Annotated in this window: 50 protein-coding genes and 1 pseudogene; 30 read left to right on the top strand and 21 right to left on the bottom strand. The window is 73.2% G+C overall.

Going from position 1 to position 57,671, the window contains the following annotated elements; all coding sequences use genetic code 11:
* The first annotated feature begins 365 nt into the window (after positions 1-365).
* The gene (locus ABD811_RS35865; RefSeq protein ID WP_344956676.1) at positions 366-1,508 is read left to right on the top strand and encodes a globin domain-containing protein; all 1,143 of its coding nucleotides are present in this window, start codon (positions 366-368) and stop codon (positions 1,506-1,508) included.
* 109 nt (positions 1,509-1,617) lie between these two features.
* Here ABD811_RS35865 and ABD811_RS35860 read toward each other — a convergent pair whose 3' ends face one another.
* Complete coding sequence (locus ABD811_RS35860; RefSeq protein WP_344956843.1) at positions 1,618-2,427, bottom strand: helix-turn-helix domain-containing protein; 810 nt, start codon at positions 2,425-2,427, stop codon at positions 1,618-1,620.
* Between the two features lie 97 nt (positions 2,428-2,524).
* On the opposite strand from ABD811_RS35860, the gene ABD811_RS35855 reads away from it, so the two are divergent.
* Both ABD811_RS35855 and ABD811_RS35850 read left to right on the top strand, forming a co-directional pair.
* Positions 2,525-2,977 carry a pyridoxamine 5'-phosphate oxidase family protein gene (locus ABD811_RS35855; RefSeq protein ID WP_344956674.1) on the top strand — a complete coding sequence of 151 codons (453 nt, stop codon included), beginning with the start codon at positions 2,525-2,527 and terminating at the stop codon, positions 2,975-2,977.
* A 113-nt stretch (positions 2,978-3,090) separates the two neighbouring features.
* Entirely contained in the window at positions 3,091-3,483 is a 393-nt protein-coding gene (locus ABD811_RS35850) for a PaaI family thioesterase (protein ID WP_344956672.1), read from the top strand.
* A 225-nt stretch (positions 3,484-3,708) separates the two neighbouring features.
* On the opposite strand, the gene ABD811_RS35845 is transcribed toward ABD811_RS35850, so the two are convergent.
* Positions 3,709-4,920, bottom strand: coding sequence for a hypothetical protein (locus ABD811_RS35845; RefSeq protein ID WP_344956670.1), 1,212 nt, complete (start codon positions 4,918-4,920; stop codon positions 3,709-3,711).
* A gap of 185 nt (positions 4,921-5,105) precedes the next feature.
* On the opposite strand from ABD811_RS35845, the gene ABD811_RS35840 reads away from it, so the two are divergent.
* On the top strand, positions 5,106-5,672 hold the full coding sequence (locus tag ABD811_RS35840; protein ID WP_344956668.1) for a hemerythrin domain-containing protein: 567 nt from the start codon (positions 5,106-5,108) through the stop codon (positions 5,670-5,672).
* Between the two features lie 64 nt (positions 5,673-5,736).
* Here ABD811_RS35840 and ABD811_RS35835 read toward each other — a convergent pair whose 3' ends face one another.
* Entirely contained in the window at positions 5,737-6,462 is a 726-nt protein-coding gene (locus tag ABD811_RS35835; protein WP_344956666.1) for a dienelactone hydrolase family protein, read from the bottom strand.
* Positions 6,463-6,596: 134 nt separating this feature from the next.
* On the opposite strand from ABD811_RS35835, the gene ABD811_RS35830 reads away from it, so the two are divergent.
* The 4 genes from ABD811_RS35830 (at position 6,597) to ABD811_RS35815 (ending at position 12,514) form a co-directional block, all read left to right on the top strand.
* Positions 6,597-7,619 carry a DNA polymerase IV gene (locus ABD811_RS35830; RefSeq protein ID WP_344956664.1) on the top strand — a complete coding sequence of 341 codons (1,023 nt, stop codon included), beginning with the start codon at positions 6,597-6,599 and terminating at the stop codon, positions 7,617-7,619.
* A gap of 197 nt (positions 7,620-7,816) precedes the next feature.
* Positions 7,817-8,959, top strand: a complete 1,143-nt coding sequence (locus ABD811_RS35825; protein ID WP_344956662.1) for a tetratricopeptide repeat protein — start codon at positions 7,817-7,819, stop codon at positions 8,957-8,959.
* Positions 8,952-12,008: a CHAT domain-containing protein gene (locus ABD811_RS35820; RefSeq protein WP_344956660.1), complete on the top strand. Its 3,057-nt coding sequence runs from the start codon at positions 8,952-8,954 to the stop codon at positions 12,006-12,008. Before ABD811_RS35825 ends, ABD811_RS35820 begins: the two co-directional genes overlap by 8 nt.
* Positions 12,005-12,514 (top strand): effector-associated constant component EACC1, encoded by a 510-nt coding sequence (locus ABD811_RS35815; RefSeq protein ID WP_344956657.1) that lies wholly within the window; start codon positions 12,005-12,007, stop codon positions 12,512-12,514. Before ABD811_RS35820 ends, ABD811_RS35815 begins: the two co-directional genes overlap by 4 nt.
* 14 nt (positions 12,515-12,528) lie before the next feature.
* On the opposite strand, the gene thyX is transcribed toward ABD811_RS35815, so the two are convergent.
* Positions 12,529-13,326, bottom strand: a complete 798-nt coding sequence (gene thyX / locus ABD811_RS35810; protein ID WP_344956655.1) for an FAD-dependent thymidylate synthase — start codon at positions 13,324-13,326, stop codon at positions 12,529-12,531.
* A gap of 156 nt (positions 13,327-13,482) precedes the next feature.
* On the opposite strand from thyX, the gene ABD811_RS35805 reads away from it, so the two are divergent.
* Positions 13,483-13,974, top strand: coding sequence for a hypothetical protein (locus tag ABD811_RS35805; RefSeq protein WP_344956653.1), 492 nt, complete (start codon positions 13,483-13,485; stop codon positions 13,972-13,974).
* Positions 13,974-16,028 carry a molybdopterin-containing oxidoreductase family protein gene (locus ABD811_RS35800; protein ID WP_344956650.1) on the top strand — a complete coding sequence of 685 codons (2,055 nt, stop codon included), beginning with the start codon at positions 13,974-13,976 and terminating at the stop codon, positions 16,026-16,028. Before ABD811_RS35805 ends, ABD811_RS35800 begins: the two co-directional genes overlap by 1 nt.
* A 65-nt stretch (positions 16,029-16,093) precedes the next feature.
* On the opposite strand, the gene ABD811_RS35795 is transcribed toward ABD811_RS35800, so the two are convergent.
* The gene (locus ABD811_RS35795) at positions 16,094-16,378 is read right to left on the bottom strand and encodes a hypothetical protein (RefSeq protein ID WP_344956648.1); all 285 of its coding nucleotides are present in this window, start codon (positions 16,376-16,378) and stop codon (positions 16,094-16,096) included.
* Here ABD811_RS35795 and ABD811_RS35790 point away from each other — a divergent pair, their 5' ends adjacent.
* Positions 16,379-17,353: a DUF1266 domain-containing protein gene (locus ABD811_RS35790; RefSeq protein WP_344956646.1), complete on the top strand. Its 975-nt coding sequence runs from the start codon at positions 16,379-16,381 to the stop codon at positions 17,351-17,353.
* On the opposite strand, the gene ABD811_RS35785 is transcribed toward ABD811_RS35790, so the two are convergent.
* A complete protein-coding gene (locus ABD811_RS35785; protein ID WP_344956643.1) occupies positions 17,350-18,126 on the bottom strand; it encodes a hypothetical protein in 777 nt (258 codons plus the stop codon). The genes ABD811_RS35790 and ABD811_RS35785 overlap by 4 nt on opposite strands.
* The gene (gene add / locus ABD811_RS35780) at positions 18,123-19,154 is read right to left on the bottom strand and encodes an adenosine deaminase (RefSeq protein WP_344956640.1); all 1,032 of its coding nucleotides are present in this window, start codon (positions 19,152-19,154) and stop codon (positions 18,123-18,125) included. Before add ends, ABD811_RS35785 begins: the two co-directional genes overlap by 4 nt.
* 95 nt (positions 19,155-19,249) lie before the next feature.
* Here add and ABD811_RS35775 point away from each other — a divergent pair, with 95 nt between their 5' ends.
* On the top strand, positions 19,250-20,227 hold the full coding sequence (locus tag ABD811_RS35775) for a helix-turn-helix transcriptional regulator (RefSeq protein WP_344956638.1): 978 nt from the start codon (positions 19,250-19,252) through the stop codon (positions 20,225-20,227).
* On the opposite strand, the pseudogene ABD811_RS35770 reads toward ABD811_RS35775, so the two are convergent.
* From ABD811_RS35770 to ABD811_RS35760, 3 genes and pseudogenes are all read right to left on the bottom strand, one after another.
* Positions 20,218-20,840, bottom strand: a pseudogene (locus ABD811_RS35770) (SDR family NAD(P)-dependent oxidoreductase). The gene ABD811_RS35775 and the pseudogene ABD811_RS35770 overlap by 10 nt on opposite strands.
* A 117-nt stretch (positions 20,841-20,957) precedes the next feature.
* Positions 20,958-21,107 (bottom strand): GPGG-motif small membrane protein, encoded by a 150-nt coding sequence (locus tag ABD811_RS35765; RefSeq protein WP_344956636.1) that lies wholly within the window; start codon positions 21,105-21,107, stop codon positions 20,958-20,960.
* 332 nt (positions 21,108-21,439) lie between these two features.
* A complete protein-coding gene (locus tag ABD811_RS35760) occupies positions 21,440-23,614 on the bottom strand; it encodes an anthranilate synthase component I (protein WP_344956634.1) in 2,175 nt (724 codons plus the stop codon).
* Positions 23,615-24,193: 579 nt separating this feature from the next.
* On the opposite strand from ABD811_RS35760, the gene ABD811_RS35755 reads away from it, so the two are divergent.
* The 4 genes from ABD811_RS35755 (at position 24,194) to ABD811_RS35740 (ending at position 27,818) form a co-directional block, all read left to right on the top strand.
* A complete protein-coding gene (locus ABD811_RS35755; RefSeq protein ID WP_344956632.1) occupies positions 24,194-24,415 on the top strand; it encodes a DUF3311 domain-containing protein in 222 nt (73 codons plus the stop codon).
* Positions 24,416-24,418: 3 nt separating this feature from the next.
* Entirely contained in the window at positions 24,419-26,029 is a 1,611-nt protein-coding gene (gene mctP, locus ABD811_RS35750) for a monocarboxylate uptake permease MctP (protein WP_344956630.1), read from the top strand.
* 270 nt (positions 26,030-26,299) lie between these two features.
* A complete protein-coding gene (locus tag ABD811_RS35745; protein WP_344956628.1) occupies positions 26,300-27,208 on the top strand; it encodes a hypothetical protein in 909 nt (302 codons plus the stop codon).
* Positions 27,195-27,818, top strand: coding sequence for a class F sortase (locus tag ABD811_RS35740; protein WP_344956626.1), 624 nt, complete (start codon positions 27,195-27,197; stop codon positions 27,816-27,818). The genes ABD811_RS35745 and ABD811_RS35740 overlap by 14 nt, the downstream gene beginning before the upstream one ends.
* 98 nt (positions 27,819-27,916) lie before the next feature.
* On the opposite strand, the gene ABD811_RS35735 is transcribed toward ABD811_RS35740, so the two are convergent.
* From ABD811_RS35735 to ABD811_RS35710, 6 genes are all read right to left on the bottom strand, one after another.
* On the bottom strand, positions 27,917-28,318 hold the full coding sequence (locus tag ABD811_RS35735) for a phosphomannose isomerase type II C-terminal cupin domain (RefSeq protein WP_344956624.1): 402 nt from the start codon (positions 28,316-28,318) through the stop codon (positions 27,917-27,919).
* Positions 28,319-28,335: 17 nt separating this feature from the next.
* Positions 28,336-28,980, bottom strand: a complete 645-nt coding sequence (locus ABD811_RS35730) for a TetR family transcriptional regulator (RefSeq protein WP_344956622.1) — start codon at positions 28,978-28,980, stop codon at positions 28,336-28,338.
* 139 nt (positions 28,981-29,119) lie between these two features.
* Entirely contained in the window at positions 29,120-29,608 is a 489-nt protein-coding gene (locus tag ABD811_RS35725) for a peptidoglycan-binding domain-containing protein (protein WP_344956621.1), read from the bottom strand.
* Positions 29,609-30,095: 487 nt separating this feature from the next.
* Positions 30,096-31,325: an acyl-CoA dehydrogenase family protein gene (locus ABD811_RS35720; RefSeq protein WP_344956618.1), complete on the bottom strand. Its 1,230-nt coding sequence runs from the start codon at positions 31,323-31,325 to the stop codon at positions 30,096-30,098.
* Between the two features lie 239 nt (positions 31,326-31,564).
* On the bottom strand, positions 31,565-32,542 hold the full coding sequence (locus tag ABD811_RS35715; protein ID WP_344956616.1) for a glucosyl-3-phosphoglycerate synthase: 978 nt from the start codon (positions 32,540-32,542) through the stop codon (positions 31,565-31,567).
* Positions 32,543-32,719: 177 nt separating this feature from the next.
* Positions 32,720-34,156: a helix-turn-helix transcriptional regulator gene (locus tag ABD811_RS35710; protein ID WP_344956613.1), complete on the bottom strand. Its 1,437-nt coding sequence runs from the start codon at positions 34,154-34,156 to the stop codon at positions 32,720-32,722.
* A 149-nt stretch (positions 34,157-34,305) separates the two neighbouring features.
* Between ABD811_RS35710 and aceA the strand changes: the two genes are divergently transcribed.
* The 6 genes from aceA (at position 34,306) to ABD811_RS35680 (ending at position 41,422) form a co-directional block, all read left to right on the top strand.
* Positions 34,306-35,589 (top strand): isocitrate lyase, encoded by a 1,284-nt coding sequence (gene aceA, locus ABD811_RS35705; protein ID WP_344956611.1) that lies wholly within the window; start codon positions 34,306-34,308, stop codon positions 35,587-35,589.
* Between the two features lie 468 nt (positions 35,590-36,057).
* The gene (locus ABD811_RS35700; RefSeq protein WP_344956609.1) at positions 36,058-37,542 is read left to right on the top strand and encodes a M1 family metallopeptidase; all 1,485 of its coding nucleotides are present in this window, start codon (positions 36,058-36,060) and stop codon (positions 37,540-37,542) included.
* Positions 37,543-37,636: 94 nt separating this feature from the next.
* Complete coding sequence (locus ABD811_RS35695; RefSeq protein ID WP_344956606.1) at positions 37,637-38,377, top strand: DUF7873 family protein; 741 nt, start codon at positions 37,637-37,639, stop codon at positions 38,375-38,377.
* A 457-nt stretch (positions 38,378-38,834) separates the two neighbouring features.
* Positions 38,835-39,623, top strand: a complete 789-nt coding sequence (locus ABD811_RS35690) for an ABC transporter permease (protein ID WP_344956604.1) — start codon at positions 38,835-38,837, stop codon at positions 39,621-39,623.
* The gene (locus ABD811_RS35685; RefSeq protein ID WP_344956602.1) at positions 39,616-40,434 is read left to right on the top strand and encodes an ABC transporter permease; all 819 of its coding nucleotides are present in this window, start codon (positions 39,616-39,618) and stop codon (positions 40,432-40,434) included. The genes ABD811_RS35690 and ABD811_RS35685 overlap by 8 nt, the downstream gene beginning before the upstream one ends.
* A gap of 19 nt (positions 40,435-40,453) precedes the next feature.
* Positions 40,454-41,422, top strand: coding sequence for an ABC transporter ATP-binding protein (locus tag ABD811_RS35680; protein ID WP_344956600.1), 969 nt, complete (start codon positions 40,454-40,456; stop codon positions 41,420-41,422).
* A 57-nt stretch (positions 41,423-41,479) separates the two neighbouring features.
* On the opposite strand, the gene ABD811_RS35675 is transcribed toward ABD811_RS35680, so the two are convergent.
* Positions 41,480-41,923 carry a hypothetical protein gene (locus ABD811_RS35675; protein ID WP_344956598.1) on the bottom strand — a complete coding sequence of 148 codons (444 nt, stop codon included), beginning with the start codon at positions 41,921-41,923 and terminating at the stop codon, positions 41,480-41,482.
* Between the two features lie 227 nt (positions 41,924-42,150).
* Between ABD811_RS35675 and ABD811_RS35670 the strand changes: the two genes are divergently transcribed.
* From ABD811_RS35670 to ABD811_RS35640, 7 genes are all read left to right on the top strand, one after another.
* A complete protein-coding gene (locus ABD811_RS35670; protein ID WP_344956596.1) occupies positions 42,151-42,855 on the top strand; it encodes a hypothetical protein in 705 nt (234 codons plus the stop codon).
* 30 nt (positions 42,856-42,885) lie between these two features.
* On the top strand, positions 42,886-43,458 hold the full coding sequence (locus tag ABD811_RS35665) for a hypothetical protein (protein ID WP_344956594.1): 573 nt from the start codon (positions 42,886-42,888) through the stop codon (positions 43,456-43,458).
* A 221-nt stretch (positions 43,459-43,679) separates the two neighbouring features.
* Positions 43,680-48,920: a tetratricopeptide repeat protein gene (locus ABD811_RS35660; RefSeq protein ID WP_344956592.1), complete on the top strand. Its 5,241-nt coding sequence runs from the start codon at positions 43,680-43,682 to the stop codon at positions 48,918-48,920.
* Positions 48,921-49,015: 95 nt separating this feature from the next.
* On the top strand, positions 49,016-50,422 hold the full coding sequence (locus tag ABD811_RS35655; RefSeq protein ID WP_344956590.1) for an aldehyde dehydrogenase family protein: 1,407 nt from the start codon (positions 49,016-49,018) through the stop codon (positions 50,420-50,422).
* A gap of 186 nt (positions 50,423-50,608) precedes the next feature.
* The gene (locus ABD811_RS35650) at positions 50,609-51,358 is read left to right on the top strand and encodes a hypothetical protein (protein ID WP_344956588.1); all 750 of its coding nucleotides are present in this window, start codon (positions 50,609-50,611) and stop codon (positions 51,356-51,358) included.
* 88 nt (positions 51,359-51,446) lie between these two features.
* Positions 51,447-52,298, top strand: a complete 852-nt coding sequence (locus ABD811_RS35645) for a helix-turn-helix domain-containing protein (RefSeq protein WP_344956587.1) — start codon at positions 51,447-51,449, stop codon at positions 52,296-52,298.
* A 47-nt stretch (positions 52,299-52,345) separates the two neighbouring features.
* Positions 52,346-52,888: an MBL fold metallo-hydrolase gene (locus ABD811_RS35640; protein ID WP_344956585.1), complete on the top strand. Its 543-nt coding sequence runs from the start codon at positions 52,346-52,348 to the stop codon at positions 52,886-52,888.
* 57 nt (positions 52,889-52,945) lie between these two features.
* Here the strand turns inward: ABD811_RS35640 and ABD811_RS35635 are convergent, their stop codons facing one another.
* A complete protein-coding gene (locus tag ABD811_RS35635; RefSeq protein WP_344956583.1) occupies positions 52,946-53,809 on the bottom strand; it encodes an LLM class flavin-dependent oxidoreductase in 864 nt (287 codons plus the stop codon).
* A 262-nt stretch (positions 53,810-54,071) separates the two neighbouring features.
* On the opposite strand from ABD811_RS35635, the gene ABD811_RS35630 reads away from it, so the two are divergent.
* Entirely contained in the window at positions 54,072-54,869 is a 798-nt protein-coding gene (locus ABD811_RS35630; protein WP_344956580.1) for a class II aldolase/adducin family protein, read from the top strand.
* Positions 54,870-54,965: 96 nt separating this feature from the next.
* Here ABD811_RS35630 and ABD811_RS35625 read toward each other — a convergent pair whose 3' ends face one another.
* The 3 genes from ABD811_RS35625 to ABD811_RS35615 all read right to left on the bottom strand — a co-directional run.
* Positions 54,966-55,580, bottom strand: coding sequence for a hypothetical protein (locus ABD811_RS35625; RefSeq protein ID WP_344956578.1), 615 nt, complete (start codon positions 55,578-55,580; stop codon positions 54,966-54,968).
* Positions 55,577-56,836 carry a hypothetical protein gene (locus ABD811_RS35620; RefSeq protein ID WP_344956577.1) on the bottom strand — a complete coding sequence of 420 codons (1,260 nt, stop codon included), beginning with the start codon at positions 56,834-56,836 and terminating at the stop codon, positions 55,577-55,579. The genes ABD811_RS35625 and ABD811_RS35620 overlap by 4 nt, the downstream gene beginning before the upstream one ends.
* A 157-nt stretch (positions 56,837-56,993) precedes the next feature.
* Positions 56,994-57,671: hypothetical protein (locus ABD811_RS35615; protein WP_344956574.1), on the bottom strand; the 678-nt coding region annotated here is incomplete at its 5' end.

Here is a 57,671-nt window from a genome sequence, read left to right as displayed (position 1 = left end):
TCTACCCTCCGGGTTGAGATTTATCCACCGCCCGGTAAATCGTGTTGCCATTCGCGGTCGGCCGCCCTTCCGCGGATGACTCCCCGCTTTGGTCCGGATTCACCCGAAAAATGAGTCCGAATGATCACTAAGGCGACCTCGAACACATACCGAGCAGTATTCTTCTCCCGCCCTCACATGCGCCGATGACACCGGATAACCATTCCGCCACTCTTCGCACACCCCGCGCCGCCTTCCCTCCGACCGGTTGATTACCAGCGTCTTTCAGTGCGAGAATCTCACGAACTCGGACGTGGGGGGCGTCCGGCAGGCGCCGGCGGGCGGAGGGGCCCCGGCGAGAAAAGCCCTGGGGGGCGAGCTGGCAAATGTCATCGATACCCCGAATCGTCAAAGAGAGCTTCACCCGTATCGAACCCGTGGCGGACGGCGCGATCGCCTATTTCTACGGTCGCCTATTCGCCGAGAATCCACGGCTGCGCGCGCTTTTCCCGCCCGCGATGGACGGCCAGCGCGAACGCCTTTTCCAGGCGCTGGCCCGCGTCGTGTGGAGCCTGGACGCGCCCGACGAACTGACCGACTACCTGGAACGGCTTGGCCGCGACCACCGCAAGTACGGGGTGCTGCCCGAGCACTACGCGGCCATGGGCGCGGCGCTGATCGCCACGCTGCGCAGGTTCGGCGGCGCCGACTGGACGCCCGAGGCCGAGGCGGCCTGGACCGCCGCCTACCGCACCGCCGCCGACATCATGATCGCCGCGGCCGAGCGCGACGCGGCCACCGCCCCGCCCTGGTGGGTGGCCGAGGTCGTCGGCCATCGCCGCCCCGCACCGGATCTGGCGGTGGTGACCCTGCGCCCCGACCGGCGGCTGGAGTTCACCGCCGGCCAGTACGTGCAGGTGCAGACCGCCCGCTGGCCGCGCGTGTGGCGCAGGTACTCGATCGCCAACGCCCCGCGCCCCGACGGGACCCTGTCCCTGCACGTGCGGGCCGTGCCGGGCGGCTGGGTCAGCGGCGCGCTCGTCCGGCACACGCGCGTCGGCGACACCCTGCTGCTCGGCCCCGCCCGCGGCACCCTGACGCTCGACCCCGGCTGCGACCGCGACCTGCTGCTGGTCGCGGGCGGCACCGGCCTGGCACCGCTCAAGGCCCTGGCCGAACAGGAGCTCGCCTGGGGCCGCGAACGCCGCGTCCACCTAGTGGTCGGCGCGCGCGCCCCGCTCGACCTGTACGACCTGCCCGACCTGCGCCTGCTGGAGTCCGGCCACCCGCGGCTGCGGGTGGTGCCGGTGCCGTCCGACGCCCCGCCCCACGACGGGCTGCGCGGGCCCGTCGCCGACGCGCTGGGGCGGATACGCGAGCGCTGGGACGACCACGAGATCTACGTGGCCGGTCCCCCCGGCATGATCAGGGCCACGGTGGACGCGCTGCAGAACCTCGGCGTGCCTCTGGACCGCGTCCACCACGACCTGCTGGAGGCCGAACGAGACGACGCCCGGACCTCCTCCTGACCCGCGCTCCTGCCGCCGGCCGCCCGCACCGCGCGGGCTGTTGCAGGGGGACGGCGCACCGGCGGCAGGTGCACCTCACCACCGCTCGACAAGGGGCGGTACCGCCCGGTCACCACCCGGCGCGCTCACGCAGGAACGCGCCGGTCTCCTCGTCGGCCGGGTAGAACGACTCGATGGCCAGCTCCGCCACCGTGACGTCGACCGGAGTACCGAACGTGGCGATCGTGGTGAAGAACGACAGCCTCCGCCCATCGTCCAGCCGCAGCCGCAACGGGACGAACACCTCGTGGCCCGTGGGCGGCGGCGCGGGCTCGGCGGCGGCCTCGGCGCCGGGATAGTCGCGCAGTTCCCGATACAGATCGGCCAGCGCCGGGTCGGCGGTGAGCGCCACATGCCGCCGCACCCGGTCGATCATGTGCGCCCGCCACTCCCCCAGGTTGACGATGTTCTTGGCGATCCCGTCCGGATGCATGCTCAGCCTGAGCACGTTCAGGGGCGGCTCCAGCAGCTCCGGCGGCGCCCCCTCCATGAAGAACTGCGCCGCGCCGTTGGCGTCGATCAGATTCCAGAACCGGTCGACCACCACCGCCGGGTACGGCTCGTGGCCCTCCAGGACCTGCCGCAGGGCCGCCCGCACCGAGTTCATGCGCGGCTCCTCGATCGGGGTCTCGGTGTAGACCGGCGCGTACCCGGCCGACACCAGCAGCAGGTTGCGGTCGCGCAGCGGCACCTCCAGGTGCTCGGCCAGCCGCAGCACCATCTCCCGGCTCGGCGTCGACCGCCCGGTCTCCACGAAGCTCAGGTGCCGGGTCGACACGGCCGCCTCGGAGGCCAGCTCAAGCTGGCTGAGCCGCCGCCGCTGCCGCCACGCCCTCAGCTGCTCCCCGATCGGCCGCACGTCCCCCAGGGACATCGTCATCGTCGTCACGCTCCGACGCTACCGACCTCCAGGTCATACGCACGATTACGTCCCAGGTAACCCGGACTGTCGGAGGCGGCTGCCAGAGTTCTGATCCATGGCGACATGGCGACAGTTCGAACAGGAGGCCCCGGAGCTGGCCGAGCGGATCCGGGAACGCTTCACGGCCGCCGACACCCACGTGCTGGCCACCCTGCGACGCGACGGCTCCCCGCGGGTCAGCGGCACGGAGATCGACTTCTCCGGTCCCGACCTGGCGTTCGGCTCCATGCTGAACGCGGTGAAGGCCCGCGACCTACGGCGAGACGGCCGCTGCGCGATCCACGCCCACCCCGCCGAGGGCGGCGACGCGAAGGTCGCCGGCGTGGCCGTCGAGGTCACCGACCCCGAGGAGAAGAAGACCTACACCACCGGCGGCGAACCCCCCGGCGGCTTCCACGCCTTCCGCCTGGAGCTCACCGAAGCGGTCCTGACCTCGGTCGAGGGCGACGAGCTGGTCATCCGCCTGTGGCGCCCCGGAAACCCGGTCAAGGTCCTGCGTCGCACGTGACGATCTCCCGGCGGGGGCGGCGCGCGGCGGGTTCGGTTACCCGGGAGGTAATCGACGGCCCGCCGCGCGTCGGGCAGGCTGCCGGGTGGAACCCGCCGGACGGAAGGACCCCCATGACCACCGACGACCTGCTCGACGCCATGCCGTTCGCGCGCGCCGTGGGCATCGAGATCGACGCCGCCGCGCCCGAGGAGGTCACGGGACGTCTGGCATGGGCGCCGGAGCGGTGCACCGCGGGCGGCGTCATGCACGGCGGCGCCGTGATGACTCTGGCCGACTCCGTCGGCGCGGTCTGCGCGTTCCTCAACCTGCCGCCGGGCACGTCGACGACGACTCTGGAGTCCAAGACCAACTTCTTCCGCGCCGTACGCGGCGGCGAGGTCCGCGCGGTGGCGCGCCCCCTGCACACCGGGCGCACCTCGATCGTCGTGCAGACCGACCTGTACGACGCCGACGACCGCCGGGTCGCCCAGGTGACCCAGACCCAGGCCGTCCTGTCCCGCTGACCGCGCGCGCCGGCGCGCGAGGCGGGCGCGCCGTGCGGAGACCGGCTGCGTCGCGATCAGCGCCGGCCTGCCGGTCGGCCCCCGAGCACCGGTTCCCCGCACGGCAGGACAGCCGTCGCCGACGCGACCGACCACATGCGCCCGGGCGCCCGGGCGCCCGGGAAGACCGACGCGCGCCCGTCTCGGCGTGATGGGCGCGCGTCGCGGCCTGGGGTCGGGGTGGTGTCACCTGGAACGCGCGGGGACGCGCATCTCGCTGACGGGGTGCGGGCCCGCGGGCTCGTGGCGGTACTCCTCGCCGAACAGCTCGCGGTGCTCGTCGATGACGCGCTCGCTGGGCGGCTCCTCGCCGCCGTGGATCTGCTCCTGCATGCGCTCGAAGCGCTCGTGGGCCTCGCGCACGTACCCGGCGCCGAGCGTGGTCAGGTCGATCTGGGTGGCCAGCAGGTCGCGGAGGAACTCCTTGTTGGGCTCGAAGGTCACCGGCGCGGGCAGCTCGGGCGCCAGGATGCTCTCCGGGTCCCGCCCGTCGTGCCGGCGCATCATGTCGCAGGCGATGCGCAGGTGCTCCAGCTCCATGTTCAGGTGCAGCTCCCAGATGGCCTTGACCTTGGGGTCGGACTCGGTCTCCATCATCGAGTGGTACATGTAGCACTCGTTGTACTCGTGGTTGACCAGCCGCTCCCACCAGGTCTCGCCCGGGTCGACCAGCGACTCGTAGTGCGTGACGTGCTCCTCCTCGATGAGCCCGATCTCCTGGTAGAGCTGGCGGGCGATCGGCTCCATGTACTGCGGGCCGACGTTCATGTAGAAGTTCATCGTCTGCTGCTCGGACGCGGTGATCGTCAGCGCGTGCAGCTTGGAGATCGGCTCGGCCCGGTTCCGGTCGTAGGGGTCGCGGACGTTGTCGGCGGCGTCGCGGTGCTCCATCTTGGTGGGACGGCCCGGCATGACCTCGGTCATGTCACCGACGATCTTCTCGGCCTTGCGGTGCTCGATCATCTCGTAGAGGTTGGCGTACCGGTACAGGTGGTCGAAGTCCTCCAGCACGCCGAACTCGTACGCCTGCTTCAGGTACGGGTCGGGCTCCATCCGCGCCACCCACGAGGTGAGGTCCACGGCGACCTGCTCGTAGGAGATGGTGGTCTCCAACGCGCTGGCCTGGCCCGGCAGCAGCCAGTTGACGGTCTTCTGCTGCTGCTGCTCGATGTAGCGGACCTGGGCCAGCTGCCGCCTGATCTCGGGATCGGGACAGACCCGGGAGAAATGGTGGCTGAAGAAGACCGCCTCCACCTCGATGCCGTTCATCGTGATGATGCGGCACTTGGTGTAGGGATCGGCACGGTCGGGGTCGACCGGCACGACGTTCATCTCCCGCCAGTTGCGCACCTGCCTGTCCAGCGGGATGCCCCGGTGTTCCAACGGGTTGAAGGACATGTACCTCCCCTTTCTGCCGAGATCGCCCCTGTGTGGAGATCGCGCCCATGGCGCCGTACCCGCCCCCACACGCCCTTCACATTCACCCGTCCCCAACTTTCGGCAATGTCCGCTTAGCCCTCTGACGTCCGGGTACGGCGACGGCCGCTAGGTCGACGGACACGAGCAGACGCGAGGAGCGACACATGGGCACTTCGACCACCCAGGCCCCGGCCCGCGACGTGATCGACCTGCTGTACATGCAGCACGGCCAGATCCGCGACCTGTTCGCGCAGGTCGAGAGCAGTACGGGCAACGAACGCCGGGACGCCTTCCGCAAGCTGGTGCGCCTGCTGGCGGTGCACGAGACCGCCGAGGAGGAGATCGTGCACCCGCTGGCCCGGCAGAAGCTGGACGGCGGCGACGGCATCGTCGACGATCGCCTGGGCGAGGAGCGCTCGGCCAAGGAGCTGCTCGCCGAGCTCGACGGCATGGACACCGAGGACCCGCAGTTCCTGCCCAAGCTCGACCGGCTGCGCATCGAGGTGCTCAGCCACGCCCGCGCGGAGGAGCGCTACGAGTTCGAGCGGCTGCGCGGCCAGTTCGGTAAGAAGGAGCTGTCGGCGCTGATGAGGGTCGTGCAGGTGGCCGAGGCGACCGCGCCGACCCACCCGCACCCGGGCGTGGAGTCCGCCACCAAGAACCTGGCGGCCGGGCCGCTGGCGGCGGTGATGGACCGCGTCCGCGACCTGGTGCGCCAGGTGAAGGGCTGACCGGAGGGCATAGGGGGCGGGCCGACGGCGCGTCGTGGCAGTGAAGCCGCCCAGGCCGACGCCTTTACGTTGTAGATTCCTTGTCGGCGAGGTGCTCGGCGAAGAACCCGAGGATGCGCCGCCAGCCGTCCTCGGCGTTCTCCCGGCCCCGTCCCTGCCGCAGCACGACCTTGGTCAGCGGGACCATGGGGGCGGGCACGTCGGTGTCGGTCAGGAAGCCGTGCCCCGTCCGGGGGTACTCCTTGACGTCGTGCGGCACCCCCGCCCGGGTCAGCGCGCGTTCCAGCCTGGCCGCCGCGCCCGGCAGCATCAGGTCGTCGGCGCCGTAGCTGGCGACGACCGGGCAGGCGCCGGCCAGGGTGCGCGCGGCGTCGCGCGGCGGTATCCCGTAGTTGGCCGCCGCGGCCTGGAAGTCGTACCGGGCCGCCGCGACCAGCGCGAAGCCGCCGCCCATGCAGAACCCGATCACGCCGGTCCGGCCGGTGCAGTCGTCCCGTCCGACCAGCCACCGCCGCGCCGCCTCGATGGAGTCGTAGGTCGCGCCGCGCCGCGTCATCAGGTCGCGCATCGCCGCGCGCACGCACCGCAGCCACGGCGCGCCGTGGTACAGGTCGGGCAGGACGGCCAGGTAGCCGTGGGAGGCGAGCCGGTCGGCCTGCGCGCGCATGTCCGCGGTGGCGCCGAACGCCTCGAACAGGACCACGACGCCGGGCCACGGCCCCTCCCCCTCGGGCACCGCCAGGTACCCGGGCAGTTCCCGTCCGCCGAGCGGAATGCTGATGTCGGTCATGACCCCACACCCTCCCCCATCCCGCCCGCCGTTCCCACTTCCGACGCGCCCGGCCCGAGCGCCACCGGCGCGTCGTCGGAACGGGGTCGTTGATCGGGTTGGCCGTGAAGGCGCGGGCGGAGCGAGAATCAGATATGGCCCGCTGGGTCCTGCACGTCGACCTCGACCAGTTCATCGCCGCCGTGGAGGTTCTGCGTCACCCAGAACTGCGCGGGCGTCCGGTCGTCGTCGGCGGTGACGGCGATCCGACCAAGCGCGGCGTGGTCAGCACGGCGTCGTACGAGGCCCGTGCCCACGGCGTCCACTCCGGCCTGCCGCTCCGCACGGCGGCGCGGCGCTGCCCGGAGGCGGTGTTCCTTCCCGTCGACGCCGGCGCCTACAGGGCCGTCTCGGCCCGGGTCATGGCGACGCTGCGGGAGTTCGACGCCGTGGTGGAGGTGCTCGGCTGGGACGAGGCGTTCCTGGCCGTCGAAGGCGACGACCCGGAGGCGACGGCCCATGAGATCCGCGCTCGGATACGCGCGGCGACCGAACTCGAATGCACGGTGGGCATCGGGCAGAACAAGCTCCAGGCCAAGCTGGCGACCGGCTTGGGCAAGCCGGCCGGCGTCTTCCGGCTCACCCACCGGACCTGGTTCGAGGTGCTCGGCGACCGGCCGCCCGACGCGCTGTGGGGCGTCGGGGCCAAGACCGCCAAGCGGCTGAAGGCCATGGGCATCGCCACCGTCGGCGAACTGGCGGCGGCCGACCCGCGGACCCTCGCCGAGCGTTTCGGCCCCGCGATCGGGCCGTGGCTGGTGCGGCTCGCCCAGGGGCAGGACCACTCGCCGGTGGACGCCGCACCGTACGTCCCGCGCTCCCGCGGCCGCGAGACCACTTACCAGCACGACCTGCGCGACTGGGAAGAGGTCCGTCGCGAAGTGTCCAACCTGGCGCGGCAGGTCGCGCACGAGGCCGCCGCCGAGCGGCGGCGCGCCGCACGCGTCATCGTCAAGGTCCGCTACGCGCCCTTCATCACGCGGACCCACGGCCGGGTACTGGAGACGCCGACGGCCGAGGCGTCCCGGATCGAGGAGGCCGCCCTCGCCGCCCTCGACCGGTTCACCGAACGACGGCCGGTGCGCCTGCTGGGCGTCCGCGCCGAGTTCGCCCACTGACCGTTTCCCCGCCTCCTGATCGAATCGCACATCTCGCGATCGGTCCGCGACGACAAGATCGAATCAAAACGGCTCAGCAGGTGAATTCGCGCGAAATGGTCACTCCCCTGAATTGACACCCGACCGAGCGAACGCGGTCGTAGTCTGAGGGCCTGTTTTCTTCCCGGAGTCCTGGAAAGCGCGACGAGGAGCGGCTCGTGACGTCCGAGGTTTCGTGGCCCTGGCTGCTCGACGGAAGTCCCGAGGAACGCGACATGCGGGACAAACTGCTGACCATGACACGGGAACCCGCCGAACGGTTCCTGCATTCCCTGGCCGAACGCGCCGCCGCGGGCGATCCGACCGACATTCAATGCCATGCGCTGTGCCTGGCGATTCTCGACCGGACGGCCGAGGCGGTCCGGCTGTGGGAAGGGCTGTTGCCGGTCCGGCCGCATTCGGTGGCCGTCCGGCTGAACCTCGCCAAGGCCCTGGTCATCGACAGGCGGCTCGACCAGGCCGTCGCCGTGCTGGAGCGCTGCCGCGACGCGATGGCCGCCCGGCCGCACGTGCTCGTCCAGGTGGACAGGCGGCTGGAGGACCTGCGCGGAGCACTGTCCCGGGAGGCCGACGAGCGCCGTCTGGCCGAGTTGCAGGCCGAGGCCGTCCGCCGGCGCGTGGACCACGGCCGGGCCCGGCCGGGCGACCGGCTTCGGCTGGCCCGCCTGCTGTGCGGGCTGATGCTCTCCCCCGGCGGCGACGTCACCAAGCCCGAGGTGCTGGCCGCGGCACGCGCCGCGTACGCCGAGGCCCCGGCCGACCCGAACACGCTGGAGTTCTTCGCGGGCGTGCTGCTGGACTGCGGGGAGACGGCCGAACTCGACGGGGTGCTGCGCACGCTGGAACGGGTCGCGCCGCACTCGCCGGTACTGGAGATCATGCGGCGGACGACCCGCGACGACCCCGAGCTCACGGCGCGGGCGGAGGCGCTGCAGCGGCGTCACGAGGACCTGATCGCGCTGGCCTGGCAGGGCGCCGCCGACGCCGAGGCCGAGATCCGCGGCCGGCTCAGATGGCTGCCGGACAACCTGGAACTCCGGATCGCGCTCATGATCGCCGTCCGTTCCCGCGGGGACGGGCCGGCGGCCCTGCGCATGGCCGACCAGATGGCGGCGGAGCTGGACGGTGAGCACCTGATGCACTTCTACGTCGGGCAACTGTACTGGGACCTGCGACGCCACGCGCGGGCACGCCACCAGTTCGCACGCGCGCTGGCGACGGCCGGTGACGAGCGGGACCGCGCCGCCGTGCACGAGATGATGCGGGTCGTGGGCGCCGGGGAGGACCCCGGGAATGGGTGAGCGGGAAAAGGCGCTCGCGGACCGGCTGCTGGCCGCCGATTCCGTCCGGGCGGCGGAAACGGCATTGCTGCCGCTCGACGGCGGCTACGACGTCGACGCGCTCATCGCCGAGCTGAACGCTCGCCGCGAGCGGCTGACGGCCGACGGAGAACGGCCGGAGGCCGACCTGACGGCATTCCTGATCGGCCTGGTGCAACGGCGCCGGGACGCCATCGAGGAGATGACGAGGCTGCGCGACCAGGCCGTGAACGAACCGAAGCGCACCTGGCCGGCCGATATCCCGCACCAGGCGCTCTCGCCGCGCATGCTGCTCGAACGCCGCGTCTCGGACCTGGTCGACGCGGGAAGCCTGGACGACGCCCTGGCGGCGGCGCGCCGGGCCGACGCCGTGCCGTGCGAGGACCGTGCGGACCGGTCCGTGGTCTGCACCTCGCGCTGGCGCCTGGCCGGCGCCCTCCGCACGGCGAACCGGTCCCGCGAGGCGTACGAGGTGCTGGAGGACGTCGAGTTCACGCAGGTCGGCGACACCGAGCCGGCCGGGGCGCACATCGACTCGCTGGCCGTGCGGTTCCACACCCTCCGGGGTCTGCTCCGTGAGGACATGGGCTACTACCGCCGCGGCAGGTCGTCTCACGAGGCCGCCCGCGAGGCCGCCATGCGCGCCGGGGACGCCAGGGCGCAGATCCACGCCTGGCTGAATCTGGCCGCCTCGTACGCGAAGTCGGGCATGCACCGGCACGCGGTGCGGGAGTTGCGCCGGGCGCTTCAGTTCGCCGAATCCCTCCCGGACCCCCGTGCTGTCGTCGCGCCGCTGAGCAACCTGGGGCGAGCACTGCTCAGCGTCGGCGAGCACGAGGCGGCACGCTCGTGCTACCGGCGCGTGCTCGCCACGCTCGACGAGCTCGGTGTCGACAGCACCAGCCGGATAGCCGCCTGGTTCGGTCTCGGTGACATCGCCCACCACCTGGGGGACGTGCAGGAGGCGGTCGAGGCGTACCGGACGGGGTTCCTGATCAGTCTCGGCACCGACGGAGCGCGGCTCGCTCTGTTCGACCTGGTCAACCGCCTGAACCACAAGGATCTGCCGGAGGACGGCGGGCTCTACGCGATGGCTCTGTTCTTCCTGGACATGGTGCCCGGCGCCCAGGAGGACTGGCTGCTCATGATGAGCCTGCGGATCGCCACGGCCGGGTTCTGCGGCCGGCGGGGCCGTCACGATCAGGCGGTGCGGGCGCTGCGGGACCTGCACCAGGAGGCCGTGGACCGAGGCGTCGAATGGCTGCTGCGGCGACGGGTCACCGAGGAGCTGGCCGAGGCTCTCCTTCGCCAGGCCGATCACCACAGAGCCATGGCCGAGCTGGACGGCCTCGTCCGGCTCGCCGAAGACGGCGGCACCGGCCACCTGCTGCACCTGTCCCCGGAACTGACCGACGGCCTGGCTCACTGGCGGTCGTCCGGGCGGCCGGAGCCGTCGGCCGCCCGGCAGGAGGCGTTCGACGTCCTCTGGCGCGCCCGGCAGGAACTGCTCGCCGGCCTGGGGCCCTCGCCGGACGCGCACGACGTGGCGCAGGACCACCGCGAGATCTACCGGAGACTCGTGGACGTCCTGGTCGACCACGGCGACGACCTGCGGATGCCGGACTCCCGCCCACCCGAAGAGCTCGCCTTCGACCTTCACGAGGAGTCCAAGTCCCACGGCTTCCTCACGCACCTGGCACGCGCACCCGTGGCGGCTCCCGACTCCGTCCCCGTGGAGCTGCGGCAGGCCGAGGCGGAGTTGCTGGCGAAGCTGCCGGGGCCGGCCGGGGGCCGTACGGACGTCCACCGTGCCCTCGCCGACGTCCACGAGCGGATGTCTCCCTACGCCCCGGGCTACGTCCGGTCGCGCCGCGGCCGGCCCGTCCGGTTCGGGGAACTGCGCAGCCACCTGTCCGCACTGCCCGACGCCGCGCAGTGCGCCTTCGTGTCGTTCTTCTGCGGGAAGGAGACGACCACGGTGTTCACGTACCTGCCTCGCACGGGCCGGCTCACCGTCGCGCGGTCGCCGGTCGGCACGCAGACGATCAGGGAGGTGGCGAACCGGCTGCGCCGGACCTTCGACGGCGCCCCGGACGACTTCCCGCCGAAGGCGCCACTGCATCCCCGGCGCCCCTGGCGTCGCGGCATCGACTTCCTCGGCGACCTCACGCCGCTGCTGGCGTCGTTCCTCCCTCACGTCCACGGCCGCCCCCTGCTGTACGTGTCGGGTGACGGCCCGCTGCACGGCGTGCCGCTGCCTGCCGTGCCGACTCCCGACGGTCCGGTGCTCGCCACCCGGCACGCGGTCGTCCACGTGGCCGGTGCGAGCGCGATGCTCTACGCCACGGCACGTCACACCGAGTCCCGCCAGGACGGGGCGACGCTGTTCTGCGCGGGGGTCGCGGCCCGCGAGGACACCGCTCCCGAGCGGCTGGAGTCGGACGCGTCCCTGCTGTCCGAGGCGGGATGGCCGGTCACCGCGCTGACCGGGACACGGGCGACCCGGCAGGCCGTGCTGCGGGGGATGCGCGACGCGCGGATCGCGCACATCACCTGTCACGGCTACTTCGACCCGCACGAACCCCTCGATTCGGGCCTGCTGCTGGCCCAGGCGGGGGAACGCCCCAGCAAGATGCCCGAGAGCCGGCCCCTCACCTCTCGTCTCGCCCACCTGCTGACGGCGCGGGACATCGCGCGCGGCGCTCTGCAGCCGAGCCTGGTGACCCTGCGCGCCTGCGCCACCGGCCTGCGCGACGAGCACGCGGGGGAAGACCTCGAAGGGCTGATCCAGGCCCTGCAGTACGCCGGGGTGAAGTCCGTGGTGGCGGCCCTGTGGAACGTCGACGAGCACAGCTCACGGCAACTGCTCACCGACTTCTACCGCAACCTCGCCGCCCGGCCCGGGGAGCCGGTGTGGCGCGGCTTCTGGGCCGCGCAGCGCAAGATGATCGAAGAACCCCGGCACGCCTGGCAATCCCACCCCTACCACTGGGCAGCCCTCGCGCTGTTCGGCGACTGGAGACGGCAATGACCACATCCGAGGTGACCGGTTCGCTGTCCGACCGCTCCGTTCTGCTGTCCTTGCAGGAACTGACCGAGGACATCGGTCCGGCGGACGGTGCGGACACGCCGTCGGACTCCAACGAGGCGCAGTCCCTCGTGACGGCCCTGCTCGCGGCCGGCGCCGCGCCGGCCACGACGCCCGAGATCGCGGCGATGCCGGAGGAGCAGTGCCTGGACGCGGCCCGCAGGCTGCTCGCACACCTGGCCCGGGACCCCGACACCGCCGAGCGCACCCGGGCGGTCCTGGCCGATCCGCCCGCGGACGAGCAGATGTCCGTGGAGACCGCGATCACCGGCGCCGTCGTGCTCGGCGCGCTGGTCGCCTGGCTGCAGACGAAGGTGGACATCAAGATCAGCCGGAAGGACGGCAGGTCGCAGTTCGAATTCCGGCTGACGAAGAACCCGACCTCCCCCGGCGCACTACGCGACCTGGCCGCCACCGTCACCCGAATGCTCCAGGGCCCGCCCCAGTAGCACCGCCCCGGCGGTCAGACCTTGCGCCATCGGGGGATCCAGGCACCGTCCTCGATCTCGTAGTCGCCGAACAGGGCGGGGGCCTCGCGGCGCATCACCTCGCCGATGCGGTGGAACAGCAGGCGGATCTCCTCCTCGGCGCCGGCGGCGGTGCGGTTCTCGATCGTGTGCCGCAGGGTGCGGACGTTGGCCGTCCACACCAGTCCGGTGGCCACGCCCTCGGGGGCGAAGCGGCGCATGAACGAGGTCTTGTGCTTCTTCTCCTTGAAGGGCACGCCGTCGTCGTCGAGGCGGAAGCGCTGGGCCATCCAGCCCTGGAACTCCTCCATCTGCTCCAGAAGCGCGGTGGCGCGCTTCATCAGCTCGGCGTCCTCGCGGGCCCACTCGGGGAACCAGAACGGGATGTCCTGCAGCCGCACGAAGCGCAGGGACTCCTGGGAGATGGCGACGCCGGGCCGGTGCCGGACGAGTTCATGGGTCAGCACCCGGCTGACGTTGTGCAGGACGAAGCTGAAGCTGACGTGCTCCAGCACCGAGCCGTGCATGCTGCGCAGGATGTTCTCCAGGTAGGCGTCCTGGTCGGTGCGGATCCGGGTGACGTTGGGGTTGAGGCCCGGCTCCCAGGAGCGGTAGCACAGCCGGCCGGCGAACTCGGCGAGGTTCTGCGGGTCGTTCAGCTCGGCGTCGAGGTCGCCGCGGTCGAGCCGCTCCAGCCAGCTCTCCCCGCCCACGTCGCGCAGATAGCGGGCCACCTCGTCGTAGTCCAGCTCAGGCCGCGCGACGAGGTACACCTCAGGCTCGACGCTCTTCACGTGCTCTTCCCCCTACCGGTCGTTTCCTCGGCGCCTAGCAAACCAGCTTCGCCCGGCGGTTCGCGAACCGGTGCGGACGTCATGGACGTATTGGGGTGACACTCCTGTCATGGATGCAGCAGACTGGGAGAGTTCGCAGGTCTGAGGAGGAACGGGATGCAGTCGACGCCGGCGGTGCGAGGGCCCTATCGCGGGCGGCCGATCTCGTTCCTGGGACCCTACGAGACGGCCGGGTGGCGGCTGAAGGTGTACGGGATCACCTCGGAGGGGACGCGGCCGCCGGCCGGTCTGGTGGACGCGGCGCTGACGCTGGCGCCCGAGGTCATGCCGGCGCCCGCGGTGCTGCGCGACGGGGCGGAGCCCGACCGTTACGGCCTCGGGTTCGTGGTGGTGCACCGGGCGGGCGACTTCTGCTTCGCGCTGTACGACTGGTGGGCCGGGGAGAACGAGATCCACCAGCGGCTGTACTCCTCGCCGCTGGACGATCCGCGGGCCCTGCGGCCGCATCCCACACCCGCGGTGTTCTGCGTGTGGGAGGGGGCGGTCGTCGACCACGAACGGCGGGCGTGGCTGCGGCACGTGCTCGCCCGGCCGGACGCGCCGGACGTCGACGCCTACCTGGGCGACCGCTTCGAGGGGACGGTCTGATGGCGGCCGAGCTGAAGGTGCTGGGCGCCTGCCCGCTGGACTGCCCGGACGGCTGCTCGTGGGTGGTCACGGTGCGCGACGGCGAGGCGGTCGGGCTGCGCGGCAATCCCGACCACCCGTACACCAGGGGCGCGCTGTGCACCAAGGTCAACCGGTGGCTGGAGCGGGCGGGCGACGCGGACCGGATCCGGTATCCGCTGCGGCGGACGGGCCGCAAGGGAGAGGGCCGGTTCGAGCGGATCTCCTGGGACGAGGCGCTCGACGAGATCGCCACGCGGCTCGACCACGTCGTCCGCGGTCACGGCGGCGAGGCGGTCTGGCCGTACTGGGGCACCGGGACGCTCGGCTACGTCCAGGGCCTGGAGGGGACGTCGGGCCGGCGGTTCTTCAACGTGCTGGGCGCCTCGGCGCACGACGCCAACATCTGCTCGTCGGCGGGCAGCTCCGGGCTGAAGTGCACGATCGGCTCGTCGGCGGGCATGGACCCCGAGGACCTCGCCCACGCGCGGCTGATCCTGCTGTGGGGGACGAACCCGCTGACCAGCGGCCACCACGTGTGGAAGTTCGTCCAGGCGGCGCGGCGCGAGGGCGCGTACGTGGTGGCGATCGATCCGGTCGCGACCCGGACGGCGCGGCAGGCCGACGAGCATCTGGCGCCGCTGCCCGGCACCGACGCGGCGCTGGCGCTGGGGCTGCTCAACGTGGTCGTCGGGCTCGGCGCGCAGGACGAGGACTACATCGAGCGGCACACGCTGGGCTGGGCGGAGTTCCGCGAGCGGATCCAGGAGTTCCCGCCGGAGCGGGCGGCGCGGATCACCGGGGTGCCCGAGGACGCGATCGTCGCCCTGGGCGAGCGGATCGCGCGGACGCGTCCCACCGCGATCCGCGCCACGCAGGGGTTGCAGCGGCACGGCGGCGGCGCGGAGACGCTGCGGACGCTGGCCTGCATCCCGGGCGTGACGGGCGACTGGGCGCGGCTGGGCGGCGGGCTGACGTTCTCCACCTCCGGTCACGTCAAGCTGAACCGGGCCGCCCTGTTCCGGGACGACCTGCGGCCCGGCCCGGTGCGGACACTGTCGATGAGCAGGCTCGGCGAGGGGCTGCTGGAGGTGGACGACCCGCCGGTGATGGCGCTGTTCGTCATCGCCGCCAACCCGGTGGGCAGCACCCCGCACCAGAACAAGGTCCGCCGCGGGCTGGCCAGGGAGGACCTGTTCACGGTCGTCCTGGAGCAGTTCCCGACCGACACGACGGACTACGCCGACATCGTCCTGCCCGCCACGATGCAGCACGAGCACGCGGACCTGCACGACGGCTACGGGCACCTGTACCTGACGTGGAACGAGCCCGCCGTGGCGCCGCCGGGCGAATGCCTGCCGACCACCGAGACGTTCCGGCGGCTGGCGCGGCGCATGGGGCTGACCGAGCCGAGCCTGTACGACTCCGACGAACGGCTGGCCGAGCAGGCCCTGTCGTCCGAACATCCCTGGCTGACGGGCATCACCCTGGACAGGCTCCGCAAGGAGGGCTTCGTCCGCCTGGCGGCGCCGAAACCGTTCCTGCCGTACGCGGAGAGGTTCCCGACGCCTTCGGGGCGGCTGGAGTTCCGCTCGCAGCGGGCCGAGGCGTTCGGGCTCGACTCCGTGGCCGGGTACACGCCCCCCGGCGAGGTGACCGACGCCGAGCGTGCGCGCCGTTTCCCGTTGGCGCTGGTGTCGGCGGCGTCGCACCACTTCCTCAACACCGTGTTCGGTGAGAACGCCGAGCTGCGGCGGCGTTCGGGCGGGCCGACCGTCCGGCTGCACCCCGACGACGCGGCGGCGCGCGGGCTGGCCTCGGGGCAGCGGGTGCGGGTGGCCAACGAGCGCGGGGCGTTCGAGGCGGTGCTCCAGGTCACCGACGAGGTGCGGCCGGGAGTGGCGGCGACGAGCAAGGGGCACTGGCCCAAGCTGTCCGGAGGGGCGAACGCCAACGCGGTGGTGGACGAGCGCGACACCGACCTCGGGGGCGGTCCGGTGTTCCACGACACCCGCGTGGAGGTGTCGGCGGTGTGACACCCGCGCGCGCCTGATCGTGTGCTCGGTACGGTTGGGCGCGTACGGAGGGGATCCATGACGTTTCAGTCCGATACCGGCGCGTTGCTCGACCGGGCCAGGAAGTACGAACGGCAGGGCCGGGCCGAGGAGGCCGCGTCGGCGTACGCCCGCGCCGCCGACGCGCTGGAGGCGCGGGCGGACTGGTTCTCGGCCGTCGCCGTGCGCGCCCGGCACGCCCGCGCGCTGTGCGACGCGGGCCGTACCGACGAGGCGCTGCGGGTCCTGGCGGCCGCCGACCGCGCCGCCTCCGGGCTGCCCCTGCCCGCGCGACCGAGCCGCGCGCCGTCCTGGACGGGCAGGCCGCGCACGTGCTGGCGGGCGCGGGCCGCATGGACGAGGCGGTGGGACGCGCCGTCAGATCCGTGTCGGGTTTCCGGGCGGTCCAGGACCACAGGCGCGCCGACAGGGCCGCCGTGCACGCGGCGCGGCTGGCGCTCAAGCGGTCCGGGCCGCGCGCCGCCGTGCCCGTCCTGCGGGAGCTGCTCGCCCTGCTGGTGCCCGCGTCCGACGGACACCGCCAGGTGGCGGGCATGCTCGCCGACGCCGAACGGCAGCCCGACCGCGACCACGACATCCTCCTCGCCGACCCGGACGTCCCGACGTGGGGGCGCTTCGCGCACGCCATGGCGGTGGGCGCGCACCTGGCGGTCGGCAACGGGGTGGCGTGGAACTCGGTCACCGACGGCCGCGAGACCCGCGAGGAGAACCGGCGGCTGCTGGCGGACAGCTGGAGCGTCACCGACTCGGCGAGCTGGTGGGAGCAGATGGAGGCGCTGCTCAAGGGCGAGAACTGCGATCCGGCGATCCAGGTCGTCCTCGACCAGCGCGGCGACGACGGTGACCGGCGGGCCTGGCACGCCGCCATCGGCGCGTGGTGCCGCGACCGGGAGATCTCTCCCGAGACGATACGGCGGCTCGTCGCGCTGGCCGACCGGATCGCGCGGTACGAGGAGCGGTTCCGGGCCGACGGCCTGCTGGCGCCGGACGCGCGCGTCGACAGCGTCCTCGGGTACGACTTCGGACGCGCGGTCAACATGGCCCGCTGGGGCCTGCACGCCGGATACGTCGACCACGAGACGGCCCAGGGGTGCGTGCTGAGGGCCGCCGAGCTGGCGCGCCGCGTCTACTCGTCGTGGCCGTCGTTCTCGGCGGGCTACGTGCTGGGGCGGATGCTGCGATTCGACGACGGCGAGTTCGGCGACTGGTACGCGCGTTCCCTGACCGGTCACCGCATCCTCACGCAGGACCCCGCCAGCCCGTGGCGGAAGCTCGCCTGGGGTTAGTCCTCGCGCGGGCGGCGCCGCCACCGCGACCAGGCGGCGGTGAGCGCCGCCGACTCGTCCTCGTCGAGCAGATGCGGGGCGCCCACGGCCAGCGCGGCGCCCAGCAGCGCCAGGCACGCCCCGTGCCAGGCACCGGCGAGCATCTCCTCGGTTTCGCCGTCGTCCTCCACCACCTCGACGCCCGGGCGTCCGCGCAGGCGGGCGCTCTCGTGCACCGCGTGCGACACCGCGCTCAGCCCCGATCCCACGGGCGACCCCGACGGCCCGGCACCCGGGATCCGCAGCACCCCCTCGTGCGCATCGCCGAGGTAGGGGCCGGGGTTCGGCTGCGTCGCGAGCCACCTGTCCCAGGCCGCGCCGTAGGCGGAGGCGGTATGCGGGTGGCGGGCGGCGGCGAGACGTTCGGCGTCGTCCTGGGTGAGGTCCTTCGCCGCGTCGATCACCTCGGCGACGCGGCCGCCGTGCGGGCCGAACACGGTCGCCACGGGAATCTCCTCGACCACGCGCACGGCGGCCGCACGGGTGTAACTCGCCGACGGCGGCAACTCGCCGTCGGCCCGCGCGATGGCGGCGCGCGCCTCGGCCGTGTCGGGTTCGACGACCTCGACGCGCCACAGCCGTCCGGGCCACCGCCAGATCGGGAGGCCCTCCAGGGATCGCTGCACGACGATCCACGGCGGCCGCGGCGCGGGGAGCGTCACGCGGCGTCCCGGCGCGGCCCCGGCCATGGGACCGGGATCCGCGTCGGGCACGTAGACGAAGCCCCGGATCACGCGGCGACGGCCGCGTCGATGTCGTCGAGGATCGCCCGCTTGCCGTCCTCGTCCAGGAAGGACGCGGTGACGGCGTTGCGCGCCAGGCCCGCAAGCTCGGCGCGGCCCAGCCCGAACACCTCGGCGGCCACGCGGTACTCGCCGGTGAGGGTGGTGTCGAACATCGGCGGGTCGTCGCTGTTCAGCGTGACGAACAGGCCCTGCTCCAGCATCGCCGGCAGCGGGTGCTCGGCCAGGTCGCCGACCTGGCCGGTGCGCAGGTTGGACGTGGGGCACACCTCCAGCGGGATCTGGCGCTCGCGCAGCAGGTCCATCAGCCGCGGGTCCTGGACGCAGCTGATGCCGTGGCCGATGCGTTCGGCGCCCAGGCCCTCGACGACCTCCCAGATGGTCTCCGGCCCGGTCATCTCGCCGCCGTGCGGGACGCTGTGCAGCCCCGCGTCGCGGGCGGCGCGGAACGCCGCGCGGAAGTCGTCCCGGTAGGGCGGGCGCATCTGCTCGACGCCGCCGATGCCGAAGCCCACCAGCGCCTGCGGCGCGTGCTTGACGGCGTGCTCGGCCGTGGCGGCGGCGCCGTCGGCGCCGAACTCGCCCGGGATGTCGAAGATGTAGGCGACGCGGATGCCGTGCTCGTCGCGGGCCCGCCGCGCGGCCTCGTCCAGGGCCTCGGTGACGGCGGGCATCGCCATGCCCATCCGCTGGTGCGTGTAGGGGGTGACGGTCAGCTCGACGTAGCGGGCGTTCTGCGCGGCCAGGTCGCGGGCGGCGCCCAGCACCAGGGTGGCGACGTCGTCGGGCGTGCGGACGAGGCTGGACACCGCCTCGTACACCTGCGCGAAGTGCGGGAAGTCGCGGAAGCGGTAGAAGGCGCGCAGCTCGTCCTCGCTGGTGGGGACGGGGCCTTCGGGGTGGCGGCGGGCCAGCTCCAGGACGGTCGGCAGGGACGCCGAGCCGACCAGGTGCACGTGGAGCTCGACCTTGGGAAGGGCGTCGATGAACGTTTCGATGGGCGTGGTTCCGTTGGGCACGGGGGCGACGCTAACAGGGCCGTCACCAGCCGCGACAGCGGATTTCCGGGTATCTGACACGATCATGTCAGAAACGGCTGCGGCAGGATGGAGGCATGCGCGCGTCCCGGCTGATCTCACTGGTGCTGCTGCTGCAGGCGCGGGAGACGATGACGGCCGCCGAGCTGGCCCGCGAGCTGGAGGTGTCGGAGCGCACCGTCTACCGCGACATGGAGGCGCTGTCGGCGGCCGGGGTGCCGGTGTACGCCGAGCAGGGCAGGAACGGCGGCTACCGGCTGGTCGGCGGGTACCGGACGCGGCTGACCGGGCTGAGCCGGGAGGAGGCCGAGGCGCTGTTCCTGGCCGGGCTGCCCGGCCCGGCCGGTGACATGGGCCTGGCCGACGCGGTCGCCGCCGCCGAGCTGAAGGTGCTGGCCGCGCTGCCGGCCACGCTGCGCGACGCGCCGCTGCGCGCGGGCCAGCGCTTCCACCTGGACGCCCCCGGCTGGTTCGGCGACGCCGAGCCGCCGCCGCTGCTTCGCGACCTGGCGCAGGCCGTGTGGCGGGACGAGGCCGTCGAGCTGCGCTACCGCCGCGGCCGCGAGGTCACCCGGACGCTGCACCCGTACGGCCTGGTCCTGAAGAACGGCGTGTGGTACCTGGTCGCGCGGGTCGCGGACGGGCCGGGCCCGGGGCCGTACCGGACGTACCGCGTCGACCGGATCGTGGCGGTGCGGGCGCTCGGTGAGACGTTCCCGCGCGACGGGGACTTCGACCTGGCCGGCCACTGGGCTGGCCAGGCCGAGGAGTTCCTGCGCTCGATGCTGGGCGAGGAGGTCAGGGTGCGGCTGAGCCCGGCGGGCATGCGGCGGCTGCGGTACACCGTCGAGCCGTACGCGGCGCGCCGGGCCGCCGAGCGGGCCGGGGAGCCCGACGGGCAGGGGTGGGTGACCACCACGCTGCCCGTCGAGTCCCCGGAGGTCGCCGAGAGCGAGCTGATGCGCCTGGGCCCGGAGGTGGAGGTGCTGGATCCGCCGGAGCTGCGCGAACGCATGGCCCACAACGCGGCCCGGCTGGCCGCGCTCTACCGGTAGCCGGTGACGTCGGCGGGCCGGCCCGCCCACTGGACCTCGCGAAGGTACCGCCAGGCGTCCGGGCGGCTGCCGTCCACGTCGGTGAACCCGTACACCTGGGCCAGGCCGCCGCTGGACAGCGACCGACCGTTCCAGCGGGCCCGGTCGGGGTCGGTGGCCAGCGCGACGACGGCGCGTCCCACATAGGCCGGGGACTCGGAGATCGCGAAGTGCGGATCGACCTTCGCGCCGTCCCGCCAGGTGTCCTCGGTGACGCGTTGACCAGGATGTCCAGGCGGCCGTGGTCGGCGTCGATGCGCCGGACCAGCGCGGCGACCCGGTCGGGTTCCAGGTGGTCGACGGCGACCGCGACGCCCTCGCCGCCCGCGGCGGTGACGAGCTCCGCGGTCTCCTCGATGGTCTCGGGGCGGTCCATCTCGGACCGCCGTTCACGGGTGGTGCGGCCGGTGACGTAGACGGTGGCTCCCGCGGCGCCGAGTTCGACGGCGACGCCTCGCCCGGCGCCGCGGGTGCCCCCGGCCACCAGCGCGACCTTGCCCGACAGTGCTCCCGCCCGCGCGTCGGCGTCCGTGTCCGGTGCCGTGTCCGGTGCCAGGTTCGGTTCCTTGTTCATGAACCCGATGCCGGCGGGGATAACCTGACAGGCGATGTCAGGCATTCGGCCGGATCTCGGCGGGGCCGATCACGCGGGTGGAGGGGTTACGGTTCGAGGGGTCGTGGCTCGGCGGCGCTAGACGTTGAAGATGCTGACGCCGCCGGGGCCGACGAGCAGGCCCACGATGATGAGCGCGATACCGAAGATCAGGTCGCGCCGGGCGATGAGGACATAGATTCCGGCGATCACCAGGATCACCGCGATGAGCCAGAGCAATGTGACCATGCACGCGGGGTCCCCCACGCAGGACGGACCAAACACGCGAAACCGACGTGTCGGACATTTGCCCAGGTAATAGGCATATACCGCAGGTGCGTTCTGGACGGAGGGGGCGAACCCCCTCCGGCCGGGGATAACGCAGCGGCACCCGCGCCGGAAAACTCGACACGCGTGCGCCGCTCCGCCAGTATCCCGTCTCAGAACGCGGTTCGGACAGGCCCCAGGGGACTATTTCCACCGGACCGATTAGCCCTCCGGGGCCATCCGAAAGAACTCCCCCGGCCGTCCCGGCGTCCCGCCCGGCTCGGGGCGCCGCCCGGCTCAGCGCGGCGCGCGGCTCAGCGCGGGTCGCGGCGGCACAGGCGCAGCACGTTGGCGACGATGCGGTGACCGGCCCGCCCCTGCGCGGTGAGGATCGACTCGGGGTGGAACTGCACCGCCCAGCGCCGCCGCTCCGGGTCCTCGATCGCCATGACCACGTCGCCGGTCAGCGCCGTCACCTGGAATCCCTTCACCCGCTCGGGCGTGCTGTGCAGGGAGTGGTAGCGGGCCGCGGTGAACTCGTCCGGCAGTCCCTCCAGCAGCTCGCCCCCGGCCACCTTGACCGTTCCGGGCTTGCCGTGCGCGGGCTCGGGCAGCAGCGACAGCTCGCCGCCCTGGTGCTCGACCATCGCCTGCAGGCCCAGGCACACGCCGAACACCGGCAGTCCGCGCTCGTCCAGGGCGTCCAGCAGCGCGGCGGTGGCGAAGTCCTCGGGACGGCCGGGGCCGGGTGACAGCACCACCAGGTCGGGGGCGTGCTCGTCCAGCAGGCGCGGCGGGAAGCCGTGCCGCAGCGTGACCACCTCGGCGCCCTGCTGGCGGAAGTAGTCGGCCAGGGTGTTGACGAACGAGTCCTCGTGGTCGACCAGCAGCACCTTCAGCCCCTCCCCGGCCCGCTCCGGCGCGGGCTCGGCGGCTGCGGCCGCGGCGGCCTGCGGGTCCTGGGAGGCGGCCAGCGCCTGCAGCAGCGCGCTCGCCTTCAGGTGCGTCTCGCGTTCCTCCTCCTCCGGGACGGAGTCGTACAGCAGGGTCGCACCGGCCCGCACCGTGGCGACGCCGTCGCGGATCTGCGCGGTGCGCAGCGTCAGGCCGGTGTTCATCGACCCGTCGAAGCCGACGAACCCGACCGCGCCGCCGTACCAGCGGCGCGGCGAGTCCTCGTGGTCCTCGATGAACTGCATCGCCCACGTCTTGGGCGCCCCGGTGACCGTGACGGCCCACATGTGCGTGAGGAAGGCGTCGAAGGCGTCGAACCCGGGCCGCAGCCGTCCCTCGATGTGGTCGACGGTGTGGATCAGCCGCGAGTACAGCTCGATCTGCCGCCGGCCCAGCACCCGGACGCTGCCGGGCACGCAGACGCGCGACTTGTCGTTGCGGTCGACGTCGGTGCACATGGTCAGCTCGGACTCGTCCTTGGCCGACGCCAGGATGGTGCGGATCTGCTCGGCGTCCTCCAGCGGGTCCTGGCCGCGGCGGATCGTCCCGGCGATCGGGCAGGTCTCCACGCGGTCGCCGGTCACCCGCACGAACATCTCGGGGGACGCCCCCACCAGGTACTCGCCCTCGCCCAGGTTGAACATGAACTCGTAGGGCGCCGGGTTGGTCTCGCGCAGCCGTTCGAAGAACGCGGCGGGCGAGTGGCAGCGGCCGAACATGGCGTGCCCGGGCGTCACCTCGAACAGGTCGCCGCGGACGAACTTCTCCTTGGCCTCCCGCACCATCCGCGCGTACACGCCGGGGACGGGCTGGGGCGGCAGCTCGGCGGGAGCGTCCGGGACGGGGGTCGGCGGGGTCAGGCGCGGCAGCCCGGCGGTGCCGCGGCCGTCGACCTCGAAGTCGTAGGCCAGCCGGTGCTGGGTCTCCCGCTTGCGGTCCACGACGATCATCTCGTCGGCCAGGTGCAGGACGAGGTCGCGCTGGTCGGCGGGCCGCCGATGGCGCAGGCGCAGCGGCTCGAACTGCAGCGACAGGTCGTAGCCGAACGCGCCCCACAGCCCCAGGTGCGGGTCGTCGCAGCGCAGCAGGTCGACGACGGCGCGCAGCGCGGTGAACACCGTCGGCTGGCGGCTGCGCTCCTCCTCGGTGAAGAACTCCTCGGTGGGCGGGACGAACACCGCGAACCGCCGGTCCCCCTCGTCGGCGGTCACGGTGCCGGTGCCGCGCAGCGCGGCCGCCAGCGCCGGGAGCAGCACGCGCCCGCGGTCGTTGAGCGCGCGCGCCTCGACCTCGCGGCCACGGGCGACGATCTCCACGCACGGGTCGATGTAGGCCATGTGCCAGCGGCTGTAGCGGCCGGGATACTCCATGCCGGAGCTGAGCACGCCGCCGCGCCGCTCACCCACCGCCTCGACGAGGGTGTTGAGCACCTCGGACTTGCGTTCGGCCTCGACCGGCGTAGCCGTACGGGTCACCCGTACACCCCCGGCCGTCACGAACCGACTGGTCTGCGCTTGCTGTGAGACGGTGTCCACCCGGGTGGCCCTTCGCGTGTCGGGCCCTCATCCGCGAGACGACGAAACGACCGCCGGATGAGGGCGGTCGCCTGGAAGTCAACGTCAACGAACCGGCGCCGCCTCAGCGGCGCCACCACCAGCGGCGGCTCGGGCACACACTCACCGCCGTGGTGGCGGTGAACGGGTGACCGTGGCCGGATCGCATAATGGCGAGCTTACCGGGCCGTCTCGCGCCCGGCCAACCGTCCCGGCGCGCCGCGGTGATCGCCACGCACGGCACGGGGTGATCGCCACGCGCGGCGCGCACCGCGCACGGCGGCCGGCCGCACCGTCTCACCACCCGCCTGACCTGGGCTCTCGCCCCGGGCTCCCCGGCCGGGCCCGGTATTCGCGGCCGTGACCGGCGCCGTGGCCGCGCCGAGGCGCGCACCCGCTCCCTGACATGGGATTTCGCTCCTGGATCGCTCCATACACTCGTGCCGTCGCCGAGATCAGCCTGTGACCGACGCCGGGGTAGGCTCCGGCACCGCCCCTGACGCCGGACCGTCTCATCATGCGAGACGACTCCGGTGACGCCCCTGTGACGAGGAGGCTCCCTTGTCCGCACAGACCCCTCCGCCTGAGCGCGGAACCGACCGCAGCCCGTGGAACTGGCTGCTGCTTCCCGCGGTCGTGGTGCCGCTGCTGACGTTCCTGTTCAACCGTGACGAGCCCCGCCTGTTCGGCTTTCCCGCCTTCTACTGGGTGCAGATGGCCTTCATCCTGCTCGGCGTGGCCTGCACCACGGTCGTCTATCGCATGACGCGCCGGAGGGACTGAACGATGTCGACCGATCACCTCACCGAGCTGATCATCTTCGCCGCGTTGTTCCTGCTGGTCAGCGGGATGGGTTTCGTCGCGGCGCGGTGGCGGCGACCGCAGACCATGGACAGCCTGGACGAGTGGGGCCTCGGCGGCCGCAACTTCGGCGGCTGGATCACCTGGTTCCTGGTCGGCGGCGACCTGTACACCGCCTACACCTTCGTCGCGGTGCCCGCGCTGGTGTTCGGGGCGGGCGCCGCCGGTTTCTACGCCGTCCCGTACACCGTGGTGGTCTATCCGCTGGTGTTCCTGGTGCTGATCCGGCTGTGGTCGGTGTCGCACGTGCACGGCTTCGTCACCCCGGCCGACTTCGTCCGGGCCCGGTTCGGCTCGCCCACCCTGGCGCTGGCCATCGCGGTCACCGGGATCGTGGCGACCATGCCGTACATCGCGCTGCAGCTGGTGGGCATCGAGGCGGTGCTCAAGGCGATGGGGATCAACGGCCACCTGCCGATCATCATCGCGTTCGGCATCCTGGCCGCCTACACCTACCAGTCCGGCCTGCGCGCGCCCGCGCTGATCGCGTTCGTCAAGGACGTGCTGATCTACCTGGTGATCATCGTCGCGGTGCTGTACATCCCGGCCAAGCTCGGCGGCTGGGGCGACATCTTCGACTCGGCGCAGGCCAAGTTCGCCAAGACCCCGGCGCCCAGCGACGGGATCCTGCTGGACGGCACCAACCAGCTCAACTACGCCATGCTGGCGCTGGGCTCGGCGCTGGCGCTGTTCCTGTACCCGCACAGCATCACCGGCATCCTGGCCGCCCGTAACCGCGACACCATCAAGCGGAACATGTCGGCACTGCCCGCCTACAGCTTCGTGCTCGGCCTGATCGCGCTGCTGGGCTTCATGGCCATCGCCGCCGGGGTCAAGCCGATCACCACCGACGGCAAGGCCGACACCAACACCGTGGTGCCGGTGCTGTTCGACCACATGTTCCCCAGCTGGTTCACCGGGATCGCCTTCGCCGCCGTGGGCATCGGCGCGCTGGTGCCCGCCGCGATCATGTCGATCGCCGCGGCCAACCTGTTCACCCGCAACATCTACAAGGAGTACATCCGGCCGGACGCCACCGACAAGCAGGAGGCCACGGTCAGCAAGCTGGTCTCGCTGATCGTCAAGGTCGGCGCGGTGGCCTGCATCCTGCTGCTGGACCCCGAGTTCTCCATCGACCTGCAGCTGATCGGCGGTGTGATCATCCTGCAGACGCTGCCCGCGGTGGGCCTCGGCCTGTTCACCCGCTGGTTCCATCGCGGCGGCCTGGTCGCCGGCTGGGCGGCGGGCCTGGCCACCGGGCTGTGGATGCTGTACCAGATCCCCAACCCGGCCAAGGGCAAGGAGCACTTCGGCGGCTCGGCCTTCAAGCTGAGCGACTTCGGCCTGGACACCAAGATGACGATCTACGTGGGCGTGGTGGCGCTGGCGGTCAACCTGGTGGTGGCCGTGGCGGGCACGCTGGTGTGCCGCGCCGCCAAGCTGGCCGACGGCACCGACATCACGCGCGAGGCCGACTACACCGCCGACGAGGGCGACCCCAAGGTCAAGGAGCTGGACCTGAGCGCCAGCACCTGATCCCCAGCCCTGCCCGACGGGCACCTGGATCCGACGGCCCGGCCGCCGCGTGGCGGCCGGGCCGTTCGCGCGTCCGGGGGGGTCGGCCGCCGCCGGCCGGCGGGACGCGCGGACGGACGCACCAGCCGGATCTCCCCGGTGGACGTTCCCGCCCGGCGGATCGGCTAGAGCCGACAAAGATCCGTTCATACCTCCCCCATACGGAAAGTGGCGGAGCGTCTCCAGGGAAGCACCCTCCGTATTCGAATCCACGGACCTTTGGAGGGAAGGGTGCGCGCGACAAACGCCGTCCGCACGACTCTGGCGATGGGCGCCATGCTGTGCGGAACCGTCCCGACCATCTCGGCCGCTCCGGCCGCCCACGCCGACGGCCTGGCGATCGAGCCTGCCGTCGCCCGTCCCGGCCAGCGGGTCACCGTGGCCGGCAACTGCGGTGACGTCGACAACCTCGTCCAGGTGACCGGCGCGGCGCGCGGCGCGGGCGCGGTGCGGGACGGCTGGTTCGAGATCAAGGCCCTGGTGATCGAGGCGGATCCGGGCCGGCACACGCTCGAGGCCAAGTGCGCGACGTCCAAGAAGTCCCACGCCGGCCGGTTCGAGGTCCGCAAGCAGGGCCTCAAGCAGGACGAGAAGGACGACGGCCCCGGGCCGGACGGCGGGTTCGGCCATGGGCCAGGGCCGGACGACGGCTACGGACGCGACGGTTTCGGTCGTGACGGCGGCTTCGGGCGCGACGACGGCTTCGGTCGTGACGGCGGCTTCGGACGCGATGACGGCTTCGGACGCGACGACGGCTGGGGCGGCAAGCACGAGGGCGGCGGCAAGTTCGGCCAAGAGAAGCTGTGGATCAACCCCGGAGGCGGCGGCCCGGGCGGCGGTCCCGGCGGCGGTCCGGGCGGGGGGCCGGGCGGTGGTCCCGGCGGCGGTCCGGGCGGCGGTCCCGGCGGTGGCCCGGGCGGTGGCCCGGGTGGTGGCCCGGGTGGTGGCCCCGGCCCCGGGCCCGGCCCGGGCCCCGGTGGCGAGCAGGGCCGCCAGCCGCGCGGCTGGGCCGAGACCGGAGGCGGCGGCACCCAGGGCTCCGACGCTCCGTGGCTGCCCACCGGGGTGGTGCTGCTGGTCGCGGCTGCCGGGATCGGCGGGACGGCGCTGATGCGTTCCCGGGCCCGTGGGCGGGCGTGACCGCGGCGGTTACGCCGTCGCGGCCGTGCTGGCGGTCGTGGGCGCGCTGGCGGTCGGGAACGGGGTGCGGAGCAACGTCTCCGCGTCCGCGCCCTACCGCGACTACGGCGGCCCGCGCGTGCTCTGGAAGATCCCCGACGGATCGGCGGCGCCGTCGTCGCCGCCGGTCCGCGTCGAGATCCCCGCCATCGGGGTGCGCGCCCGGGTGACGCCGGTCGGCCAGAAGGCCAACGGCATGGTGGAGGTGCCGCCGTTCGAGCACTCCGACCGCGCCGGCTGGTACCGGCACGGCCCGTCCCCCGGCAGCCGGGGGGCGGCCGTGCTGCTGGGCCACTACGACGACAAGCGCGGTCCCGCCGTGTTCTACCGGCTGCACGAGCTGAAGCCCGGCTCGCTCGTACGGGTGACGCGGCGGGACGGGCGAACGCTGACGTTCCGCGTGGACGCCAAGGAGCAGGTGCCGAAGACGCGGTTCCCCGGCAAACGCGTGTACGGGAACGTGCGGTACGCCGGGCTGCGCCTGGTGACCTGCGGCGGCGCCTACGACCGCAAGGAGCGGTCCTACCGCGACAACATCATCGTCTACGCGCACATGGTGAAAAAGCGCTGACGCCGCCCAGCCGTTCGACGTCCGCCCGCCCTCCCCGGTGAACGACCGGTTGCGGCCGTCCCGCCAGAGCCGGGCGCCCGGGGAGGGCGGCGGCGCGGTCAGGTGCGGCCGTAGGCGTCCTCGAGGCGTTCGATGTCGTCCTCGTCGAAGTGCCCGAACGCGATCTCGAGCACGCGCACCGCCGGGCCGGACGAACCGAGCCGGTGCGTCTGCCCCGCCCGGATGAACACGCGCTCGCCCACCTCCGGCAGCAGGCGCCGCCCGTCCACCTCGAACACCGCGCCCGGGTCGAGCGCGACCCACAGCTCGTCGCGGTGCCGGTGCCGCTGCAGGCTGAGCCGCTGGCCCGGCGCCACGTGGATCACCTTCACCGTGGACGCCTCGTTGTGGGTGAAGCGCTCGAAGCTTCCCCAGGGCCGCCGGTCCACCTCGACCGGCGGCTCGTCCCGCGGCCCGGTCTCGACGGTCGCGGGCGCCTCGGACACTGTCCCTTCAGTCAACGCTCACCTCAGCCTTGTCAGCCATCGTCGTGCGAACCCTCCTGGGCAAGGTCGTATCCGGCGGCGGCGGGCAGCCCGCCGAGGATCAGGTCCACCAGGGCGTCGACCACCACCTCGCGCGGCACCTCGTCGGCGTGGTCCAGCCACCAGTCCCCCGCGGTCTGCACCATGCCGACGACCGCGTGCCCCCACACGTAGGCGCGGGTGCGGTCCCGCAGCCGCCCCTCGGCGATCATGACCTCGGCCAGCTCCCGGCTCACCTCGCGGATCATCGTGCTCATCGCGCTGTGCGTGGACGGGTCCTCGGCGCTGGCGCGGTGCATGAGGAACCGGTAGAGGGCCAGGTTCTTGGAGATGACCGCCAGGTAGGTGTCGATGGTGGAACGGGTGCGGGCGCGCACCGAGTCGGACCGGGAGAACTCCTCCCGGATGCCCTCGATCAGCTTGAGCGTGTGCCGTTCGGCCAGCGCCCGGTACAGCCCGCTCTTGTCGCCGAAGTGCCGGTACAGGATGGGCTTGCTGATCCCCGCCTCGGCCGCGATCGCGGCCATGGACGCCTCGGGGCCCTCCCGCTGGATGACCCGGTCGGCCGCTTCGAGCAGGGCACGCCGACGATCGGGGTCGCGCCGCGTCCCCCGCCCCGTCGTCTCCCGCGTCACCATGTCGAGAACGGTACGCTACCGGGTCGCACGTCCCGTGCCTGCATCGGTGCACCGCCGTACTCCTCCCGCCACCGGTCTCCCGCGCACGACGGGGGCCGGCGCCTCTGCACCGACGCCGGCCCGGTCTTCGGGTGTGCGCTCACATGGCCGCCGCCACGGGCGCCTTCTCCAGCCAGGCCTCGTCCCAGGTCCGGCGGTCGATCTTGCCGGTCTGCGGCAGGCTCTTGAACTTCTGCAGCTCTTTGCAGATCGTCTCGGTCTGCGGGCCGAAGTCGCCGTCGACCTCGAGTTGCGGCCAGCCGCGGTTGTTCACCTGCCGCTGCCACTTCCGGACGTCCTTGTTGTTCATGTCGCCCTTCTCCAGGGTGCGGCCGGGCGCCTGCGGCGGCTCGGTGCTCCGGGCCTCCCAGGCGGCCTTCCAGGTGATGGGGCCGACGATGCCGTCCTCCTCCAGGCCGTGTTCCATCTGGAAGTTGGCGCACAGGCGTTTGCTCTCCGGTCCGTAGATGCCGTCGACGGTGATGTGCCAGCCGCGATCCCTCATCTGCTGCTGCCACGGCCTGACGGTGGCCGTCTGGGTGGGCGGCGGGAAGCTCAGCGGCGGCGGCTGGAATGACGGTGCCGTCATGCGTTCCTCCTCAGGTCGAGGTGGTGGCGCGCCCGAGGACGGGCCGCGCCACACCCGCAGGTGATCACTGCGTCCGTTTTGCGTGACCTCTCCGGAAATGAGGCCGCACTTCCAACGCACCACGGGGCGACAGGGGATGTCCACTTTCATGACGCATTTTGACGACTGTCTTAACCAGGCATGACCGGCTTCGTCCGAAGCAGGCCATACCGGATGACGGACGTCAGTTTCGTGAGTTTTCAACCCCGAGCGGCCGCGTTCTCGGCAAGGGCGCCGCCCGACTCGCCGGAGCACCGCATCAGCGCACATATAGGCCAAAAGAGACCCACGATTCCGGAGCCGCTTCGTCCTCGCACAGCCCCGACACGTGTGCGACCGGCCACGGCCGTCCCCCGTCATGGGAGAGCCCGCGCCGCCCGGCCCTCACGGAAGGCCAGGCGGCGCGGGCGTGCTCGCCTCGGCCCGGCACGCGTGCGGCGGCCGGCCCCTACCGGATCGGCAGCCCGGTGACGGCGCGGCCGATGACCAGACGCTGGATCTCGCTGGTGCCCTCGAAGATCGTGAAGATCTTGGAGTCGCGGTGCATGCGCTCCACCGGGTACTCGCGGGTGTAGCCGTTGCCGCCGAGGATCTGGATGGCCTCCTCGGTGACGCGCACGGCCGTCTCGCTGGCCATCAGCTTGGCCATGGACCCCTCGGCGTTGGTGAAGTCGTGGCCGGCGCGCGCCATCCACGCGGCCCGCCACACCAGCAGCCGGGCGGCGTCGATCCGGGTCTTCATGTCGGCCAGCTTGAACGCGATGGCCTGGAACTCGCCGATCTTCTTGCCGAACTGCTCGCGCTCGCGCGCGTACTGCAGGGCGTAGTCGTAGGCGGCGCGGGCCACGCCCAGCGCCATCGCGCCCACGGCCGGGCGGGTGGTCTCGAACGTCTTGAGCGCGGCCTGGCCCTTGGTGCTCTTGCCCTCGCGGACCCGGGCGATGCGCTCGTCGAAGCGCTCCTTGCCGCCGACGATGAGCCCGCCGGGGACGCGCACGTCGTCCAGGATCACCTCGGCGGTGTGCGAGGCGCGGATGCCGTGCTTGCGGAACTTCTGGCCCTGCCGCAGCCCGGGGGTGTTCGGCGGGACGATGAAGCTGGCCTGGCCGCGCGAGCCCAGTTCCGGGTACACCGAGGCGACGACCACGTGCACGTCGGCGATGCCGCCGTTGGTGGCCCAGGTCTTGGTGCCGTTGAGCACCCACTCGTCCTTGGCCTCGTCGTAGACCGCGCGGGTGCGGATGGCGCCCACGTCGCTGCCGGCGTCGGGCTCGGAGGCGCAGAACGCGCCCAGCCGCACGTCGTCGGGCGTGCCGAACATCTGCGGCACCCACTCGCCGACCTGGTCGGGGGTGCCGACGGCGGCGATCGACGCGGCCGCCAGGCCGGTGCCCACGATCGACAGCGCGATGCCCGCGTCGCCCCAGAACAGCTCCTCGAACGCGACCGGGATGCCCAGGCCGGTCGGCTCCAGCCACTGGGTGGCGAAGAAGTCCAGCGAGTACAGGCCGACCTTGGACGCCTCCTGGATGATCGGCCAGGGGGTCTCCTCGCGCTCGTCCCACTCCTCGGCGGCCGGGCGCACCACGTCCCGGGCGAACTCGTGCACCCAGTCCCGGACCTCGCGGACGTCCTCGCCGGGTTCCAGGGAGAACGGTGCGGCCTCGGTGCTCGTCATATTATTGACCCTTTCTCCAATATCATCTGTTACCAACGGTAGCACCTTTGGGTTACCACCGGTAACACCCGTGGCCGGACTCACACCGGCGGATGACCCGCGCCATCGCGACGCCGTGAGCGGCGAGGGAAAGGGTCCTCGCGGAGCCAGGAGAAGACAAGAGCACACGGAACCGGCGTCCGCCACCCGGCCGGTGGCGGACGCCGGTTCCGAAGACGCCGGTTTCTCGGGCGCCCGGGTCAGGAGAGCAGGGAGCGCCGTCCCTCGGCGTACTCGGGGATCTCGATCATGGGCGGGCGCTCCCCCACGCCGACGTCGCTGACCCGCACGTCGTGCCCGTCGGCGCCGCGCCGGAACTGGGTGAGCGCGGTGGCGGGGGCCTCCAGCGGCAGCATCCGGCCGTGCCGCTGCAGCCGCGACCACGCGGTGAGCATGATCTGCCCGGACATGGCGCCCAGCGCCTCGGTGGTCTGGTGGGCGTGCACCCGCCGGCCCAGGTCGACCTGCGCGATCGCGTCCAGGCCCGCCTGCTGGAACACATCCAGCAGCAGCCCGAGCTCCACGCCGTAGCCGGTGACGAACGGCAGCCGCTCCAGCAGCGCCCGCCGCCCGGCGTACTCGCCGCCCAGCGGCTGCATCACCCCGGCCAGCAGCGGCCAGTGCAGGTTGATCAGCGGGCGGGCGACCAGCTCGGTGACCCGGCCGCCGCCGCCCTCGACCGGGCGGTCCCCGGTGAGCAGCGGACGGTCGTAGCAGCCCTTGACGTAGCCCACGGCGGGATCGGTGAGCAGCGGGCCGAGCAGCCCGGTGACGTAGGACGAGGTGAAGCCGCGCAGGTCGGCGTCCACGAAGACGATCACGTCCCCGGAGGTGACGGCCAGCGACTTCCACAGCGCCTCGCCCTTGCCGGACATGCGGCCGTGCTCGGGCAGCACCGAGTCCTGGGCCACCACGTCGGCGCCCGCGGCGGCCGCCACGTCGGCGGTCCGGTCGGTCGACCGGGAGTCGATCACCACGATCTCGTCCACCAGCGGCGCCCGTTCGACCAGGTCCTCTCGGATGGCGGTGACGATCGCGCCGACCGTCGCCTCCTCGTCGCGCGCGGGCAGCACGACGCTGATCCGGGTGCCGCCCTTGGCGGCGAGCAGGGTCTCCAGCGGCCACTGCGCCGACACGCTGGTCCGGCGGCGCAGCCACGACGCGACCTCAGGCAGCACGCGTTCTCCCTTCCGCAGGCCGTCTCGGTGTCGCGGAGGGCGGTCCCCCACCCTCCGGGCGGACCCCGGCGAAGGCGTCCACTGACCTGCAGAACGCCAGCTCATCGCAGTTCATTCGCCGGTGGAACACCCGCACGGCAGTCGACCCGAAGAGTTAACAGCCCGACAACACATCGGTCATTCGGCGGCGTGGCGGTCGAGGAACGTGTAGACGTCCGCCTCGTCCACGCCGGGGAACGCGCCGGGCGGCAGCACCGACAGCACGTGCGAGTGCGCCCGCGCCGACGGCCAGGCCATGCCCTCCCAGCGCTCGGCCAGCTCGGCGGGCGGACGCTGGCAGCAGTCGCCGTCCGGGCAGGCGGAACGGTGCCGGTTGGTGGTCTCCCGGCCGCGGAACCAGCGCGAGTCCTCGTACCGCACGCCCAGCGTGATCGCGAAGTCGCGCTCGTGGCTGGGGTCGATGTGCGACAGGCACCAGTAGGTGCCCTTGGGCGTGTCGGTGTACTGGTAGTAGACGGAGAACCGGTCGGCGGCCTGGAACACGTGGCGGCCCGCCCACTGGCGGCACATCCGCTGCCCCTCGATCGCGCCGGTCTCGTCCTGCGGGAACACCAGGCCGTCGTTGGCGTACGCCTTGTAGATGGTGCCGTTCTCGTCGTTCTTGGTGAAGTGCAGCTGCAGGTCCAGGTGGTGGGTGGCCATGTTCGTGAAGCGGTGCGCGGCCATCTCGTAGGACACCGAGAACACGTCGGCCAGGTCCTCCACCGACAGCTCCCGGGCCGCCTTGGCCTCCTGCAGGAACGGCACGACCGAACGCTCGGGCACCAGCACGGCGGCGCCGAAGTAGTTGGCCTCCACCCGCTGGCGCAGGAAGTCGCCGAAGTCGCGGGGCACCTCGTGGTCGAGCGCGATGTGCCCGAGCGTCTGCAGCAGGATCGTGCGGGGGGTGTGCATGCCGAGCTGCTCGCGCTCCAGGTAGATGCGCCGGTTGCGCAGGTCGGTGATCGACCGGACCGACCGCGGCAGGTCCTGGACGTACCGCAGCTCGAACCCGAAGTGGCTCACCAGCGCCATCAGCACGCCCTGGGACACCGCGCCGCCCCGGTAGCCGACCGCGTCCAGGGTCTGGGCGGCGGCATGCTCGATCTCGCCGAAGTAGTTGCCGCGCTCGTGCATCTGGCGGCGCAGCTCGGCGTTGGCCTTGCGCGCCTCCTCGGGGCTGGCGGTGGGCTTGGTGCGGCTGCGCCGCAGCTCCCCGTACAGCGTGAGGATGTGCTCGATCACCTCGTTGGGCAGCCGCTTGCTGACCTTGAGGTGGGACAGGCCGAGCGACCGGTACAGCGGGTCGCGCTGCGCCTCCTCCAGGGCGATCTCCAGCTGGGCGCGGCGGCTGGGCGGCTGGCGGCGCAGCAGCTCCTCCACCGGCACCTCCAGGGCGGCGGCCAGCGCCTGCAGCAGCGACAGCTTGGGCTCGCGCCGTCCGTTCTCCAGCAGGGACAGCTGGGACGGGGCGCGCCCGACCCGGTCGCCGAGGTCCGACAGCGTCATGCCCCGGGCCCTGCGCAGATGGCGCAGCCGCTGCCCGAACGTCACGAGGTCTACGTCGCTCGTCAAGTTGAGAGGTTCTTCTGACCGCAAGGTCGTCATGGCTTCATGTTAGCGAAAAATCGCCACATCTTCTGTTACTCGCCGGTTCATCTGGGCGGGACGCCGTGGGCATAGTCGAGACAAGCACCCAGGGGACGACACGGAAGGGCAAGATCATGAGCGACAGTCGCCTCAAGGGCGCCGCCGAGGAGCTCCAGCGCAGGTGGGAGACCGACGACCGGTGGAAGGGCGTCGAGCGCACCTACACCGCCGAGGACGTGATCAGGCTGCGCGGCTCGATCCACGAGGAGCACACCCTGGCCCGCCTCGGCGCCGAGCGCCTGTGGAAGCTGCTGCACGAGGAGGACTACGTCCACGCCCTCGGCGCGCTCACCGGCATGCAGGCCGTCCAGCAGGTCAAGGCGGGGCTGAAGGCGATCTACCTGTCCGGCTGGCAGGTCGCCGCCGACGCCAACCTGGCCGGGCAGACCTACCCCGACCAGAGCATCTACCCGGCCAACTCGGTGCCCGCCGTGGTCCGCCGGATCAACAACGCGCTCATGCGCGCCGACCAGGTCCAGTGGTCGGAGGGCTCGGGCGACGTGCACTACCTGGCCCCGATCGTGGCCGACGCCGAGGCCGGCTTCGGCGGCGTGCTGAACGCCTTCGAGCTGATGAAGGGCATGATCGCCGCCGGTGCCGCGGGCGTGCACTGGGAGGACCAGCTGGCCTCCGAGAAGAAGTGCGGCCACCTGGGCGGCAAGGTGCTCGTCCCGACCTCCCAGCACATCAAGACGCTCAACACCGCCCGGCTGGCGGCCGACATCGAGGACGTCCCCTCCCTGATCATCGCGCGGACCGACGCCGAGGCCGCGACCCTGATCACCACGGACGTCGACGAGCGCGACCGCGAGTTCATCACCGGCGAGCGCACCGCCGAGGGCTTCTACCGCGTCCGCAACGGCATCGAGCCCTGCATCGCCCGCGCCAAGGCCTACGCGCCGTACTCCGACCTGATCTGGATGGAGACCGGCACGCCCGACCTGGAGCAGGCCCGCCGGTTCGCCGAGGCGGTCAAGGCCGAGTACCCCGACCAGATGCTCGCCTACAACTGCTCGCCGTCGTTCAACTGGAAGAAGCACCTGGACGACGCCACCATCGCCAAGTTCCAGCGCGAACTGGGGCACATGGGCTTCAAGTTCCAGTTCATCACCCTGGCGGGCTTCCACGCGCTCAACTACGGCATGTTCGACCTGGCGCACGGCTACGCCCGCGAGGGCATGACCGCCTACGTCGACCTGCAGGAGCGCGAGTTCGCCGCGGTGGAGCGGGGCTTCACGGCCGTCAAGCACCAGCGCGAGGCCGGCACCGGCTACTTCGACCTGGTCAGCACCGCCATCAACCCCGACTCCTCCACCACCGCCCTGAAGGGCTCCACCGAGGAGCAGCAGTTCCACTGAGCAGCCACGTGGGGGGCGACCCCCACACCCCCGTCAGTCGGCCAAACGGTCCTCGCTCCGTAGGACTCCGCTGCGGCCACAGCACCACGTGGGGGACGACCCCCACACCCCCGTCAGTCGGCCAAGCGGTCCTCGCTCCGTAGGACTCCGCTGCGGCCGTTTGGCCTCCTCGGGATCCTTGTCTCGCCCCTGGGATCCCGTCTCGATGGTCCTCAGTCCGCGTAAGGCTCACCGCTGAGGACCGGGCCGGCTCCGCCGGCGCGTAGAAGGCCCCTCCGTTCCTACACCCGGAGGGGCCTTCTCGTTCGCCTTCGCACGTCCGGGAACCGTGAGCTCGTCTCACGGTTCTTTCGCATGACCGGAAGTGAGCACATGGCCCGCGACATCTCGACTTCGATCCCTCTTGGCGTCAGGGTGGGCAGGCACTGTCGATCTTTTGAGCCCGCTTCACGAGAGGGGATTCCGACGATGGCGTCGCGCACCACCTCGCGCCTGCTGCCCATCGCGGTCGCCGCGGCCTGCGTGGCCGCGCTGGTACCGGCGGCGAGCGCCGCAGCCTCCGGCGGGGGCCGCTTCACCCCGGGCGCCCCCGGCGTCGGCGACGAGTACTTCCCGCTGGAGGGCAACGGCGGGTACGACGTCCGGCACTACGCGCTGGACCTCGCCTACGACCCCGACCACGACCAGCTGGACGGCACCGTGACGATCACCGCGCGGGCCACCCAGAACCTGTCGAGGTTCGACCTGGACCTGTCGGGGATGCACGTGAGCAAGGTCAGGGTGAACCGGTCCACGGCGAGGTTCACCCGCAACGGCCAGGAACTCGTCATCACGCCGCGGCGCGGCCTGCCCAAGGGCGGCACCTTCACCGTCGCCGTCACCTACGGCGGCGTCCCCCAGACCATCGTCGGTTCGCCCATCGTGTTCGGGTCGCCGTACGGGTTCCTGCACACTCCCGACGGCGCGTTCGTCGGCGGTGAGCCCAACGGCGCCTCGACGTGGTTCCCCTCCAACGACCACCCCAGCGACAAGGCGACGTTCGACTACGCCATCACCGTCCCCAAGGGGCTCGGGGCCATCGCCAACGGCGTGCTCAAGGGGCAGAAGGACCGCAAGGCCGTCTTCAGCAGGCGGCCCGCGCCGATCGAGGCCACCACGTTCAGGTGGCACGAGAACAGCCCGATGGCCACGTACCTGACGACCATCGACATCGGCAGGTGGGACGTGAAGACGGGCCGGACGCCGCTCGGCACGCCCAACTACACCGCCGTCGACCCCGAGCTCCTCAAGACGCAGCCGAACGCGGTCGGCTTCTTCTTCGACACCACCAGCGAGGCCACCGACCTGTGGACCAGGACGTGGGGCCCCTACCCGTTCAACACCACCGGCGCCATCGCCGACGACGCCCGCTACGAAGGCCAGCCGCTCGGGTTCTCCCTGGAGACGCAGGGCAAGCCGGTGTACTCGGCGGTCCGCAACACCTCGACCATCGCGCACGAGCTGGCGCACCAGTGGTTCGGCGACAGCGTCAGCCCGGCCCGCTGGAAGGACATCTGGCTGAACGAGAGCTTCGCCACCTGGTCGCAGCTGTACTGGAACGAGCTGCACGGCGGGACCAAGGTCGCCGACGCGGTGCGGGCGACCTACAACGCCCGGCCGTACCCCGACCCGGCGGGCTCGCCCTGGTGGTCGGTCGTGATCGCCGATCCCCAGCGCGACACCATGTTCAACAATCGCGTCTACAACGGCGGCGCCATGGTGCTGCAGTTCCTGCGTGAACGGATCGGCGACGAGAAGTTCTTCGCGCTGCTGCGCACGTGGGTGGCCCGGCACAGGTACGGCAACGCCACCACCGAGCAGTTCACCGCGCTCGCCGAGCGGGTGTCCGGCCAGGACCTGGGCGCGTTCTTCCGCACCTGGATCTACTCGCCCGGCAAGCCTCCGCTGCCGTAGCGAACCCGACATCCACCGAAAAATGGCATGCGGCCCCACCCCTCCCTTAGTAGCGTGACCCACGATCACGAACGGGGAGGGGTGACGCCGGCTCATGGCCAGGCTCAACCAGATCATCGCCGTGGAGAAGGGCGTCAAGTCGCGCACGCAGCGGGAGCTGGCCGACGCCTACCACGAGCTGCAGAAGCCCGCGCTGCTGTCCGGTATATCCCGCACCTACCGGCCGCGCGACGACGAGGGCGAGACGCTGCCGCCCGAGTCGACCAAGGTGCAGGTCAAGGCCGAGGACGTGCTGCGCGAGGCGGCCCGGTCGCTGACCCGGCTGTTCGACGTCGTCGCCACCAAGGACTGGGCCAACTGCGACGCCCGCGCGGACGTGGTGGTCGACGGGCGGACGATCCTGTCCGGCGTGCCGGTGACGTACCTGCTGTTCCTGGAGAAGCAGCTCGCCGAGCTGCACACGCTCATCGGCCGCCTGCCGGTGCTGGACGCCGCCGAGACCTGGACGTTCGACGAGGGCCAGGACGTGTGGCGCAGCGAGCCGGTGGAGACCGCCCGTACCAAGAAGGTCCCGCGCAGCCACGTGCTGTACGAGGCGACCGACAAGCACCCGGCCCAGGTGGAGATGTACCACGAGGACGTCATCGTGGGAACGTGGACGAAGGTGTCGTTCTCGGGCGCCATGCCCGCGCGGCGCGTCAACGAGCTGCGCGACCGGGTGGAGCGCCTGCAGGCGGCGGTCAAGTACGCCCGCGAGGAGGCCAACAACATCGACGTCAGTGACCGCAAGGTGGGCGACGCGGTGTTCGCCTACCTGTTCGGCCGCGACAACTGAAAAAGGCTCCCCCGCTGGAGCGCGGGGGCGCGTCCGGGGCGACCCGGGCGTGAAGCTGAGGATGAGGCTCAGTCTGATTCCACGTGCGGTGACAGCCGGAGGTTCGAATCCTCCCCCGGGTACTCGGGCCCCGGGTAGCTCAGCGGCAGAGCGGCCGTGCGGTTCAAACTCAGACTCTCGCTCCAGAATCAGCACACTCCGCTCATCGCCGGACCGACCGGGGACGGACGGCATTCTCGGTGGCGCCAGTTCGAATCTGGTCCGCGCCTCTCGCGGCGCGGTAGCTCAGCCGGTAGAGCTCGAGAACCTCAGGACTGATCCGTCTCCTTAAACGGCCGGCGTGCGCAGGCGAGCGGAAATCCACCAGGGCCCCGGGGTATGGGTAAACCCCGGGGCCCACCCTTTGTCCCGTCAATTCCGTGGAACGGCCCCATGATCATGCGTAAGCTCTAGGCAAGTGGGCGTTCTTCCGTGGGTTGCGTGGTACGCGTTCCGCCGTCACACCGCCTATCCCCTCAGTTCGGCCGCTGAGGCGGTCACCAACACCGCGTTCGGGTTCATGCGCGCCTGGATCCTGGTGGCGCTGTGGCACGAGCGTCCGGCGCTGGGCGGCTACGACGTCGCCGACGCGATCACGTTCAGCTTCCTGACCCAGGCGCTGATCGGCCCGGTGCAGATCTTCGGCGGCATCGACCTGACCCGGCGGATCCGGGACGGCGACGTGGCGATCGACCTGTACCGGCCGGTGGGCCTGCAGGGCTGGTGGCTGGCCGACGACCTGGGCCGCGCGGCCGGGACGCTGCTGCTGCGCGGCGGGCTGCCGCTGGCGGCGGGCGCGCTGGTGTTCGGGCTGCGGCTGCCCGGCCCGTACGGGGCGGCGGCGTTCGCGGTCTCACTGGCCCTGGCGGTGGTCGTGGGGTTCGGGCTGCGCTACCTGGTGGCGCTGGCGGTGTTCTGGCTGCACGACGACCGGGGACTGAGCGCGGTGGCGCTGGTCCTGTCGCTGTTCTTCTCCGGGATGATCCTGCCGCTGGTGGCGTTCCCGGGCTGGCTGGGCGAGGTCGCGCGGGTCCTGCCGTGGGCGGCGCTGATCCAGGTGCCCGCCGACGTGTTCCTCGGCAAGCACGGCGGAGCGGACCTGGCGGCGGCGCTGGCCTTCCAGGCGGCGTGGGCGGCGGCGCTGCTGGCCGCGGGGCGGCTGCTCACCACGGCGGCGCGGCGGAGGCTGGTGATCCACGGTGGGTGACGGCGCGGGCGGTCTCGCGATCCGCGTGTACGCGCTGCTGGCCTGGACGTGGGTGCGGTCGGCGGCGCAGTACCCGGTGTCGATGACGCTGCTGGGCCTGGCCACGGCGGTGGTGAGCGCGCTGGACGTGCTGGCGATCACGCTGATGTTCGCGCACACGCCGCGCATCGCCGGATTCGACACTCACGAGGTGCTGTTCCTGTACGGCACGAGCGCGCTGTCGTTCGCCGTGGCGGACCTGCTGCTGGGCACCACCGAGCGGCTGGGCCTGCACATCCGGATGGGGACGCTGGACACCATGCTGGTGCGTCCCGTCAGCCCGCTGATCCAGATCGCCACGGAGGACTTCTCGCCGCGCCGGATCGGCAAGCTGCTGCCGGGGATCGTGGTGCTCGTCCTCGCCCTGCCCCGGCTGGAGACCGACTGGACGCCCGGCCGGGTCGCCCTGGTGCCGGTGCTGGTCGCGTCCGGTGTCGCGATCTTCGGGGGGCTGTGGGTGCTGACGGCGTCGGTGCAGTTCCTGCTGGTCGACGGGCACGGCGCCACCAAGGCGGTGACCTACGGCGGGTCGTTCCTCACCCAGTACCCGCTGAACATCTTCGCGCGGGACTTCGTCCGCGGCGTCACGTTCGTGGTGCCGCTGGCGTTCGTGAACTGGCAGCCCGCGCTGTACGTGCTGGACCGGCCCGACCCGCTCGGGCTGCCCGCGGCGTTCCGGTTCGCCTCCCCGCTGGTCGCGGCGCTGGTGTGCGCGCTGGCGGCGGTGGCGTGGCGGGCCGGGCTGCGCCGCTACCGATCGACGGGAAGCTGACCGGGGGAGCCGAGTGCGCATGATCGAGGTCGAGGATGTCACCAAGTCGTTCACCGTCCGCCGCAGGACGGGCCGGTTCCGGCGGAGCCGGGCGCGCGTGCGGGCGGTGGACGGCGTGTCGTTCGGCGTCGAGCCCGGCGAGTTTGTCGGCTACCTGGGGCCCAACGGCGCGGGCAAGTCGACGACCATCAAGATGCTGACGGGCATCCTGACCCCGTCGACGGGCACGGTGCGGGTGTGCGGGCTGGACCCGTCGCGGCAGCGGACCGCGCTGGCCCGCCGGCTGGGCGTGGTGTTCGGGCAGCGCACCACGCTGTGGTGGGACCTGCCGCTGCGCGACAGCCTCACCCTCGTCCGGCACCTGTACCGGGTGGAGGCGGCGGCGTTCCGGTCCCGGCTGGCGGAGCTGACCGCGCTGCTGGAGCTGGGGCCGTTCCTGGACACCCCGGTCCGGCAGCTCAGCCTGGGGCAGCGGATGCGCGGCGACCTGGCGGCCGCGCTGCTGCACGACCCGCGGGTGCTGGTGCTGGACGAGCCGACGATCGGGCTGGACGTGGTGAGCAAGGCGACGGTGCGCGGGTTCCTGGAGCGGCTGAACACCGAGCGCGGCACCACGGTCCTGCTCACCACGCACGACCTGGGCGACATCGAGCGGCTGTGCCGCCGCGTCATGATCGTCGACCATGGGCGGCTGGCCTACGACGGCGGCCTGGCGGGGCTGCGCGACGTCGTCGGCGCCGACCGGCAGCTCGTGGTGGACCTGGCCCGTCCCGCGCCGCCGATCACGCTGCCCGGGGTGGAGGCGGTGCGGGTGGACGGGCCGCGGCAGTGGCTGCGGCTGCCGCGCGAGGCGAACGCGGCGGCCGTGGTGGCGGCGGTCGCCGAGCGGCACGAGGTGGTGGACATCGCGCTGCGGGAGACCGACATCGAGGAGCTGGTGACCCGGCTGTACGGCCGGGCGCGCGACGACCGCGCCCCCAGCCGGTAGGAGGTCGGCCGGTTTCGGGAGCCGGTTCGGTCGTCGGTTCGGGAGTCAGTACGGGGGTCAGTACGGGGGCACGTCGTCGGGACGGCTCGACCAGCGGCGTGGCGCCCAGGTGGGCGCCAGCAGGGCGAAGCCGACCATCGCGTACAGGCCCGAGCCGAGCAGGGTCCGCAGGCCGGCGTCCAGGTCGCCCGCCGGGGGGACGCGGCTCGGCAGGTCGAGGGCGCGCCCCGGGTCGACGAGGAAGTAGGCCGACAGGCCGAGCAGCACCAGTGCCGGGACGAGCGACACCAGCGGCGAGGCCCAGCGCGCGACGATGACGACGCCCGCCATCAGGCCGACCGCGGCCAGCAGCGCGAAGGACCCGTGGATGCGGGTGCGGTCGGTGATGTCCTGCCCGGCCACGTCGAACGACCGGGCGGCCTGCGCGTACCCCCAGGCCGCCCCGTACAGCAGCGCCGGGGTGAGCACGACGCCGAGCAGCAGTCCGAACGCATGACGCATCGCACATCACATCCTTCGGACGGCCCGCGGGGGCGGGCCGATGGACGCCCGTACCGCCCCATCACACCACGCACATCCGTAACGGCGCATCAGGTCCGTCTCTCCCCCACGGAGAACGGTGTCCGATATTCCGGTATCCGCACACCCCAACGGGGGTGTTCGTTTTGACGCTGTACGGCGGGGCATCTGGCGGTGCATCCGTTCCGACCTCAGTGGAAGGATGAGACATGTCGACCGCAGTGATGGTCGTCATCGCCGTCGTCGCCGTCGCCGTGCTGGCCGGCGCCGGGTTCCTGGCCTGGACGCTGGCGCGCACCCGGCGGCTGCGGCGCAGATTCGGCCCCGAGTACGACCGCGCCGTCGAACGGCACGGTGGTCGCGCGGCCGCCGAGCGCGAGCTGCTGGCGCGCGAGCAGCGGCACCAGGAACTGGAGCTGCGCGAGCTCGACCCGCACCGGCGCGAGCAGTACCGGCAGCAGTGGACGCGGGTGCAGGAGCAGTTCGTGGACGCCCCCGAGGCGGCCGTCGAGCAGGCCGACCGGCTGGTCACCGAGGTGATGGGCGAACGCGGCTATCCGACCCGCGACTTCGACGAGAAGGTCGCGCACCTGTCGGTGGAGCACGGCCGGACGCTGGACCACTACCGGCGCGGTCACGCCATCAGCACCCGCGCGGCGCACAGGCAGGCGTCCACCGAGGATCTGCGGCAGGCCATGGTGCACTACCGGGCGCTGTTCGAGGACCTGCTGGCCGTCCCCGACACCGAGCGCCACGCCGCCCAGCCCCGCACCCCGGACGGGCACGCTCCCGGGCACCACGCTCCCGGGCACCGCGCTCCGGAGCCCCGCGCCGCGGAGCCGCACGCCGAGGCACACGCGGGCGGCCCCCGAGGCGATGTCCCGCAGGGCGGCCGGCGGATGCCGCGCTCCTGACCGCACACCGCACCCGAGGAGGTGACCAGCATGCCCACCCATCCAGCCGACTCCGCGGACGGCCGGTCGCGCGACGTCCGCGTCGCCGGCGTCCCGCCGCGTCGCACCGAGGCGCCGCGTCACGCCGAGCCGTCCCGCGACGCCGAGCCGATGCCGCACGGCGACCCCCTGCCGCATGCCGCGCCGGCCGCCCGGCCGACGTCCCCCGAGCAGACCGCGCCGACGCGTCCTGACCGGCCGTCTCCCGCGCACGCCGCGCCGACGCGGCCCGAACTGGCCAAGGAGGAGGTGGCGACCCGGTTCCCCGAGCCGAACGCCGACTCCGGCTCCGGCCGTGACGACCGGCTCATGGCCCCGGCGGAGGCGCAGCGCTTCCGCGAGCGCTGGCGCGACGTGCAGGCGAGCTTCGTCGACGACCCCGGGGAGGCCGTGCAGCGCGCCGACCGGCTGGCGGCCGAGGTGGTGGACGCGCTCGGCCAGGCGCTGACCGCGCGCAGGCGCGCGCTGAACGAGCACTGGAACTCCGGCGAGGGCGACACCGAGCGGCTGCGGCGGGCGCTGCGCGACTACCGCGGGCTCGTCGACCGCATCCTCGGCGCCTGACGGCGCCCCTGCCCCGGCCCCGTTACGTCCTCCCGGGGCCCATGGTCCTCGGCCGCCCGTCGTCCCCGCTCGGCGGGCGGCCGACGAAGATCACCGATTCCCCTCCGGGCGCCGTGCCGCCTGTGTACCTTGTGCAACCTGTCCACGGGCCGTGACGGCCCGTCCGCACGAGGGCGCGGCGGGCCCGCCGCCCCGCACGACCCCGGGTGGAGGATTCCGGAATGTCTTCATGGGCCGACCGGCTCGACGAGGCCCTGCGGCGGTGGGACCGCGGCGAGACCGGCGCCGCGGTCGCGCTGCTGCGGGAGGTGGCCGCCTCGGGCGATCCGCAGGCGGCGCCGGAGGCGTCGCACCGGCTGGCCCAGGTGCTGCAGGCCGGGGGCGACCTGGCCGGGGCCCGCGCCGCGCACCGCGCGGTGGTCGACTCCGGACATCCGCTGTTCGCCCAGCGCTCGGCGCTGGCGCTGGGCCTGCTCATGGTCGACGACGAGGAGTGGGCGGCGGCGCACCGCGCGCTGACGCTCGCCTCCGAGGGCGGCGACCCGGAGATCTGCGCCCTGGCCGACACCGCGCTGGGGCACGTGCTGGCGCGGCTCGGCGACCCGGCGGGGGCGCGCGCCGCGCTGGAACGCGCGGCCCGGTCCACCGACCCCGAGGTCGCCGAGCTCGCCGGGCGGCTGGGCGCGTCCGCCGCCAGCCTGGACGCCGCGCTCGACCCGGAGACGGCGCGGGCGGCGCTGGAGCACGCCACCGGCCTCGCCGACCGGGCGGACCGGGGCGACGAGGAGGCGGCGGGCGAGGCCGAGGCCGTCTTCCGGCATCTGCTGACGTGCGGCGACGCCGAGGTGATGGCGTCGGCCGCGTTCGGGCTGCACGACCTGCTCGTCGCCCGCGGGCGGTACGCGGCGGCGCGCGAGGCCGTCGAGCACGCGGTGGCGGTCGGCCGCCCCGAAGACCTGCCCGTCGCGTACCGGCTGCTCGGCGCGGTGCTGACCGAGCTGGGCGAGTACGCCGAGGCGCGTGAGGCGTACCGGCGCGCCGCGCAGGACGCCCGCCCCGAGCACCGGCTTCCCGCACTGGTCGAGGAGGGCAGGCTGGCGTCCCGGCTGGGCGACGACGACGCCGCCGCGGCGATCTTCCACCGGGTGATCGCGGCCGGGCACGACGAGCACGCGCTGCGCGCGCGGGCCTGCCTCGCGCACCTGCACACCGAGGCGGGCCGGACGGACGAGGCGCTGGCCGCCTGGCGCGCCGTGCTGGAGGACGAGGCGCAGGACGACGACGGGTACGCCGAACAGGCCGTCCTCGCCCTGGCCGCGCTGCTGCGCCGGGTGGAGGACGGGTCGCCCGAGCACGCGGCGGTGCTGGACGCCGTGCGGATCGCCGCCGACCATCGCGACCCCGACGTGGCGTACCGGGCGCGGCTGCTGCAGGCGCACGCCGCCGTCCGCGCGCCGCTGTCCGATCCGGACGCCGAACGGGCCGTCCAGGACACCGACCGGGGCCTGGACCTGCTGCGCGACGGCGACCTGGCCGGGGCGCGGCGGCTGCTGCGCCGCGCCGTCGACTCCGGCACCGGGGAGGTCGCGCTGCGCGCGGAGGTGTCGCTGGCGCTGCTGGAGCTGGGCGAGGGCGACGCCGACCAGGCCGAGGAGCTGCTGGCGCACGTCGCCGAGGCGGGCGACGTGCAGCTGACGCTGCTGGCCACGGTGTACCTGCACGCGCTGCGGTCCCCGCTGGGGGCGCGGCATCCGGTGCTGCGCGGCCCGGTGGACCACCAGCGCCTCGGCCGCGAGCTGGGCGTGGCGAGCTGGCAGGAGGCCGCCGCGGACGGCGACGCGGCCGCGGCGGCGCCGGCCAAGGCGATGCTGGCGCAGCTGCTCGGCGGCCTCGGGCTGGACCTGGCCACGACGGCGCGGATGTACCAGGAGGTCATCGACTCCGGCGACCCGCTGGCGTTGTCGTACGCCGTGCTGGCCTACGAGGAGCCGCTCGTCCACCAGGGCCGCCGGGACGAGGCCGTCACGCTGCTGCGCCGGGCGCACCGCGAAGGGCACCCGCTGCTGGCTCCGTGGGCGGCGCTGCGGCTGGGGTGCAGGCTCGCCGAAGGCGACGACGACCTGCCCGAGGCGCGCCGCGCGCTGGAGGCGGCCCTCGCCGGTCCCCCGGCCGTGCGGGACGAGGCCGCCGGCGCGCTGCTGGGCGTGCTGGAACGGCTGGACGACCTGCCGGCGATGTGCGCGCTGTACGAACGCGTCATCGCCGAGGCGGTGGCCGCGGACGACGCCGGGCGCGCGGCCCGGCACGCGTGGCTGCTGGGCCTGACCCTCGTCCGCACGGACGACCCGGCCGCGGCCCGCGAGGCGTTCGCGCGGGTCCCGCAGGACGATCCGCAACTGGCGTTGTGCGGGCTGTATGCGCGCCTGCTGCTGGACGGTGACTTCGACGCCGCCGTCCGCGCCCTCATCCCCGTCCAGGCGTACGGCGACGACGACCCGCGCTACTGGATGGCCACCCGGCTGGCCCTGGAATGCGCGCACGCCTGGCAGCGCGCCGGTGACACGGCGTCCGCCGACGCGGCGCTGTCCCTGGTGCTGGCCGCCGGGCATCCCGAGTACGAGCAGGAGACGGCGGGCTACCTGGGCGCGCTGCGGCGCGAGGCGGGCGACCTGCGCGGCGCCGTCACCGCGTGGCGGCGCGCGGCCGCCACCGGGGACAACCTGTGGATCGCGGGGTTCGCCCTGCACGGCGTCGGCTGCTGCCTGCACGACCTGGGCGATCCGGACGGCGCCGCCGAGGCGTTCCGGCGCGTGCTGGAAGGCGAGCGGGCGCGCGACGGCGAGCCGGAGGAGCACGTGCTCGACGCCGCGCGCCGGCTCGGCGAGATCCTGGCCGGTCAGAACCGCGCCGACGAGGCCCGCGAGATCCTCGACCGGTTCTTCGGGGACGCCGCGCCGCTCCTGCTGGGCGCGGCGCTGGACGCGGCCGGGCACCACACCGAGGCGGCGGCCGTGCTGCGGGAGACCGCCGCCGATCCGCACTCGCCGGCGGCCGCGGTCGCCGCGTTCAACCTCGGTCACTCGCTGGCCCGGGCGGGGGACGTGGACGGCGCCGCCGAGGCGTTCGAACGCGCCGCCGTCGACGGGTCGAAGGTCGCCGGGCACGCGCTGGTCGCGCTGGGCGACCACCTGCGGGAGGCGGGCGACGACGCGGGGGCGCGCGCGGCGTTCGAGCGCGCCGCCCGCGACGCCGACGAGACCGTCGCGCGGCGGGCGCGGCGGCGGCTCGGCACCGCCACCGCGCTGGACCGGGCCTGGCTGCTGCTCACCGACGACGCCGACCGCGAGGGCGCGCTGGCGGCCTTCACCGAGGTTCACGGCTCGGCCGACCTGGCCCGCCTCACCGTCGCCCTGCACGATGGGGACGTGGAGGCGGCGCGCCGCCCGGCCGAACGTCTCGCCGGTGACGACCGGGCCTACGACCTCGTCCTGCGGACCGCGCACGAGCTGGACGCCGCCGGGCAGGCCGGCGAGGCGGCGAAGCTGTACGAGCTGGCCGTGGCGTCCGGCGGTCCCCGGCACGCCGGCTGGGCGCTGCTCGGGCTGGCGGCGCAGGCCGCCGACCGCGCCGACGTCGCCGAGGCCGAGCGGCTGTGCCTGCGGGTCACCGCCCACGACGATCCGGAGCTGGCGGGCACGGCCTGGGACAACCTGCGCGTTCTGCGGCTGCGCCGCGACGACGTGCCCGCCGCGGTGCAGGCCGCGCGCCGGGCCGTGGAGTGCGGCCGGCCGCCCGTGGTGACCCGGGCGGGACGCTGGCTGGCCGACGTCCTGGAGGAGAACGGCGACCTGGACGGCGCGCGGGAGGTGCTCACCCGCGCCGCCGCCGTCGACGACCCCGGCGCGACGGCCGCCCTGCGCGCGCTGGTGCTGCTCCTGCAGCGGCAGGGCGACGACGAGGCGCTGGCGGAGGCGGCCGGGCGGGCGATCGACGGCGGCGACCCGGAGACGGTCGCGGTGGCGTACTCGGCGCTGGCCTACGCGCGCCGCGCCCGCGGTGACGACGCGGGGGCGGCCGAGCTGCTGCGGCGCGCGATCGCCGAGGGCGACCCGGAGTCCGCCGCCGTGTTCCGGCTCGACCTGGCCGGCCTGCTCAGGGACGGGGGCGACCGGGACGCGGCGCTGCGCGAGTACGAGACGGCGCTGCGTTCCGGCGAGCCGGTCGCCGTCGCCATGGGCGGGACCCTGCTCGGCGAATGGCTGCACGAGGAGGGCGACCTGGCGGGGGCCGCCGGGGCGTTCGCCGCCGCCGCGGCGGTGGACGCCGAGCCCGGGTCCCGGCTGGCCGACTGGACGCGGGGGGCGATGAACCACCTGTCGGCCATCGCGCGCCAGGCGGACGAGGCCGGCGACCACGGCACGGCCGCGCACGCGCTGACGCTGGCGGCACGGGCCGGCGCGTACGACGACGCGGTGCAGGCGGCCAGGACCTTCGCCGACGCGCACGCGGCCGGCGGCGACGTGGACACCGCGCGCCGCTACCTGGAGGCGGCCGTCGGGTTCGACCCCGCCCGGGCGCCGGCGCGCCGCGCCGACCTGGCGGCCGTGCTGGCCGCCGGCGGCGAGGTGGACGAGGCCCGCGCCATCCTGACGGAACTGCAGGACGACGAGGACGCCGACGTCCGCGTGAACGCGGGCATCGAGCTCGTCAGGCTGCTGATCCGCGCCGGGGACGAGGACGCCGCGTACGCGGTGGCCCGGCGCCAGTCGCAGGACGCCGGCAGCCCCGTCGCGTCCATGATGCTCGGCCTGCTCGGGCACCTGCAGCTGGGGCGGGGCGAGCACGAGGAGGCCCTGCGCACGCTGCGCGCCGCCGCCGACGACGACCGGCCGCTTTCGGTGTTCCTGCTGGCCCAGACGCTGGAGGAGCAGGGCGAGGTCGCCGAGGCCCGGGACGTCTACCGGCGGCTGGCCGAAGGCGGCGACCCCGAGTTCGCGGCCCGGGCGATGGTCGCGCTGGGGCAGACGTACCACGACGAGGACGAGACGCAGGCCCGCCGGTGGTACCTGCGCGCGGTCGACACCGGCGACGCCGATCTGTCCCCGACCGCGGCGATGTATCTGGGCGCGCTGGGCAAGCGGGCGCGCGACTTCGACGCCGCGCTGCCGTGGTACCAGCGCGTCATCGACGCGGGCCACTGCGACGCGGGGCTGGCGGCGGCGCATCTGGGCGAGCTGTGCTACTGGCTGGGCGACCGGGACGGCGCCGTCCGCTACTACGAGCTGACGCTGTCCCTGACCGACCTGCCCGACCTGGTGGCCGAGGCCGCCTACCGGCTCGGCGAGATCCGGCACCGCGACGGCGACCTGCCCGCCGCGCGCACGGCGCTGCTGCGCGCGCTGGAGACCGAGGACGCCACGTTCGCCCCGCAGGCCCGCGCCCTGCTGTCCCGGCTGCCCTGACGGCACGCCCGCGGGGCCCGCCCCGGGCTGGCCCGCGGCACCGCGAGGAAGGAATACTGAACCTCATTCGGTACCGCTGCCAAGGAGGATCCAGGGTGTCCGACTACACCATGACGATCGATGGCGAGGCCGTCTCCGCACCGGGCACGTTCGGGGTGGTCAATCCCGCCACCGGCGAGGTGGCCGCGCAGGCCCCGGACTGCACGCGCGAGCAGCTCGACCGGGCCATGGCCGCGGCGCGGGCCGCGCTGCCGGCCTGGCGCCGCGACGAGGCGGTCCGCCGCAAGGCGCTGCAGGCGGCCGCGGACCTGCTGTTCGCCCGGTCGGAGGAGATCGGCAGGATCATCACCCTGGAGCAGGGCAAGCCGCTCAAGGACGCCACCACCGAGGTGATCGGCGCGGGGGTGTGGCTGAAGTACTTCGCCGACCTGGAGCTGCCCCGGGAGGTGATCCAGGACGACGACGCCGCGCTGGTGGAGGTGGTGCGCCGTCCGCTGGGCGTGGTGGCCGCCATCACCCCGTGGAACTTCCCGCTGCTGCTGGCGACCTGGAAGCTGGTGCCCGCGCTGCTGGCCGGGAACACCATGGTGCTCAAGCCGTCCCCGTTCACGCCGCTGTCCAGCCTGCGGCTCGGCGAGGTGCTGCGGGACGTGCTGCCGCCCGGCGTGCTCAACGTGGTGACCGGCGGCGACGAGCTGGGCGCCTGGATGACCGCGCACGAGACGCCCCGCAAGATCAGCTTCACCGGCAGCGTGGCCACCGGCAAGCGGGTGGCGGCGGCGGCCGCGCCCGACCTCAAGCGGGTCACCCTGGAGCTGGGCGGCAACGACCCGGCGATCCTGCTCGACGACGCCGACCCGGCCGCCGTCGCCGACCGGCTGTTCGGCGCGGCGTTCGCCAACAACGGCCAGGTCTGCTCGGCGATCAAGCGGGTGTACGCGCCCGAGAGCCTCTACGACGACGTGGTGGAGGCGCTGGCCGCCAAGGCCCGCGCCGCCCGGGTCGGCGACGGCATGACCGAGGGCGTCGAGTACGGGCCGGTCAACAACGCGCCGCAGTACGAGCGGGTCAAGGAGCTGGTCGCCGACGCGCTGTCGGGCGGCGCGCGCGCCGCCGCGGGCGGCGGGCCGGTCGACGGGCCCGGCTACTTCTTCGAGCCGACCATCCTGGCCGACGTGTCCGACGGCACCCGCATCGTGGACGAGGAGCAGTTCGGCCCGGCGCTGCCGGTCGTGAAGTACCGCGACCTGGACGAGGCGATCGCCCGCGCCAACGGCACCCACTTCGGCCTGTCCGGCTCGGTGTGGGGCGCCGACGCCGACCGCGCCGCCGACGTCGCCGCCCAGCTGGAATGCGGCACCGCCTGGGTCAACACGCACCTGGCGCTCGCCCCCCACCAGCCGTTCGGCGGGTTCAAGTGGAGCGGCGTGGGCGTGGAGAACGGCCCGTGGGGCCTGTACGGGTTCACCGAGATCCAGGTGATCCACCGCTCCAAGCGCTGACGCGGAGAGCCCCCGGCGTGCGAGGCCCCCGGACACGCCGGGGGTCTCCTGTCGTTCTTGTCCCCTTATGTCGGTGGATACGGTTTCGCTCCAAGAAAGTGACCTTTCAACCTCTGGTGGGCGCCTGCCCGGATGCGAGACTCTCTGCCCGGGATATGCACAGCGCCGACCATGTGGAGGGGCCGCATGCAGACGTGGGACGTCATGCGCCAGGACGACAACGGCAACGAGTTCCACGTCGCCGCGCACGACTCGCGGATAGCGGCCCTGGCGCAGGTGCTGGCCCTGGAGAGCGGCGTGCCGCACAAGCAGATGTACTGGGTGTCCGGCCCGCCCGGCCCGGTCGTGCGCACCAACCGCGACCTGTACCTGCACTTCCTGCACCTGGGGCAGGAGGCGCGCGCGGCATCCTGGTCGCTGTCGGCGTTCCTGCGGGCGCTGTGGAAGGTCAGCGCCCCGCTCAGCGACCGCGAGTCCCTCGCCCCCGACGACGTCGCGGCCATGTTCTCCGCCGCGTCCACCACCCCGCCGCCCGACTACGACCCGGCGTGGAGCACCAAGGACCTGTCGCTGCCGGGTGACGAACCGCGCGGCCACGCCGACTGGGAGCGCGTCATCCTGTCCCAGCTCGCCGACCTGGAGGACTTCCTGGCCGCGCCGCCCGGCCCGCACGCCCGCTTCGGCGTGGACGCGCCGCGCCCGCCCGGCTCCGGACGCCGCGCCACCCCGGCCCGCTGGTACAACTTCGACCCGGCGACCTATCTGGAGTGCGCGGTCGCCGGAAGCCTCGGCGGCTGGGACGCCGCGGACGGCGCCCGCGTCCCCCTGTCCACCGGGTCCGGCGACGCGGCGGCCCGCTCGTACGTGCGGCCCCTCACCTCCATGTCGTGGGCGGACCTGGCACGCATCGCCGTCTGCGGGCAGATCTACGAGTAGCCGCCGCCCGGGGCGGTCCCGTCGGAGGGTTCTCGGGCACGCTCCTGTCGGGGGCGGTTCTGTCGGGGGCGGATGCGACACTGGCGCCGTGCACGGCAGGCCGGTCGTCATCAAGGACGCGGGCGGTTGGTGGCGCGCCACCGCGCCGCCCCACCCCGCCCTGCGCCCGTTCCTGCGCCGGTACGAGGGCTACTGGGAGTACGGCGCCTTCCCCGCCACCGTGCGCACCCTGCCCCTCCCCGCCGCCGTCGTGATCGTCAACCTCGGCGCGCCGATGGAGCTGGACGTCCCCGGCGACGGCTCGGGCGGCCACACCTCGTTCGTGGCGGGCATGCAGGACGGTCACGGCGCCTACCGGCACGCGGGCGGGCTGCGGGGCGTCCAGCTCGACATCACCCCGCTCGGCGCCTACACGCTGCTCGGCGTCCCCATGGCGCGGCTGACCAACGCGGCCGTCGAGCTGGCCGACCTGCTGGGCCCGGGCACGGCGTCGTTCGTCGGCCGCCTCGCCGAGACCCCCGCCTGGGCCGACCGGTTCGACCTGCTGGACGAGCTGCTACTGCGCCGTCTGGGCACCGGTCCCTCCCCCGCGCCCGAGGTGCGCCGCGCCTGGGAGCTGCTCACCGCGTCCGGCGGCGCCGTCCCGGTGGCCGACCTCGCCGGCGAGGTCGGCTGGAGCCGCAAGCACCTCAACGACCGGTTCAAGCAGCAGGTCGGCCTGCCGCCCAAGGTCATGGGCCGGATCCTGCGCTTCCACCGCGCCCTGGGCATGATGACCCGCCATCCGCGGCGTCCCTGGGCCGACGTCGCCCACGCCTGCGGCTACTACGACCAGCCCCACCTCATCCGCGAGTTCCGCGCCCTGGCGGGCTGCACCCCCACCGACCTGCTCGCCGCCCAGGCCACCGTCTCCCTGACCACCACCAGTCCCAACCCCTGACCGAGGCATGGTTTACCGGCGACGGCGGGCGGGGCGACGATCGGAGTGTGCGCCTGATGCTGCTCGGGGTCGGCACGGCGGGCTCGACGAGGTTCGCGCCCGCCGGGCTGCTGGTCGAGTACGGGCGCACGCACGTCGGTTTCGACGGCGGCCCGGGGTCGGAGCCGCCGGAGACCGTCCAGGCGTGGCTGGTGCGCCGCCGGGACGACGCCGTCTACCCCGAGCTGTGCCGGATCGCCGGCGACAGCGGCATGCCGCATCCGGCCGTCGCCTCGTTCAGGCACGGGGCGCTGCACGTGGAGCCGCTGCCGCTCCCGGGGGACGCGCCGGTCGGCTACCGGATAGCGGCGGGCCACCACACGGCGGTCTGGGCGCCCGAGTGCCGGGGGCTGCCGCTGTGGGCCGAGGACGCCGACCTCGTCTTCGCCGGGACGCCCGGGATGCGGCAGACCGTCGAGGCGGCACGGCGGCTCGCGGTGCGCAGACTCGTGTTCGCCCGCCTGGACGAGGAGGCGTGCGCGGCGATGGACGCGGGCAGGGGCCCGCCGTTCGGCGAGTGGGGCGTGGAAGGCGGCCGGTACCGCATGTGACGGCCCGCGCACGCGGCCGCGACGTCCCGCCTCCGTTCGCGTCTCATCCCACCGGGTTCACCCGGAACTGGCGGCCACGGCCTCGAACACCTTCATGTCGGCGTCCCAGTCGGTGCCGGGGCGGGGCCAGTGCACGGCGATGTCGGTGATGCCGAGCTCGGCGTAGGCTCCGGCGAGGTCGGCGAACGCCTCGGCCGAGCGCAGCCACGGCTCGTGGGTGAAGCCGGTCAGGAACAGCCGCCGCAGCTCGGCGGGGTCGCGTCCCTCGGCGGCGCACGCCTCGTCCAGGCGGGCGAGCTGGTCGCGCACGGTCGCGCGCGGGTCGTCGGCGTCGCCCGCGGTGGTGACCCACATCGCGCCGTACCGGGCGGCCAGCCGCATGCCGCGCGGGCCGGTGGCGGCGATCGCGAACGGCACCCGGGGCCGCTGCACGCAGCCGGGCTCGGTCAGCACCTCCCGCGCCGAGTAGTACGTGCCGGTGAAGGTGGTCTCCGGGCCGCGCAGCACCAGGTCGAGCAGCCGCACCCACTCCTCGAACCGCGACGCGCGTTCGCGCGGCGACCAGTCGGGGCCGCCGAGGATGCCCGCGTCGGACCGGCGGGTGCCGCCGCCCGCGCCGATGCCGACGGTGAGCCGTCCCCCGCTGACGTGGTCGATCGTCTTGATCGCGTGCGCGGTCGGCACGGGATGCCGGAAGTTCGGCGAGGTGACGAGCGTGCCGAGCCGGATGCGGGAGGTGACGGCCGCGGCGGCCGCCAGCGTCGTGTACGCGTCGTACCACGGGGTGGTGCCGCGCCACGCGACGTGGTCGTACACCCAGGCCGCCGCGAACCCCAGCTCCTCGGCGCGCCGCCACGTCCGCCCCGCCTCCGGCCACGACGTGGTCGGCCACATCACCGTGCTGATCTGCGGTGTCGTCACCCGCGCTCCCTCCCTGTGCCCCCGCTGCCGAATGTGATCATCCCATGCCGTCGCCGGCGTCCGGCGGGCGACGGGCTCGGTGGCGAGAGCCCGTTCGCACGGCGGCGAGACCGTCCACGCACAGCACGACCTTCCACGCCGGGTGCGCGTGCAGGGTGACCGCGGCGGCCGCGTCCGTGAGCGGGATTGCCGTCCGGCCGGGTCTGGACGGGCGCGGACGCGGTGCGCTTTGGTGGTCGCAGACGAAGGCAAGGAGTCGCCCGTGTCCGAGAACGAGGAGTTCCTCGAGAAGCTGCCGCCGCAGGACCTGATCTTCCGGCTGCCGCCCACCTTCGACAACGTCGAGGACGAGCGCCGGCACCGCAAGGAGCGCCTGGCCGCGGCGCTGCGGCTGTTCGGCAGGTTCGGCTTCGAGGAGGGCGTGGCCGGGCACATCACCGCGCGCGACCCGGAGCACCTCGACCACTTCTGGGTCAACCCGTTCGGGATGTCGTTCAAGCACATCAGGGTCAGCGACCTGATCCTGGTGAACCACGAGGGAAAGGTGGTGGAGGGCCGCTACCCGGTCAACGAGGCGGCGTTCGCCATCCACTCCCAGGTGCACCAGGCCCGTCCCGACGTGGTGGCCGCCGCGCACAGCCACTCGGTGCACGGGCGGGCGCTGTCGGCGCTCGGCCAGAAGCTGGAGCCGATCACCCAGGACGTGTGCGCCTTCTACCAGGACCACGGCCTGTTCGACGACTACACCGGCGTGGTCACCGACCTGGAGGAGGGCAAGCGCATCGCCGCCGCGCTCGGCGGCACCAAGGCGGTCATCCTGCGCAACCACGGCCTGCTCACCGTCGGCGACACCGTCGACGCCGCCGCCTGGTGGTTCATCACCATGGAGCGCTCGTGCCAGGTGCAGCTGCTGGCCAAGGCGGCGGGCCCGGTGGTGCCGATCGAGCACGACAACGCGGTGCTCACCCACCGGCAGATCGGCAACGACCTGGTCGGCTGGATCAACTACCAGCCGCTGTACGACCAGATCACCCGCGAGCAGCCCGACCTGTTCGACTGACCCGGCCGGGAGCCGGCGCGGCCGGGCGGACGCCGGCCCCGTCGCCGCCGCGACGACGACGGGGCCGTCCGCATGCGCTCGGCTCTCGCGCGGGCCTTACCGGCGGGCTTCGACGGCTCCGGCGAAGGCGTCCATGAGGTCGCCGAGCTCGGTCTCCTCGTCGCGGCGGGCCAGGATCGGCTCGGCCAGCTCCGGACGCACCGCCGCCATGCCGGCGGCCACCGACAGCAGGGCGCGGCGCACCTGCCGTTCGGGATGACCGGCCAGCCGCTCCACGACCTGCCGGTAGCGGGGGTCCTCCGGACGGCGCCCACCGGACGCCAAGGCCGGCATGTCGGCCGCCATCAGGCGGTTCAGCCCGCGGACGAGGTCGCGGGGCCCGGCCATGGGCTCGGCCAGCAGCCCCGCCAGGATCTCGTCGACCGGCACGGTCGGCAGCACCGCCGTGACCGCGGCGAACACCTCCTCGGCGGGCTCGGCCTCATCGCCCACGACACAGACGACCCGGGCGCCGAGCTCCGGCGACTCCAGGTAGACGATCTGGGCCGTGTCCCCGGCGCGCCAGACCTGCCGCCCCAGCTCGGAGAACCCGGGGGGCCTGGCGTCGATCCGGTTCCAGCCGCGTGCGGCCGCCAGCGCGTCCAGCGCCTCCCGGTCGGCGTGGTCGGCCAGCACCGCGCCGCGTTCGCCGCCGAACCTCTCGAGGTTCACTCCTCGTCCTCCCCGCCCAGGTCGTCCCAGGTCTCCACCGGGTTCCCCGCGTCGTCCACCATGACCGGGTCGCCGCCGAAGTAGTCCCCGAAGGCGTTGAAGGTGTCCTCGGCGGGCCGGTCGAGCCGTTCCTCGATCTGCGCCAGCAGCTCCGGATCGGTCTCGGTCAGCGCGAGCTCCTGCAGCAGGAACCGGTAGTTGTACCAGCCGGCGATCTGCACCAGGTGGCGGCGCAGGCCGGGCTCGGGCCGGTCGGCGTACTCGCGCAGCCGCATGGTGCGGCGCAGGTCGCCGTGCCACAGCGCCGCCCGGATGCGCAGCGCGCCGCCGACGTGCGTGTCGACCTCCATCTCGTCGGGGTCGACCAGGTCGTCCTCGGCGCAGTAGTCGAACCCGGTGAGCGCGCCCACCACGTCCAGGGGAAGGTCGAGGGGGAAGCTCTCCTCGTGCGTGTCGTTGAGCCGCCGCACCACCGCCTGGTGGGACTTGGGCGAGGGCCGGTACCGCACGGCCGCGCACACGATGCCCTGCGTGTGGATCTCGAACGACAGGTAGGACCGCGAGTGCAGGGTCCGCCACGTCATCGACGGGACGCGGCCGAGCCGCTGCCGCTTGTGCCCGCCGTCGCGGTCGGCGGCGAGCATGTCCAGGGGACGGACGAACTCGACGTCGTCGGCCAGCGGGTCGTCCAGGTGGTCGCTGCCCCACGACTGCGGCTCGACGTACTGCACGAGCGTGTAGTAGCGGTCCAGGTCCAGCCCGTTGATCTCGACGAACGAGCCGTCGTAGACGTTGGGCACCAGCACCTCGTGCCGGAAGCCGAGGAAGCCGCGGGCGAACGAGGTCAGCTCGGCGCGCCGCAGCGCGGGGCGGGGGAACACGCCCTCCAGCGCCTCGGCGACGCCGTCCGCGGTGGGCTCGACGGGGATCCACAACCACGCCGGGTAGAACGAGCCGAGCGCGCACCACAGCCGGTCGGGCTCGGACGGGTCGAGGTACCAGGCGGCCTCGACCTCGTAGCCCATGCCGCGCCGCGCCACCGCCGGGCCGGTGCCCACCAGCACCTTGCCCTCGCGCAGCTCCAGGTCGTCGTCGTCCAGGTGCTCCACGCTCACGGTGCCGGACGACTCGCGGCCGTCCGCGTCGCCGTGCGCGTCGGCGGGCTCCCACTGGTCGGGGGCGCGCCAGTCGATGCCGAGCCGCTCCCCGACCGGGTCGCCGGTCAGGGCCGCCCACCATGCGGGGGGTTGGTTCATGGTCCTCGGGTGGTTCCTTCCGGGAGGGGGTGTCGCGCGGAGGAGCGGCCCCTCCCCCGTTCGACGATCACCGGGTGAACCTATCGACTGGCCGTCCCCCGCCGCCGGGCAATCCGGCAATTCGGCGGCGGGGGCCCGTCTCCGGGACGGCCGGGTCTCAGGACAGCCGGGTCACGGACGTGGGGAGCACCACCTGGCCGGTGACGAACTCGCTCCACAGCCCGAAGCGCAGCCGGGTGCCCGGGCGCGCGGTCGTCTCGGCGAAGCCGACCGTCCGGCCGCCGCGCGCCGTGGTGGCGCCGAACGACAGCTCGAAGCGGGACGTGCCCAGGCGGTCCCGCGGGGGCGTGGGGGTGGGCGGCAGGATCTCGTCCAGGGCCCAGCGGTAGTCCCCGCGGTACGGAGCGGCCACCGGCTCGAAGGTCTGCTCCAGGACCACGCCGGTCGCCGGGATCACCACGAGCACGCCGGGCAGCCTCCCGACCCTGGTGTTGAACGCCTGCACCTCGTGGCGGGAGCCGTCGAGGTAGGTGGCGCGGCCGCCGCCGACCCGCGAGCCGGGCGGGCAGGCGCCGGTGCCCTTCTCCTTGATCGTCTCGTGGGCGCAGGTCGGGAACGCCTGCGGGTTGAAGCCGACCGAGCGGTCGAACAGGAACACGAAGCGGCGGGCCGCGGCCGGGACCTGCCCGGACGCGGTGCGGCTGTGCCGGTCGAACGCGATCGTGACGCTGCGCCCGGCGCCCCTGGTCGCCGTCACCGACAGCGTGTCGAGATTGCGCGGACCGTCCACGTCCGGCTCGTACGGCCGCTGCGGGCCGCCGGGCGCGGGGTCGGG

The sequence above is a fragment of the Actinomadura miaoliensis genome, from assembly GCF_039536785.1.
In the GTDB taxonomy this organism is placed as follows: Bacteria; Actinomycetota; Actinomycetes; order Streptosporangiales; family Streptosporangiaceae; genus Spirillospora; species Spirillospora miaoliensis.
This window is presented reverse-complemented; position numbering and strand designations above follow the sequence as displayed.

Bases quoted from the DNA above. Each gene is read 5' to 3' on its own strand.
- ABD811_RS35865 (WP_344956676.1), top strand. From the start codon at position 366: ATGTCATCGATACCCCGAATCGTCAAAGAGAGCTTCACCCGTATCGAA.
- ABD811_RS35860 (WP_344956843.1), bottom strand. From the start codon at position 2,427: ATGACGATGTCCCTGGGGGACGTGCGGCCGATCGGGGAGCAGCTGAGG.
- ABD811_RS35855 (WP_344956674.1), top strand. From the start codon at position 2,525: ATGGCGACATGGCGACAGTTCGAACAGGAGGCCCCGGAGCTGGCCGAG.
- ABD811_RS35850 (WP_344956672.1), top strand. From the start codon at position 3,091: ATGACCACCGACGACCTGCTCGACGCCATGCCGTTCGCGCGCGCCGTG.
- ABD811_RS35845 (WP_344956670.1), bottom strand. From the start codon at position 4,920: ATGTCCTTCAACCCGTTGGAACACCGGGGCATCCCGCTGGACAGGCAG.
- ABD811_RS35840 (WP_344956668.1), top strand. From the start codon at position 5,106: ATGGGCACTTCGACCACCCAGGCCCCGGCCCGCGACGTGATCGACCTG.
- ABD811_RS35835 (WP_344956666.1), bottom strand. From the start codon at position 6,462: ATGACCGACATCAGCATTCCGCTCGGCGGACGGGAACTGCCCGGGTAC.
- ABD811_RS35830 (WP_344956664.1), top strand. From the start codon at position 6,597: ATGGCCCGCTGGGTCCTGCACGTCGACCTCGACCAGTTCATCGCCGCC.
- ABD811_RS35820 (WP_344956660.1), top strand. From the start codon at position 8,952: ATGGGTGAGCGGGAAAAGGCGCTCGCGGACCGGCTGCTGGCCGCCGAT.
- ABD811_RS35815 (WP_344956657.1), top strand. From the start codon at position 12,005: ATGACCACATCCGAGGTGACCGGTTCGCTGTCCGACCGCTCCGTTCTG.
- ABD811_RS35805 (WP_344956653.1), top strand. From the start codon at position 13,483: ATGCAGTCGACGCCGGCGGTGCGAGGGCCCTATCGCGGGCGGCCGATC.
- ABD811_RS35800 (WP_344956650.1), top strand. From the start codon at position 13,974: ATGGCGGCCGAGCTGAAGGTGCTGGGCGCCTGCCCGCTGGACTGCCCG.
- ABD811_RS35775 (WP_344956638.1), top strand. From the start codon at position 19,250: ATGCGCGCGTCCCGGCTGATCTCACTGGTGCTGCTGCTGCAGGCGCGG.
- ABD811_RS35765 (WP_344956636.1), bottom strand. From the start codon at position 21,107: ATGGTCACATTGCTCTGGCTCATCGCGGTGATCCTGGTGATCGCCGGA.
- mctP (WP_344956630.1), top strand. From the start codon at position 24,419: ATGTCGACCGATCACCTCACCGAGCTGATCATCTTCGCCGCGTTGTTC.
- ABD811_RS35730 (WP_344956622.1), bottom strand. From the start codon at position 28,980: ATGGTGACGCGGGAGACGACGGGGCGGGGGACGCGGCGCGACCCCGAT.
- ABD811_RS35725 (WP_344956621.1), bottom strand. From the start codon at position 29,608: ATGACGGCACCGTCATTCCAGCCGCCGCCGCTGAGCTTCCCGCCGCCC.
- ABD811_RS35720 (WP_344956618.1), bottom strand. From the start codon at position 31,325: ATGACGAGCACCGAGGCCGCACCGTTCTCCCTGGAACCCGGCGAGGAC.
- aceA (WP_344956611.1), top strand. From the start codon at position 34,306: ATGAGCGACAGTCGCCTCAAGGGCGCCGCCGAGGAGCTCCAGCGCAGG.
- ABD811_RS35700 (WP_344956609.1), top strand. From the start codon at position 36,058: ATGGCGTCGCGCACCACCTCGCGCCTGCTGCCCATCGCGGTCGCCGCG.
- ABD811_RS35695 (WP_344956606.1), top strand. From the start codon at position 37,637: ATGGCCAGGCTCAACCAGATCATCGCCGTGGAGAAGGGCGTCAAGTCG.
- ABD811_RS35680 (WP_344956600.1), top strand. From the start codon at position 40,454: ATGATCGAGGTCGAGGATGTCACCAAGTCGTTCACCGTCCGCCGCAGG.
- ABD811_RS35675 (WP_344956598.1), bottom strand. From the start codon at position 41,923: ATGCGTCATGCGTTCGGACTGCTGCTCGGCGTCGTGCTCACCCCGGCG.
- ABD811_RS35670 (WP_344956596.1), top strand. From the start codon at position 42,151: ATGTCGACCGCAGTGATGGTCGTCATCGCCGTCGTCGCCGTCGCCGTG.
- ABD811_RS35665 (WP_344956594.1), top strand. From the start codon at position 42,886: ATGCCCACCCATCCAGCCGACTCCGCGGACGGCCGGTCGCGCGACGTC.
- ABD811_RS35660 (WP_344956592.1), top strand. From the start codon at position 43,680: ATGTCTTCATGGGCCGACCGGCTCGACGAGGCCCTGCGGCGGTGGGAC.
- ABD811_RS35650 (WP_344956588.1), top strand. From the start codon at position 50,609: ATGCAGACGTGGGACGTCATGCGCCAGGACGACAACGGCAACGAGTTC.
- ABD811_RS35620 (WP_344956577.1), bottom strand. From the start codon at position 56,836: ATGAACCAACCCCCCGCATGGTGGGCGGCCCTGACCGGCGACCCGGTC.